General features: G+C 55.3%; 50 protein-coding genes and 1 pseudogene (1 of these 51 running past the window's edge). 16 read left to right on the top strand and 35 right to left on the bottom strand.

The annotated features are described in order from the left end of the window. The 12 genes from ACT3R7_RS08270 to ACT3R7_RS08215 form a co-directional block, all read right to left on the bottom strand. A protein-coding gene (locus tag ACT3R7_RS08270) for a nucleoid-associated protein (protein ID WP_496198976.1) crosses the window boundary here: on the bottom strand, positions 1-180 show its 5' portion. The gene continues 828 nt to the left of window position 1, outside the view; only the first 180 of its 1,008 coding nucleotides appear in the window; the start codon lies at positions 178-180; its stop codon lies beyond the left edge, outside the window. Between the two features lie 47 nt (positions 181-227). Further along, entirely contained in the window at positions 228-989 is a 762-nt protein-coding gene (locus ACT3R7_RS08265) for an ABC transporter permease (protein ID WP_496198975.1), read from the bottom strand. Beyond that, positions 986-1,921, bottom strand: coding sequence for an ABC transporter ATP-binding protein (locus tag ACT3R7_RS08260; protein ID WP_496198974.1), 936 nt, complete (start codon positions 1,919-1,921; stop codon positions 986-988). Before ACT3R7_RS08260 ends, ACT3R7_RS08265 begins: the two co-directional genes overlap by 4 nt. A gap of 135 nt (positions 1,922-2,056) precedes the next feature. Next, positions 2,057-2,335 (bottom strand): peptidylprolyl isomerase, encoded by a 279-nt coding sequence (locus ACT3R7_RS08255; RefSeq protein ID WP_193092702.1) that lies wholly within the window; start codon positions 2,333-2,335, stop codon positions 2,057-2,059. Positions 2,336-2,414: 79 nt separating this feature from the next. Then, on the bottom strand, positions 2,415-3,524 hold the full coding sequence (locus ACT3R7_RS08250) for a serine hydrolase (RefSeq protein WP_193092701.1): 1,110 nt from the start codon (positions 3,522-3,524) through the stop codon (positions 2,415-2,417). A 13-nt stretch (positions 3,525-3,537) separates the two neighbouring features. Beyond that, entirely contained in the window at positions 3,538-4,644 is a 1,107-nt protein-coding gene (locus ACT3R7_RS08245) for an acyltransferase family protein (RefSeq protein ID WP_193092700.1), read from the bottom strand. 179 nt (positions 4,645-4,823) lie between these two features. Continuing rightward, positions 4,824-5,111 carry a hypothetical protein gene (locus ACT3R7_RS08240; protein WP_193092699.1) on the bottom strand — a complete coding sequence of 96 codons (288 nt, stop codon included), beginning with the start codon at positions 5,109-5,111 and terminating at the stop codon, positions 4,824-4,826. 399 nt (positions 5,112-5,510) lie between these two features. Beyond that, positions 5,511-7,256 (bottom strand): IlvD/Edd family dehydratase, encoded by a 1,746-nt coding sequence (locus tag ACT3R7_RS08235; protein WP_496198973.1) that lies wholly within the window; start codon positions 7,254-7,256, stop codon positions 5,511-5,513. Positions 7,257-7,332: 76 nt separating this feature from the next. Continuing rightward, a complete protein-coding gene (araH, locus tag ACT3R7_RS08230) occupies positions 7,333-8,343 on the bottom strand; it encodes an L-arabinose ABC transporter permease AraH (protein WP_193092899.1) in 1,011 nt (336 codons plus the stop codon). 37 nt (positions 8,344-8,380) lie between these two features. Then, positions 8,381-9,874, bottom strand: a complete 1,494-nt coding sequence (gene araG, locus ACT3R7_RS08225; RefSeq protein WP_193092900.1) for an L-arabinose ABC transporter ATP-binding protein AraG — start codon at positions 9,872-9,874, stop codon at positions 8,381-8,383. A 38-nt stretch (positions 9,875-9,912) separates the two neighbouring features. Next, entirely contained in the window at positions 9,913-10,905 is a 993-nt protein-coding gene (locus ACT3R7_RS08220) for an arabinose ABC transporter substrate-binding protein (protein WP_225736160.1), read from the bottom strand. Between the two features lie 73 nt (positions 10,906-10,978). Further along, complete coding sequence (locus tag ACT3R7_RS08215; RefSeq protein WP_193092901.1) at positions 10,979-12,208, bottom strand: aldose epimerase family protein; 1,230 nt, start codon at positions 12,206-12,208, stop codon at positions 10,979-10,981. Positions 12,209-12,364: 156 nt separating this feature from the next. On the opposite strand from ACT3R7_RS08215, the gene ACT3R7_RS08210 reads away from it, so the two are divergent. After that, the gene (locus ACT3R7_RS08210) at positions 12,365-13,324 is read left to right on the top strand and encodes a LysR substrate-binding domain-containing protein (protein WP_192538168.1); all 960 of its coding nucleotides are present in this window, start codon (positions 12,365-12,367) and stop codon (positions 13,322-13,324) included. Between the two features lie 42 nt (positions 13,325-13,366). On the opposite strand, the gene ACT3R7_RS08205 is transcribed toward ACT3R7_RS08210, so the two are convergent. From ACT3R7_RS08205 to ACT3R7_RS08170, 8 genes are all read right to left on the bottom strand, one after another. Then, positions 13,367-15,124 carry an IlvD/Edd family dehydratase gene (locus ACT3R7_RS08205; protein WP_496198972.1) on the bottom strand — a complete coding sequence of 586 codons (1,758 nt, stop codon included), beginning with the start codon at positions 15,122-15,124 and terminating at the stop codon, positions 13,367-13,369. Positions 15,125-15,207: 83 nt separating this feature from the next. Then, on the bottom strand, positions 15,208-16,605 hold the full coding sequence (locus ACT3R7_RS08200) for a GntP family permease (protein WP_192538166.1): 1,398 nt from the start codon (positions 16,603-16,605) through the stop codon (positions 15,208-15,210). Positions 16,606-17,052: 447 nt separating this feature from the next. Beyond that, on the bottom strand, positions 17,053-18,558 hold the full coding sequence (locus ACT3R7_RS08195; protein WP_193091552.1) for a tripartite tricarboxylate transporter permease: 1,506 nt from the start codon (positions 18,556-18,558) through the stop codon (positions 17,053-17,055). After that, the gene (locus tag ACT3R7_RS08190; protein WP_192538164.1) at positions 18,546-19,040 is read right to left on the bottom strand and encodes a tripartite tricarboxylate transporter TctB family protein; all 495 of its coding nucleotides are present in this window, start codon (positions 19,038-19,040) and stop codon (positions 18,546-18,548) included. Before ACT3R7_RS08190 ends, ACT3R7_RS08195 begins: the two co-directional genes overlap by 13 nt. A gap of 9 nt (positions 19,041-19,049) precedes the next feature. Beyond that, positions 19,050-20,036 carry a tripartite tricarboxylate transporter substrate binding protein gene (locus tag ACT3R7_RS08185; protein ID WP_193091551.1) on the bottom strand — a complete coding sequence of 329 codons (987 nt, stop codon included), beginning with the start codon at positions 20,034-20,036 and terminating at the stop codon, positions 19,050-19,052. A gap of 67 nt (positions 20,037-20,103) precedes the next feature. Beyond that, entirely contained in the window at positions 20,104-20,901 is a 798-nt protein-coding gene (locus ACT3R7_RS08180) for an HpcH/HpaI aldolase family protein (protein ID WP_193091550.1), read from the bottom strand. A 263-nt stretch (positions 20,902-21,164) separates the two neighbouring features. Next, complete coding sequence (locus ACT3R7_RS08175) at positions 21,165-22,157, bottom strand: tripartite tricarboxylate transporter substrate binding protein (RefSeq protein WP_193091549.1); 993 nt, start codon at positions 22,155-22,157, stop codon at positions 21,165-21,167. A gap of 128 nt (positions 22,158-22,285) precedes the next feature. After that, on the bottom strand, positions 22,286-23,431 hold the full coding sequence (locus ACT3R7_RS08170; protein WP_193091548.1) for a 4-hydroxybutyrate dehydrogenase: 1,146 nt from the start codon (positions 23,429-23,431) through the stop codon (positions 22,286-22,288). Positions 23,432-23,845: 414 nt separating this feature from the next. On the opposite strand from ACT3R7_RS08170, the gene ACT3R7_RS08165 reads away from it, so the two are divergent. The 5 genes from ACT3R7_RS08165 to ACT3R7_RS08145 all read left to right on the top strand — a co-directional run bounded on the left by ACT3R7_RS08165 (position 23,846) and on the right by ACT3R7_RS08145 (position 29,503). Further along, entirely contained in the window at positions 23,846-25,375 is a 1,530-nt protein-coding gene (locus ACT3R7_RS08165; RefSeq protein WP_496198971.1) for a UxaA family hydrolase, read from the top strand. A gap of 28 nt (positions 25,376-25,403) precedes the next feature. Continuing rightward, positions 25,404-26,372 carry a GntR family transcriptional regulator gene (locus ACT3R7_RS08160; protein WP_496198970.1) on the top strand — a complete coding sequence of 323 codons (969 nt, stop codon included), beginning with the start codon at positions 25,404-25,406 and terminating at the stop codon, positions 26,370-26,372. 166 nt (positions 26,373-26,538) lie between these two features. Further along, on the top strand, positions 26,539-27,417 hold the full coding sequence (locus tag ACT3R7_RS08155) for an NAD(P)-dependent oxidoreductase (protein WP_417420755.1): 879 nt from the start codon (positions 26,539-26,541) through the stop codon (positions 27,415-27,417). Between the two features lie 38 nt (positions 27,418-27,455). Then, positions 27,456-28,511: an Ldh family oxidoreductase gene (locus tag ACT3R7_RS08150; protein ID WP_496198969.1), complete on the top strand. Its 1,056-nt coding sequence runs from the start codon at positions 27,456-27,458 to the stop codon at positions 28,509-28,511. Between the two features lie 83 nt (positions 28,512-28,594). Continuing rightward, entirely contained in the window at positions 28,595-29,503 is a 909-nt protein-coding gene (locus tag ACT3R7_RS08145) for an NAD(P)-dependent oxidoreductase (protein WP_417420759.1), read from the top strand. A gap of 75 nt (positions 29,504-29,578) precedes the next feature. On the opposite strand, the gene ACT3R7_RS08140 is transcribed toward ACT3R7_RS08145, so the two are convergent. The 4 genes and pseudogenes from ACT3R7_RS08140 to ACT3R7_RS08125 form a co-directional block, all read right to left on the bottom strand. Further along, positions 29,579-30,505: a Gfo/Idh/MocA family protein gene (locus tag ACT3R7_RS08140; protein WP_496198968.1), complete on the bottom strand. Its 927-nt coding sequence runs from the start codon at positions 30,503-30,505 to the stop codon at positions 29,579-29,581. Between the two features lie 46 nt (positions 30,506-30,551). Then, on the bottom strand, positions 30,552-31,322 hold the full coding sequence (locus ACT3R7_RS08135) for a FadR/GntR family transcriptional regulator (protein WP_417420763.1): 771 nt from the start codon (positions 31,320-31,322) through the stop codon (positions 30,552-30,554). Between the two features lie 31 nt (positions 31,323-31,353). Beyond that, positions 31,354-32,333 (bottom strand): annotated as a pseudogene (locus ACT3R7_RS08130) (DMT family transporter). A gap of 1 nt (position 32,334) precedes the next feature. After that, positions 32,335-34,137, bottom strand: coding sequence for an IlvD/Edd family dehydratase (locus ACT3R7_RS08125; RefSeq protein WP_496198967.1), 1,803 nt, complete (start codon positions 34,135-34,137; stop codon positions 32,335-32,337). Positions 34,138-34,461: 324 nt separating this feature from the next. On the opposite strand from ACT3R7_RS08125, the gene ACT3R7_RS08120 reads away from it, so the two are divergent. The 5 genes from ACT3R7_RS08120 (at position 34,462) to ACT3R7_RS08100 (ending at position 40,139) form a co-directional block, all read left to right on the top strand. Further along, on the top strand, positions 34,462-35,538 hold the full coding sequence (locus tag ACT3R7_RS08120) for a TRAP transporter substrate-binding protein (protein WP_417420769.1): 1,077 nt from the start codon (positions 34,462-34,464) through the stop codon (positions 35,536-35,538). Between the two features lie 106 nt (positions 35,539-35,644). Continuing rightward, the gene (locus ACT3R7_RS08115; RefSeq protein ID WP_193091540.1) at positions 35,645-36,238 is read left to right on the top strand and encodes a TRAP transporter small permease; all 594 of its coding nucleotides are present in this window, start codon (positions 35,645-35,647) and stop codon (positions 36,236-36,238) included. A 3-nt stretch (positions 36,239-36,241) separates the two neighbouring features. After that, positions 36,242-37,525, top strand: coding sequence for a TRAP transporter large permease (locus ACT3R7_RS08110; RefSeq protein ID WP_417420771.1), 1,284 nt, complete (start codon positions 36,242-36,244; stop codon positions 37,523-37,525). Between the two features lie 26 nt (positions 37,526-37,551). Further along, positions 37,552-38,550 carry an AraD1 family protein gene (gene araD1, locus ACT3R7_RS08105; protein WP_496198966.1) on the top strand — a complete coding sequence of 333 codons (999 nt, stop codon included), beginning with the start codon at positions 37,552-37,554 and terminating at the stop codon, positions 38,548-38,550. Between the two features lie 11 nt (positions 38,551-38,561). Continuing rightward, entirely contained in the window at positions 38,562-40,139 is a 1,578-nt protein-coding gene (locus tag ACT3R7_RS08100; protein WP_496198965.1) for an aldehyde dehydrogenase (NADP(+)), read from the top strand. An 11-nt stretch (positions 40,140-40,150) separates the two neighbouring features. Here the strand turns inward: ACT3R7_RS08100 and nanR are convergent, their stop codons facing one another. From nanR to ACT3R7_RS08075, 5 genes are all read right to left on the bottom strand, one after another. Continuing rightward, positions 40,151-40,873 (bottom strand): transcriptional regulator NanR, encoded by a 723-nt coding sequence (gene nanR, locus ACT3R7_RS08095; RefSeq protein ID WP_192538146.1) that lies wholly within the window; start codon positions 40,871-40,873, stop codon positions 40,151-40,153. A gap of 76 nt (positions 40,874-40,949) precedes the next feature. Next, entirely contained in the window at positions 40,950-42,026 is a 1,077-nt protein-coding gene (locus ACT3R7_RS08090; RefSeq protein ID WP_192538145.1) for an Ldh family oxidoreductase, read from the bottom strand. Positions 42,027-42,081: 55 nt separating this feature from the next. Further along, on the bottom strand, positions 42,082-43,461 hold the full coding sequence (locus ACT3R7_RS08085) for a TRAP transporter large permease (RefSeq protein WP_225736159.1): 1,380 nt from the start codon (positions 43,459-43,461) through the stop codon (positions 42,082-42,084). A 42-nt stretch (positions 43,462-43,503) separates the two neighbouring features. After that, a complete protein-coding gene (locus ACT3R7_RS08080) occupies positions 43,504-44,046 on the bottom strand; it encodes a TRAP transporter small permease (RefSeq protein ID WP_192538144.1) in 543 nt (180 codons plus the stop codon). A gap of 57 nt (positions 44,047-44,103) precedes the next feature. Then, on the bottom strand, positions 44,104-45,105 hold the full coding sequence (locus tag ACT3R7_RS08075) for a sialic acid TRAP transporter substrate-binding protein SiaP (RefSeq protein ID WP_192538143.1): 1,002 nt from the start codon (positions 45,103-45,105) through the stop codon (positions 44,104-44,106). 327 nt (positions 45,106-45,432) lie between these two features. Here ACT3R7_RS08075 and ACT3R7_RS08070 point away from each other — a divergent pair, with 327 nt between their 5' ends. From ACT3R7_RS08070 to ACT3R7_RS08060, 3 genes are read left to right on the top strand one after another with little or no spacing between them, the layout of a single operon-like run. Beyond that, positions 45,433-46,596 (top strand): fumarylacetoacetate hydrolase family protein, encoded by a 1,164-nt coding sequence (locus ACT3R7_RS08070; RefSeq protein WP_496198964.1) that lies wholly within the window; start codon positions 45,433-45,435, stop codon positions 46,594-46,596. Between the two features lie 35 nt (positions 46,597-46,631). Then, positions 46,632-47,936 (top strand): L-fuconate dehydratase, encoded by a 1,305-nt coding sequence (locus ACT3R7_RS08065; protein ID WP_193091538.1) that lies wholly within the window; start codon positions 46,632-46,634, stop codon positions 47,934-47,936. Next, a complete protein-coding gene (locus ACT3R7_RS08060; protein ID WP_193091537.1) occupies positions 47,933-49,360 on the top strand; it encodes an FAD-binding oxidoreductase in 1,428 nt (475 codons plus the stop codon). Before ACT3R7_RS08065 ends, ACT3R7_RS08060 begins: the two co-directional genes overlap by 4 nt. 78 nt (positions 49,361-49,438) lie before the next feature. Here the strand turns inward: ACT3R7_RS08060 and ACT3R7_RS08055 are convergent, their stop codons facing one another. The 4 genes from ACT3R7_RS08055 to ACT3R7_RS08040 all read right to left on the bottom strand — a co-directional run bounded on the left by ACT3R7_RS08055 (position 49,439) and on the right by ACT3R7_RS08040 (position 53,516). After that, positions 49,439-50,734 (bottom strand): TRAP transporter large permease, encoded by a 1,296-nt coding sequence (locus tag ACT3R7_RS08055; protein ID WP_193091536.1) that lies wholly within the window; start codon positions 50,732-50,734, stop codon positions 49,439-49,441. After that, positions 50,731-51,270: a TRAP transporter small permease gene (locus ACT3R7_RS08050; RefSeq protein ID WP_193091535.1), complete on the bottom strand. Its 540-nt coding sequence runs from the start codon at positions 51,268-51,270 to the stop codon at positions 50,731-50,733. The genes ACT3R7_RS08055 and ACT3R7_RS08050 overlap by 4 nt, the downstream gene beginning before the upstream one ends. 57 nt (positions 51,271-51,327) lie before the next feature. Next, positions 51,328-52,314, bottom strand: a complete 987-nt coding sequence (locus ACT3R7_RS08045) for a TRAP transporter substrate-binding protein (protein ID WP_193091534.1) — start codon at positions 52,312-52,314, stop codon at positions 51,328-51,330. Between the two features lie 299 nt (positions 52,315-52,613). Continuing rightward, positions 52,614-53,516, bottom strand: coding sequence for a LysR family transcriptional regulator (locus ACT3R7_RS08040; protein ID WP_193091533.1), 903 nt, complete (start codon positions 53,514-53,516; stop codon positions 52,614-52,616). Between the two features lie 150 nt (positions 53,517-53,666). On the opposite strand from ACT3R7_RS08040, the gene ACT3R7_RS08035 reads away from it, so the two are divergent. Further along, positions 53,667-54,872 (top strand): CaiB/BaiF CoA transferase family protein, encoded by a 1,206-nt coding sequence (locus ACT3R7_RS08035; protein WP_018917143.1) that lies wholly within the window; start codon positions 53,667-53,669, stop codon positions 54,870-54,872. Positions 54,873-54,882: 10 nt separating this feature from the next. Continuing rightward, positions 54,883-55,824, top strand: coding sequence for a hydroxymethylglutaryl-CoA lyase (locus ACT3R7_RS08030; RefSeq protein ID WP_193091532.1), 942 nt, complete (start codon positions 54,883-54,885; stop codon positions 55,822-55,824). Positions 55,825-55,833: 9 nt separating this feature from the next. On the opposite strand, the gene ACT3R7_RS08025 is transcribed toward ACT3R7_RS08030, so the two are convergent. After that, complete coding sequence (locus ACT3R7_RS08025; RefSeq protein ID WP_193091531.1) at positions 55,834-57,279, bottom strand: aldehyde dehydrogenase family protein; 1,446 nt, start codon at positions 57,277-57,279, stop codon at positions 55,834-55,836. A 9-nt stretch (positions 57,280-57,288) separates the two neighbouring features. Further along, on the bottom strand, positions 57,289-57,671 hold a 383-nt coding region (locus ACT3R7_RS08020; protein ID WP_496198963.1), incomplete at its 5' end, for a thiamine pyrophosphate-dependent enzyme.

Genomic DNA, 57,671 nt, shown 5'->3' with positions numbered 1-57,671 from the left:
TTGCTCAGCAAAACGGCCCCAGCCTTTGGCTTTGGTGTTATAAGTGTCGTTAAGACCGTTCACCAGGCTTGCCATTACCAGGTCATCGCTTTCAGCGGGGGCAGGTGCCGCCGTCAAGGTCAGACGTTCGCCATCAAGTGATGGATCCAAGCGGTGAACAATACTTTGCAGTAACGGCATAAGGTGGCATCAGCTCCAGACAATAAACAGAAGTACGGCGGCGTGGGTTATGGCTTAAGGCGATAACCGGTACGGAATATCCAGGCAATAGCGCCAAGGCTTGCGACTAAAAACAACGTAATCATGGCCACGCTGGCCGCCACGCTGACATCGCTAATACCGTAGAAGCTCCAGCGAAAACCGCTCACCAGATAGACCACCGGATTGGCCAGCGTCACGGTCTGCCAGAAGGGGGGCAGCATATCAATCGAGTAGAAGCTGCCACCCAGAAAGGTCAGCGGCGTAATAATCAATAACGGCACTAACTGCAGCTTGTCAAAGCCATCCGCCCAGATGCCGATAATGAACCCAAGCAGGCTAAAGGTGACGGCGGTCAAGACCAAAAACGTCAGCATCCAGAAAGGATGAGCGATCTCAAGCGGTACAAAAAAGCTCGATGTGGCCAGGATAATCAGCCCCAGCAGGATCGACTTTGACGCCGCAGCCCCCACATAACCAATCACAATTTCCAGATACGAAATCGGCGCCGATAATATCTCGTAGATGCTGCCTGAGAATTTGGGAAAAAAGATCCCGAACGAGGCGTTGGACACGCTTTGGGTTAGCAGCATCAGCATGATCAGCCCCGGCACGATAAAGGCGCCGTAACTGACGCCGCCAATCTCACTGATACGCGAGCCAATAGCCGCACCGAACACCACAAAGTAGAGCGAGGTTGAGATGACCGGCGACACGATACTCTGTAGCAGAGTGCGCCGCGTGCGCGCCATTTCCGCCATATAAATGGCGCGAACAGGGTGAAGGTTCATGCACGCTCCTTAACTAAATCGACAAAAATATCTTCAAGCGAACTCTGCCGCGTATGCAGGTCTTTAAAGGTGATGCCTTCACGGGCGAGCGTTGCCAGCAGCGTCGAGATGCCGTGGCCCTCTTCGTCCTGGCGGCCGTCGTAGGTGTAAACCAGTTCATACCCATTGGCGGTAAGGCTCAGCGCCTCCTGCTGCAGCGTACTGGGCAACTCATTAAGCGGTGTGTGTAGGTGCAGAGTGAGCTGCTTGCGACCCAGCTTCTGCATAAGAGCGGCTTTCTCTTCCACCAGTACGATTTCCCCGCGATTAATCACCCCGATGCGGTCGGCCATCTCTTCGGCTTCTTCAATATAGTGGGTGGTGAGAATAATCGTCACCCCGCTTTCACGCAGCCCACGCACGACTTCCCACATGTCCCGGCGCAACTCAACATCCACACCGGCCGTGGGTTCATCCAGAAACAGGATGCGTGGTTCATGGGAGAGCGCTTTGGCAATCAGCACCCGGCGCTTCATGCCGCCGGAAAGCGTCATTAATCGGTTATCGCGCTTATCCCATAGCGCCAGCGATTTAAGCACCTTTTCGATATGCGCAGGGTCAGGCGCTTTGCCAAACAGGCCGCGGCTAAAGCTGACCGTGTTCCATACCGTTTCAAAGGCTTCGTTGGTTAGCTCCTGAGGGACCAGGCCAATACGCTCGCGCGCCTGGCGGTAGTGAGTCACGCTATCAAAGCCATCAATCACTACCTGGCCTTCGGTGGGATTCACCAGGCCACACACCACGCTGATCAGCGTGGTTTTGCCTGCCCCGTTGGGGCCAAGCAGGGCAAAAATCTCGCCGCGTTGAATAGATAAATCCACACGCGTAAGTGCCTGAAAGCCGCCTTCGTAGGTTTTATTCAGGCCATTAATCGAAATAATCGGGTCGTTCAAGGCGTGCTCCTCCCACCACAGCGTAAAAGCCGCGACGTCTGAGGCAGTTTTTACGCGATATCACGCATTACGTTAATGCGAAAAATAAGCCGTGCACGCCTGATGGCGTTGCACGGCTATAGAAACACTGGCGGCTTAGCTGCGGTCAGTGATTTCGAGCAGGTGGTAACCAAACTGCGTTTTTACCGGACCGTGTACCTGACCCAGCTCACCACTGAAAACGACCTTGTCGAACTCAGGCACCATTTGGCCGGGGCCAAAGCTACCTAAATCGCCGCCTTGACGACCAGAAGGACAGCTTGAATGCTGCTTGGCCACTTCCGCAAAATCGCGGCCGTTTTCAATTTCCTGCTTAAGCGCTAAACACTGCTCTTCACTGTTCACCAAAATGTGACGGGCGCTGGCACGTGCCATAACAAGCTCCTTAATTTAATCAATCATAGTGGGCGGCTAGTTTATCACGCCCACGCATGGGTTGTGGGTACCTGAGCTATCAAGGCGCACCCAGCGCACCACTGTAGCGTAGTGCGTCACCCACCTGCGCCAGCGCGTGCTCATGGTCACTCAGGGCCAGCGGGCCGCGGCTACAGGTAACGATGACCCAAGGGCCAGTGCGGGCGCTTTCATCTGCCCGCGTGGCAACGCCTGCATCACAACTGCGCCGATGCTGGGTGCCGGTTTTATGCGCAAAACTGATCGCATCGCCCATGCCTGCCGTCAAACGCTTGTCACCTGAGCGGGTACGCTGCATGATCTCCAGCAACGCCTGACGCTGACCGGCGTCTAAATCGCTCTCTGCCCCGTTATACAAGCTGGCCAGCAGGTCGCCATAAGCGCGCAGCGTGCCGACGTTTTTACCGGTGGCTTCATAGGCATCAAAAGCATGGTCATAATCAGGCTGCAGTAACGCCGCTTGATTAACGCCTAAAAGCCGCGCCAGCGCGATACCTCGCTGACTTAACCGGTGCTGACGCAGTGCGATAAAGTCCATACCGGTTAAGGTGTTGGCGTCCGGATGAAACTGCCCGTATACGCCCTGACGAACGCCCACTAGCTTGGTAATAGGGCCAATGTCCTCAGGATTTCCCCCACTGGCGGCAATCATGGTCCTGGCACGCGCATTAACCTCAGCAAGCCCGACACGCTCAATCAACATATCGGACGCCGTGTTATCGCTGACGGTAATCATGTGCTCCAGCAGGTAGCGAACCGAAATCGGCGTGCCGGGGTCATGCCAGATCACCGGGCCGGCGCCATCCACAAAGTCACTGCGCGAAAGCGTTAAGCGCTCATCAAAAGACAGCGTGCCCGCCTGGCGCTCGGCAAGCACTTGCGCGGCGATAGGTACTTTGACCAGCGAGGCCAGATACCAGGGCCGGTCGGCCTGCCATGAATACGCCTCGCCGGTCGTCAGATCTTGTACATAAACCCCGAGTGCCCCGCCAAACACCTCTTCAATAGCAGCTATTCGGGCATCTAAATCGCCTTGCCACGTGCTCTGTTTGTCAACCTCGTAGTACCAGTTAGTTTCGTACCCATCGGCGTAGACGGGCAGCGCAATCAAAAATGCAATACCTAGCAGCCAGCGTTGAATCCGTCGCAAATCGTTACCTCTTTTAGCGGTGGGCGGCCATCCAGCGGGTTAGCCAAATCCAGGCGGCTGCGCCGAGTATTAACACGCCACCAATACCCAGTGCCTGTGGATAGGTATATATGCCTTCGCTTTGCAGCAGAAAGCGCAGCACCAGAAAAATCATCACAATATGAAAGATGAAGGCTTTTAACGCATCGCTACCGACCACGGTTAAAGGCAAAAGTGCCTTAGCAGCGATCGCGCCGCCAGCCAGCGCCAACGCGAGTAAGACAAGCGCGCCGCCTAAGCTAAACAGCGTGAACTGCAGGCCAGGCGGATGTTTGCCAGCATTATTGGCAACGGCCATCATCGCCGCATAGGCATCGCCTTCGGCAAAAGCGAAGCCGTAAAATGCCACCACCATTAACGCACCCACACCCAGCAACGTAAGTACCAGACGGCGACGCAGCTCGGCGGTAAAGTAACAGCGCAGTAACGCCTCGCCGATCAATAATCCGATAAAAATTAGTGGCGCTCGACTAATCTGCCCCCAGGCATAATGGTCTTGATGATCCACCAGGAAGGCTTTCAAAATGTCATTTCCGCCAAAGGTAAACCCTTGCAACCAAGCGGCAAGCCCGGCCAAGCCAACAATAGTGGCAATACGGCTCCAGAGAGGCGCACGCGCCCAGAGCGGCAGGATTAACGGTACCCAAAGTAGCGCGATGGCATAGAACCCGAGAATTTCTACCCAAATAGCAAAGCGGCCGTAAAGCAGCGTATCGACAATATCGGCGGGGGCACTGAAGGGCAGCATTTCGATAATGACAAGCGCCTTGTACCAGAACCAGACTTCCAACGCACGAAGCCATAGCTTCAGGCGCCGCTTGGGCCAATCGTCCGTTTGCGTATGGGAAAGAAAAGCCACCGCCAGCGCGATACCGAACACTAAAATAAACAGCGATGAGGAAAATTTAGTTAAAAAATGGATCGGCACCATACCCCAGTCGGGCACATTGCGAATGCCCACCAACCCGCTTATCGCATGACTCACAATCATCAGACCAATGGCGATACCACGGGCCAGATCAATAGCCTCGATACGCCCTTCGGCTTTGGGTAGCTGCGGCGCTTCCTTCCAGTTCACCACGATAAAGGCGTCCTTGTTGTCGTTACGGATTAGGGATTAGATAATTAATCTCGTTCAACAATAGCCTATAAATTGATTGCCTCTAAGCGATGCTTTAAACGCAAAGATGCCCCGCAATTGGCGGGGCATCCTGTGGCTCATCCGTGAGCCAGAACAAGAGTTAATCCTTTAGGGGAGTGTTACCACTGCGAATCATCGTCTGAATCAGTGGTTTCGTATTCCTGCTCCTCTTCCTCTTCTTCGTAAGTGAATTCTTGCTCTTCCTCTTCATATTCGGTCGTAGCACCTTGGTCTTGCTCAGTCTCGTACGTTTGGTAAGTGCTTTGATCGTCCTGCATGGTTTCTTCCTGCGGGGTCGGCTCTTGCGGTGCCGTGTCTTCTTCCATGCCGGCGAAAGCAAGCGGGCTCGCCATCAGACCAAAAGATACGCCTAAAATACCTAGTTTTTTCAGAGCTTCCATTTTCATGTCGTGCCTCCTAAGTAATACGCTTTCTGTTACTTGGTAAATTTAAATAAGAAACATCTAGCCAAGAACCAAACATCTTCCTGATGCTGCGTTCTTACATTAGGTATTGCAGCGGGCATACCAGGTTTGTGTATAAAAGAATAAATGCATTTAAAGTCAAAAGCTTAAAAACAAGCACAGCGTGCCAACTACTTGATATTTAAATTATTATTAGCGATTAATTGGCTATCTCTGACACATGGGCCCCGTTGTCTATGCCAAATGAGATTGCTATGCAGTTAATTAGCTTTCTCAGCCACCAGCGATACATGATATGGGCTTGGCAAATACCAGTCAGGTGAGTGCGCCAAACACCCACCTAACGCTAGGCATACCCGGCGACGGATAAAGCTAATATGGCTAGTGAGAATGGCGCGGCACTTCCGAGCCCCGACAGCCCACCAAAAAGTCAAAGTCACAGCCTTCATCGGCTTGCAGTACTCGCTCGATATACAGCTGGCGATAGCCACCCTGGCTGGCGATGAGTGTCGAGGCTGCCGTGGCATCAAACTCGGCAAGACGTGCTTTAATCTCCTCCTCACTAACCTCTAGGTTGAGCCGGCCGCTCGTGCAGTCGAGTTCGATCATATCGCCGTTGCGTACCGCGGCCAGCGGGCCACCCGCTGCGGCTTCCGGGGCCACGTGTAGGACCACGGTGCCATAAGCGGTGCCACTCATTCGGGCGTCGGAGATACGCACCATATCGGTCACCCCCTGGGCAAGGATCTTGGGCGGCAGGCCCATATTGCCGACTTCCGCCATGCCGTGATAGCCGCGTGGCCCGCAGTGCTTCATGACCAGAATGTCGTTAGCTTCAACGTCCAGGTCCGGGTCGTTGATGCGTGCCTTGTAATCGTCGAAGTCTTCAAACACTACCGCACGCCCACGGTGTTGCATCAGCGCGGCCGTTGCCGCCGAGGGCTTGAGCACGGCGCCATTCGGTGCCAGGTTGCCGCGCAGTACACAAATGCCGCCATCTGCGGTGAGCGGGTTATCCAGCGGGCGGATGACCTCGTCGTTATACAGCGGGGCGTCTTTGACGTTTTCCCATAGGGTTTTGCCGTTAACGGTTAATGCATCCTTAAAGGGCAAGCGATCCGCCTCGCCCAGGCGTTTGAGCACGGCAGGCAGGCCACCGGCATAGTAGAACTCTTCCATCAAGAAGCGCCCTGAAGGCTGCAGGTCGACCACCGTGGGCGTACCGCGCCCTACTCGGCTCCAGTCATCTAGTTGAAGATCGACCCCGATCCGCCCGGCGATGGCCTTGAGGTGAATCACGGCGTTGGTCGAGCCGCCAATCGCGGCGTTGGTGCGGATGGCGTTATCAAAGGCTTCTTTAGTCAGAATTTTGGAAAGCCTTAAATCTTCATTGACCATCTCGACAATCCGATTACCCGACAGGTGGGCAAGCACGTAGCGGCGCGAATCCACGGCTGGAATGGCGGCATTGTGGGGCAGCGAAGTGCCTAATGACTCGGCCATACAGGCCATAGTGGAAGCAGTACCCATGGTGTTACAGGTGCCCGCGGAGCGCGACATGCCTGCCTCGGCAGCCATAAAGTCGTGCAGCGAAATTTCACCAGCTTTGACCTGCTCAGAGAGTTTCCAGACCACGGTGCCCGAGCCAATATCTTTACCCTTGTGCTTGCCGTTGAGCATCGGCCCGCCGGTAACCACAATCGTGGGGATATCGCAGCTCGCCGCGCCCATTAATAGTGCCGGAGTCGTTTTGTCACAGCCGACCAGCAGTACCACTGCATCAATCGGGTTACCGCGAATAGCCTCTTCCACATCCATGCTCGCCAGATTGCGGGTAAACATCGCGGTGGGGCGCAGGTTCGATTCGCCGTTGGAGAACACCGGAAATTCGACCGGGTAGCCGCCCGCCTCTAATACCCCTTTTTTCACATGCTCCGCCAGCTTGCGAAAGTGGGCGTTGCAGGGGGTGAGCTCCGACCAGGTATTACAGATGCCGATGATCGGCTTGCCCTGAAACTCGTGGTCGGGGATGCCTTGGTTTTTCATCCAACTGCGGTACATAAAACCGTTTTTATCGGCGGTGCCAAACCACTCGGCACTGCGTAATGGACGCTGGCGATCAGACATAGCAAAGTCTCCGTGCAAACCAGGAAGATAGGGGAGCAAAAAGTAGAATCTGGTTGGTAGAATCTGGTTTTTAGTATCAGGCTCGCTGACGGCGGGTCTGTTTCCAGCGGTCAAACATCACCGCCAGCAGCAGAATCGCCCCGCGCACCAGGTATTGATAGAAGGTCGGCACGTTAAGTAGGCCCATGGCGTTCTGCACACAGCCCATGATTAGTACGCCGACCACCACTCCAGTGATGGTGGCAACGCCACCCGACAGCGCCACCCCACCCAGCACACACGCCGAAATTACCGCAAGCTCAAGCCCCATGGAGGTGTTGGGGTCTCCCAACCCCATGCGCGAGGCCAGCAGCACCCCAACCACGCCAGCCACCACGCCTTGAAGACCGAAGACAATAATCTTGAGACGACGGACATTAACCCCGGCAAGCGACGCGGCTTCTGAATTACCGCCGGTGGCTAATACGTTACGCCCGAAGGCGGTCATATTGAGCACCACACCAAAGATCACAAAGCAGGCCAGCATGGTCCACACCGGCAGCGTCAAACCGAGAAATGAAGCGCTGCCCAGGTCAAAGAAACCCGGCACGGTGATCATCACCGCATCGCCACCTGAGGTGATATAGGCAAGCCCACGCACAAATTCCATTGCGGCCAATGTCGCAATCAGTGAGTTAATGCCGAACTTGGCAATCACAAAACCATTGAAGGCACCCACTGCGCCCCCGGCAACCACGCCGCCCATTACGCCGATAAAAACGCTACCGGTGCTGGAGGTCACTACCGCCGCGACTACCCCTGCAAAGGCCACGATCGAGGCCACCGATAGATCCACCTCGCCCAGCGCCAATACCAGCATCATGGTGGTCGCTAGGCTGCCTATCAGGGTGATCGAAAGCAGCAGCCCCACCATGTTGCGCCCGGTGAGGAAGTCGGGAATAAATACGGCTAGCGCGATAAACAGCAGAAAAAAAACAGCGATCAGGCCTGAGGTATCCAACAGTGTGCGCAGTGGCTTTATAAGCCCCTTGCGCCCGGCTGGGCGGGTCGGTTCAGCACCCTCTTGGGTTAATTTATTCGTTGTCATCACGGTTGTCCTGAACTTGTTCGATAAAGAATCGCGCTTAGGCTGGCAGCGCCAGCCCTAGCAGGCGTTCGGGAGTGGCTGACTCTCTGGGCACCACATCCACCAGCTCACCGTCGCGCATTACCGCGATCCGGTCACAGATGGAACTCACTTCGGCCAGATCGCTGGAGATCACCACCACGCTTTTGCCCTGCTCGGCCAGATCGTAGAGCAGCGCGTAAATATCCCGCCGCGCGCCCACATCAATCCCCCGCGTCGGTTCGTCCATCACGAACAGATCGATCTCCTCAGCAAGCCAGCGGGCTAAAATAACCTTCTGCTGGTTGCCCCCCGAGAGTTTGCCTATCGGTGTACGGTGGCTGGGAGTTTTAACGCTAAGCTGCTGGATATACGACTCGGCATTGCGCCGCTCGCGCCCGGGATGGCGGAAAATTCCCCAGCGCTTAAAAAACCGCCGGCAGCTGATATTGAGGTTGTCGGCCACACTGGCTACCGGAAAGATGCCTTGTGATTTACGATCCTCCGGGCACATGGCAATGCCCGCACGGATGGCATCCGCCGGACTTTTAAAACGTCGCGATTCACCCTGAAATGTCACGCTACCTGCCTTGGGAGCCTCCACGCCGCATACCAGCCGCAATAGCTCACTGCGGCCTGCGCCCACCAAACCAAACAACCCGAACACTTCACCGCGTTTGACGGAAAAACTCACCGGTGCGTTAAGGCCGCGCCCCTGGATATCCTCAACTGCCAACACCACATCGCCATGCTCACGGGGGCGATAGCCGTACACATCGTCAATATCACGACCGACCATCTCACTAACCAACAGGTCATGGGTAAGCTTCGACATATCCTCATGGGTACGAATATGCTGGCCGTCGCGGAAGATGGTGACCGCATCGCACATCTCGAACACCTCTTCCATGCGATGGGTCACATACAGCACCACCCGCCCCTCATCGCGTAGCCGTTTGACGATACGTTTAAGCTGACGGATTTCCTGTATGGAAAGGCTGCTGGTGGGTTCATCAAAAGCAATCACGCGCGCATCGCGCAGCAGCGCACGGCCAATCTCGATCATCTGCTGCTGGCCAATGGAAAGTTCGCGCACTTTGGTCGAGGGATGAATGCCGCCCTCGCCAAGGTCGGCGAGAATCGCCAGCGCTCTTTCGCGCAGCTGACGCCGGTTCACGAACCCCTGCCGCGTAGGCAGCTGGCCCAGCAGCAGGTTTTCAGCCACCGACATATTGGGCGAGAGGGTGAGTTCCTGATAGATGATCGCGATCCCCTCACGCAACGCCTCACGGGCGTTACCGAACACATGGCGCTGACCATCAATCCAGAGCGCGCCTTCCGCAACGCGATTCACTCCGCTAAGCACTTTAAGCAGTGTCGACTTCCCCGCGCCGTTCTCCCCCATCAGCGCATGCACCTGGCCGGTCCGGGCAGAAAAGCTCACGCCATCCAACGCGCGTACGCCAGGAAACACTACACTGATGCCATCAAAGCGAAGATATGGATCAGACATACTCAAGCACTCCACCAGTAGCCCGTGACAGGAAGCCGTTACAGGCCAAGATCGGCGCGCACTTCTTCCCAGTTATCACGCGTCATTAACGTACCGGTCGTTTCGGTATTGGCCTGCGGCTCCTCGCCTTCGCTAATCCAGCGGTAGAGGTCTTCAGCGGTTTGGCGGCCGTGCATAGTGGAGCTGACCGCGACGGTACCGTGAAAGCCGGTAGGGTTATTACGGGAAAACTCGGCAAACGCCGCGCCTGAGCCGTTGATTCCTACCCCAATCACATCTTCCGCCGCCAGACCGTACTGTTCGGTCGCCCTGACACCACCGAGTACGCTCTCTTCGTTAAGCGCGTAAATGACCCAGTGCTCGTATCCGCCGCGCTGGGAAAGCACCGGTGATGCTGCCGAAAAAGCGCCGCTGGTATCGGTGCTTTGTTGAGGTGCGTCGAATATATTTTCTTCCGGGAAGCCCGACGCAAGCAGTGCCTGGGTCGCACCGTCCGTCCGCTCTACGGCCGTCGGCAGCTCGTTATTGGTAATACGCAGCGCGCCAACGTCTTGCGGGTCCCAGCCACGCGCTTCCATTTCAGCGGCAATCGCCTCGCCTACCTGCTGGCCAATTTTGGTACCTGACATCCCCAGATGCGGCACGCCTTCCATCGGCTCACCGCTGGAGGTTACAAACTGATCATCCACGGTGACCACTTTCATGCCGTACTGCTCGGCACGGTTCATAATCGCAGGCCCCAAGCGCACATCAGGCGGGCAAATGACAAACCCCTGCGCGCCCTGGGCGTAGAGGTTATCAATCGCGCTGAGTACTTCCTGGCCGTCCTCACCACCTAAGCGCACGACCTGAAAGCCGAGTTCTTCACCGGCGTCGGTGGCTGCTTGCTGTTCGTTAATGAACCAGGCCTGCTCTGGTTTCTTGACGATAAAGCCAATTTTCACGTCGTCCTGTGCCTGCACAGAACCCAGCGAGGCCAACATGATCGCGCTACCCAGCGCCAAACGCGTAAACGTGGTTACCATGCCCATTGTTGTGCTCCTGACGTTCTAATGATTGTTAATGTTATTAAAATTAGTGTCGGCTGCTGACCAGGCGAATGGGTTAGGTGTCCATATCGTCCTGGGCAGAAAAGCGAAAGACCGTGCGTGACTGGTAAGTCTCTCCCGGCTCTAAAATCGTACTGGGAAAGGCATCCTGATTAGGTGAGTCGGGGAAATGCTGGGTTTCCAGCGCAAAGCCTGAGCGCTGCGAATAGGCTTGGCCGCTTTTACCGGTCAGGTCGCCGGTCAAAAAGTTACCTGAATAGAACTGAATACCGGGCTCGGTGGTTTCGATTTCCAGCATCCGCCCGCTTTGTGGCTCCCACACCTTGGCCGCCATCACCAGATCACCGCGCTCGGCATTATCGCGGTTAAGCACAAAGTTATGGTCGTAACCGCCGCCGAAGGAGAGCTGCTCATTGTCCTGCTCGATCCGTTCGCCGATGGGTGTGGCCTGGGTGAAATCGAATGGCGTGCCTGCAACATCGCGCAGCTCACCCGTCGGGATTAACGACTCACTGACCGGGGTAAAGGCATCGGCGTTGAGCATAAGCCGATGGTCAAGAATGGAGTCATTTCCCTCACCTTTAAGGTTGAAATAGCTATGCTGGGTAAGGTTGATGGGCGTTGCCTTGTCGGTCTCGGCCATGTAATCGACGATCAAGGTATCGTCATCGGTTAGCGTGTAGGTCACTTGTGTTTCTAGCCGGCCAGGATAGCCTTCTTCGCCATCTTCACTTATATAGCGCAGTACAAGCCCGGTACCCTCGTCATTCTTAAACGGCTCAGCCTCCCAAATCACTCTATCAAAACCCTGTTGGCCGCCGTGCAGATGGTTGTCGCCATCGTTAGTGGCAAGCGAGTAGGTTTCGCCCTCAAGCGTGAACTGCCCATCGGCAATACGGTTGCCATAGCGCCCAATAATGGCGCCGAAGTAAGGGTTAGCCTTGCGATACTCATCGGATAGATACTCGTCCAACGAATCGAAGCCGAGCACGATATCGTCGACATTGCCTTCCAGGTCAGGCGTTTTTAGCGAAAGGATCGTACCGCCATAGTTGGCCACCCTCAGTTCAATACCGTTGGCGTTGGTGAGCTGATAAACGTCCACTTGACGACCATCGGGCAATTGGCCAAATACGGATTTGCCAACACCGTGGTCCGCTTCACTATTTGCCATGGGTTCCTTATCACTTTGCGCCTGGGCCACGCTTATCAATAGCGAAGCTATGCCTGCACTTAACAGTATTGAACCCAGGCGGCTTTTTATTGGGGCGTGCATGATAGGCATTACCTTTCTCCTATTATGTTTATTGTTGTTATTAACGCGACATGCTTATCGCTAATACACAACTTACACTAGACAGCCCTACCATAACCAACCAATATGCAAATGCGTCAATTTCGATACCTTTATTGCTATCAATAACATTAGAAGGCTTATTCCATGGGCGTCCTTGACGAGAACTGGTTTCTTCACGCACGACTAAAGTTGCGTCATTTTCAGCTATTTTTAGCCCTTGATGAGCAGCGCAACCTGCACCGTGCTGCCGCCCAGCTCAAGATGAGCCAGCCTGCCGCCTCAAAACTGCTCAGTGACCTGGAAACCAACCTGGGAGTTCGCCTTTTCGAGCGCCATCCACGTGGTTTAACGCCCAACTGGTACGGCGAAATCATGATTCGCCACGCACATAGCGTGCTGTCGGCGTTGCGGCATACCGGTGAGGAATTAAACGCCTTACGCGACGGCAATATGGGCACCGTGGCAGTGGGAACCGTCATGGCGCCCGCCGTTACATTACTCACCAGCGCTATCGAGCGGGTACATAGAGACCGGCCGGGGCTTAAAATTAGTGTGGATGTCGATGTCAGCAAGGCACTGGTGCCCCGCCTGCTTGAAGGTGAGCTGGATTTCGCCATTACGCGTATCCCCGCAGGCGTTGATGTAGAGCGCTTTGTGTTTGAAGAAATTGGCGAGGAAGAGCTGTGCTTTGTGTGTCGAGAAGGCCACCCGCTGGCAGGGAAAACCCCATTGAGCCTCGCCGATATGGCCGCCTACCCGTGGTCTTTACAGCCACCCGGCGCGCTGATGCGTCAACGGGTAGACAGTCTGTTTTTACATCATCAGGTAGCACCGCCAAGCCAAGTCGTCGACACCGCGGATGTATTTGTGTCTTTAGCGCTGGTCGATAAATCCAACACCATTACGGTGACCACCCGCGAAACGGCGGACCTGCTTTGCGCCCCTCAGCGCTTTCATCTCCTCCCATTCAATGAAACGCTCAGCGTGCAGCCTTATGGCCTGGTCAGCTTGCGCCACCAGCGGCTCTCGCCGGGGGCTGCAGTCCTGATGAGCACCCTGCGCGAAATAATCGCCCACAATGCTCAACAGAAAAATAGCCATTGATAAACCTAGCCAGCTATCAGTGCTTGGTCTTAGCGCTGAGACTTAATGCGAGTGCCGCGGCACTTCCGAGCCCCGACAGCCCACCAAAAAGTCAAAGTCACAGCCTTCATCGGCTTGCAGCACATGCTCGATATACAGCTGGCGATAGCCACCCTGGCTGGCGATGAGTGTCGAGGCTGCCGTGGCATCAAACTCGGCAAGACGTGCTTTAATCTCCTCCTCACTAACCTCTAGGTTGAGCCGGCCGCTCGTGCAGTCGAGTTCGATCATATCGCCGTTGCGTACCGCGGCCAGCGGGCCACCCGCTGCGGCTTCCGGGGCCACGTGTAGGACCACGGTGCCATAAGCGGTGCCACTCATTCGGGCGTCGGAGATACGCACCATATCGGTCACCCCCTGGGCAAGGATCTTGGGCGGCAGGCCCATATTGCCGACTTCCGCCATGCCGTGATAGCCGCGTGGCCCGCAGTGCTTCATGACCAGAATGTCGTTAGCTTCAACGTCCAGGTCCGGGTCGTTGATGCGTGCCTTGTAATCGTCGAAGTCTTCAAACACTACCGCACGCCCACGGTGTTGCATCAGCGCGGCCGTTGCCGCCGAGGGCTTGAGCACGGCGCCATTCGGTGCCAGGTTGCCGCGCAGTACACAAATGCCGCCATCTGCGGTGAGCGGGTTATCCAGCGGGCGGATGACCTCGTCGTTATACAGCGGGGCGTCTTTGACGTTTTCCCATAGGGTTTTGCCGTTAACGGTTAATGCATCCTTAAAGGGCAAGCGATCCGCCTCGCCCAGGCGTTTGAGCACGGCAGGCAGGCCACCGGCATAGTAGAACTCTTCCATCAAGAAGCGCCCTGAAGGCTGCAGGTCGACCACCGTGGGCGTACCGCGCCCTACTCGGCTCCAGTCATCTAGTTGAAGATCGACCCCGATCCGCCCGGCGATGGCCTTGAGGTGAATCACGGCGTTGGTCGAGCCGCCAATCGCGGCGTTGGTGCGGATGGCGTTATCAAAGGCTTCTTTAGTCAGAATTTTGGAAAGCCTTAAATCTTCATTGACCATCTCGACAATCCGATTACCCGACAGGTGGGCAAGCACGTAGCGGCGCGAATCCACGGCTGGAATGGCGGCATTGTGGGGCAGCGAAGTGCCTAATGACTCGGCCATACAGGCCATAGTGGAAGCAGTACCCATGGTGTTACAGGTGCCCGCGGAGCGCGACATGCCTGCCTCGGCAGCCATAAAGTCGTGCAGCGAAATTTCACCGGCTTTGACCTGCTCGGAAAGCTTCCAGACCACGGTGCCGGAGCCAATATCTTTGCCCTTGTGCTTGCCGTTGAGCATCGGCCCGCCGGTGACCACAATCGTGGGGATATCACAGCTCGCCGCGCCCATTAATAGTGCCGGAGTGGTTTTGTCACAGCCGACCAGTAGCACCACTGCATCAATCGGGTTACCGCGAATCGCCTCTTCCACATCCATGCTCGCCAGGTTGCGGGTAAACATGGCGGTGGGGCGCAGGTTCGATTCGCCGTTGGAGAACACCGGGAATTCGACCGGGTAGCCTCCCGCCTCTAATACCCCTTTTTTCACATGCTCGGCCAGCTTGCGAAAGTGGGCGTTGCAGGGGGTGAGCTCCGACCAGGTATTACAGATGCCGATGATCGGCTTGCCCTGAAACTCGTGGTCGGGGATGCCTTGGTTTTTCATCCAGCTGCGGTACATAAAACCGTTTTTATCGGCGGTGCCAAACCACTCGGCTGAACGTAGATAAGGTTTATTTTCTTTAGATACGTCGCTCATTATCTCTCCTTTACCACTCGTTGCCAGTCACTAAGTCTTTTTGTCGTTACCGTAAAAACATACGAACTGAATCAGATAATTAGTTAAACCAGAGTGAACACCAGCCAGGATAAGCCGAAGGCCATCAGCGATATGCCAATCGAAATCAGCGTCCAGGTTTTAAGCATGGTTTTAGTATCGACACCTAGAAAGCGCCCCACTAACCAGAATCCTGAGTCGTTAACATGGGAGTAGCCAATTGCGCCCGCAACGATTGCCACCGCAATACAGGCTGTCGCTAATCCTGAAAGAGAAGGGTCAGCCAACACGACGGGGGCCATGATGCCCGCAGCAGTAGTTCCCGCGACGGTCGCAGAGCCTTGCGCAATACGGATGACCGAAGCGATAACGTAACCGGCCAGAATAATCGGCAAACCATAATTTTGAAGGCTCGCCGCTAACGCATCACCGATACCGCTCGCGGTTAGTACGCCACCGAACATTCCCCCTGCACCGGTAATAAGAATAATGCTGCAAACGGGCGAAAGGGCTTTTTCAACGGTTTCATTAATAGAGCCAATGGCCTTGCGCGCTGGCGAGCGAATGACCAGCAGCCACATCGCTACACATGTACTGATCAACATGGCAATCGGTGTTTCACCGATCAATATCAAGCCTTGCAAGACCGGGTTTCCAGCATCAACGACGCCACCTTCAGACAGTGTTGTAAGACCGGTATTGAGGAAGATAAGTACGAGCGGCAATAACAACACTAAAAGTACGGTGCGAAATGCCGGGCGTTTATCGACGGGCATCTCTTCATTACTTTCGCCCATCAGGCTGGGGACAGGTTGAAACGGCATACGGTTAGCGAGCACAAGCGATAGACGGTAGCCCATCAAATACCAGGTAGGTAAACCGACAAGCAGCGCAATAAACAGCACTTTCCCAATATCAACCTGCAGGAAAACCGCCGCGGCTACCGGCCCTGGGTGTGGTGGCACCAGCGCATGCATGACCAAAAAGGCACCTGCCGCCGGTAAGCCGTAAAGCAATAGCGATGCTTTAAGCTCTCTTGCCACGGAATAAATGACCGGCAGCATGACGACGAATGCCGCATCAAGAAAAATGGGGAAGCCAAATAGCAAGCACGCAATTGATAAGCCCAAGGGAGCTCGGCTATGGCCGAATAAGCGAATCAAGGTATCGGATAAAACCTGGGCGCCTCCTGAAACGGCGACGATACGTCCCAGTACCGCGCCAAAACCAATCAATAGTGCAACGTTGCCTAAGGTGTTACCAAAACCACCTAAGAGCGTTGGAACTAAATCTTCCCCTGTAATGCCGGTTGCCAGTGCAGTACCAATACTCACGATCACCAGCGCGAAAAATGGATGAAGGCGTATCCGGATGATCAATACCAGCAAAATAATGATGGCGGAAGCTGCTATCAGCATCAGGGCAAGGGTAGAAGCCCCCAGTGCTTGAGTGGTTTCTAACATGGCGTTTTCCTAAGGTTTGTCGTTATTCATGCTGCGATATATCGCAGCTATCAAAGCAAACGCACTATAAGCAGCCATTCGATAACCAACAAATATATGAAACCTCTAAAATCAATATCATTTTAGTTATCTAGTGAGGCATAAGGCCTGATTTATGGGGCATAGCCGAAGAAGCCAGACATTCTTAGGTGAGACTAAAGTTGCTCCAGATCGAGGATAAATTAATGCCTTTACATCACGGAGTTATGTCTGCCTTGAGCATAGTCAAAGCGTAGTAGGCGATTAAGCAGACTATGGAAGCACGCCTAAGTCTCAGGGTTTGCTATGCACAAGGGCCGGGAAATATTGGACGTACGCCACCATGGCTCTTTGCAAGCACGATGGCGGCGTAAACAAGCGTTTATGAAGAGGTGTTCAGCAAGCTCACCCGGGCTTTATTAATGCAGATCATGCTGATGCCCTTTCTGATTTACGCTTTTGATAGAGATAAGCTTTAATCAACAGCGGTGAGCACCACAGCAAGATGACTGCAATGCCAAGCCCTGCACTGATGGGCCTTGCAAAGAAGCTGGTTAGGTCGCCACCGGTTCGCAGCATGGCGCTCATAAAGTTGTTTTCAACAACCGAGCCCAGGACCAAACCGAGTATGGCGGGGGCCATGGGGAAATCATTGACGGCGAGCAAATAGGCCACCAAGCCAACAATTAGCATTAACCAGATATCCACAACGCTATTGTTGATAGCGAAAGCACCCACAATGCAAAAGCACAATATAATGGGCATCAATACTCGGCTGGGTGTAAGGATGAAAAGTTTTGACAATCTAATGGCTATATAGCCAATAGGTAGCATCATCAAATTAGCCAAGATAAACACAATGAAAAGTGCGTAGATTAGGCCACTCCCATCCATAAAAATGGTGGGGCCAGGGTTCATCCCCTTCATATATAAAACGCCAATCACGATAGCAGTAATGGAGTCGCCTGGAATCCCGAAGACCAGAGCGGGCACCCATGCGCCACTGATTCCGGAATTATTGGCCGAGCTGGCATCAACAATGCCCTCGATATTACCGGTACCATATTTGGAACTGTCTTTTGACCTGCCTTTGCCCACACCATAAGAGATCCAGGCGGCGATATCCGCACCCGCACCGGGTAACGCGCCAATCATTGTGCCGATTGAGCTGCCACGCACCATATTGCGCCAATAACGTTTAATGTGCCTCGGCACATTGTGGAAAACACTATCCTTATCAACAACGCTGATGGTTTTTTTCTCGGATTTTGATCCGTAGTAACTCATCAGTTCATTGAGGGCAAACATACCGATCATAACGGGTATGAAGTTAACGCCAGCCATAAGATCGGGCACTCCAAATGTGAAGCGAGGAGCGCCACTCATCATATCCAGCCCTACCGTTGACAGCAGGACGCCAAACAGCAGTGAAAGAAATGCTTTTGTTCTAGAGCCTACCGAAATAAAAATTGAGCAGCTTAGCCCCAGCACCGCGAGCCAAAAGTATTCGAACGCACTGAACTTGAGCGCTACTTCCGCCAGTGACTGAGCAACAACAATCAAAATGATGGTGCCAAAAATACCGCCAAAAACGGAGCAGACCAGATTAATACCCAGCGCTTCCCTCGCCCTGCCTTTTTTGGCTAACGCATGCGATTCACCCACATAGGCAGCAGAGGCAGGTGTACCCGGTATATTGAGATACGTACCGGGAATATCCCCCGCAAATATTGCCATAGCCGATGTGGTTACAATGGCAGCAATAGCGGGAATAGTGTCCATATAGAAGGTTAAAGGGACTAATAGTGCGACAGCCATGGTTGCCGTAAGACCGGGTACTGCACCAACAAATATGCCAAATAATGAAGCTGCCAAGATAACCAAGATGGTATCAAAATTTAAAACCAGCCCCACTCCATTCATCAAGATATCCATGGCAGGCTACCCCCTAATAAAACCCCTTGCGGCAATGGAATAAGCAAATAGTGCGAGAAAATAAAATAAATAGCGGATGACATAACCACAGAGGTTATCAGGGCCACGTAAATCTTTGTTTTTCTCAACAACATGAGCAAAAACATAATGGCCGTTATGGTAAGCATTGCCCCCAGGTAATCGCTTGCCAGGATATAAAAGACAATCGCCACGGGGGGCAGCACCATCGCCCAGCTCATTTTTTCAGACGGCGAGGTAGCGAGTGTCGGATCGTCCTGTACTTCTTGAGCGGCCGCTTTTCTTCTCTGCCACAGCGCATTTAAGGTAAGTACCGCGCCGCCGATGCAAAATCCCCCTCCAACGAGGGAGGGGAACAGAGAAGGCCCATACTGAAGGCTGGGTAGAGTAGGAAATTGCTGGGCTGTGATAATTGTCACAATCCCTGCAATCATAAACCCTATGCCGGCGAAAACATCTCTCATTGTCATTCCTTAGTTAGCTAAGCCAACTTGTTCAACAATTTCACCGAGAATACCGTCCATCTCTTCCATCATTTGGCCAAACTCTTCCGCATTGCGCCACTCGGTTCCAAACCCTTGTTTATCCATGAATCCTTGATAGGTATCGCTGTTATAAGCGGCTTCCAGGGCTTCTTCTAGGGTTGCGACGACCTCAGGATCCATATTTTTGGGACCGACAATGCCTCGCCACGCACCCGTGTAATAGTCACTGTCAATTACCTCGCCAGCAGTGGGAATATCTGGAAAATTCGGTAAACGCTCTGGCGCCATGACCGCTAAACTTTTAACGCGACCCGCTTCAATCATTGAGCGTGCTTCGGGTACAGAGGTTGATACGACATCAATACCGCCAGATGCCAGCTCTACCATTGCGGGAGCGGACCCTTCACTAGGTATCCAAGTAACGTGGTCGGCGGACATATCCTGGTCCATCAAAAGACCTGCAAAGGCCAAGTGCCAGATACCGCCCTGCCCGGTACCCGAAGCATTAAAAGTACCTTTAGGCTCACTACGCATTGCATCAACCAGCGCTTCGAGGCTTTCATAAGGAGAATCAGTAGCTACCTGTATACCGGGGGAGTCATAATTAATTTGCGCAATTGGCGTAAAATCTTCGTAGGTTAAGTCGGTTAACCCCTGCCAATGCATGATATTCACTTCGACAGTTGCCAGGCCAAGCGTGTAGCCATCCGGCTTGGCATTAAGCATGGCCGTATGCCCAACAACGCCACTGCCCCCTGTTCGGTTAACCACGTTGACGTTCTGACCCAACTCCTCTTCCAAGGCGCGGGCAATAGTGCGCGCGGTTGCATCAGTACCGCCGCCTGCGGCCCAAGGCACAATCAGCGTAATGGGGCGTTCTGGATAGTCTGCCAGAGCTGAACCAGAAGCCACCATAACGGCTGCCGCTAGACTGGACGTAATAAGTGCTTTTAGAGAATGGTTTGTCATTATCATTTTAAATATCCTCTGGTAGTTGCTGGCTTACATTTTTTGGTTATAAAGACGGCTTAAGGCGTCTGAATCAGTACGTTCTGGTTGTCGGCTGAGAAGGCAGCTCTTTATAGCGGGCAAGCGTTGCCAGCGCCCCCTGACGAAGCAGGCTGATATCAATACCTACCGCAATAAACTGGCAGCCTAACGCCTGATAGCGACGCGCATCCTCCTCAAGCGGCGCCAAAATTCCTACCGGCTTGCCTGCTGCATGAACCGTTTTAATCACTTTCTGTATCGCACTTTGGACCTCGGGGTGGCCAGGATTGCCGGGGTACCCCATCCCCACCGAAAGATCTGCTGGACCAATAAAAACCGCATCGACGCCGTCGGTGGCGGCAATGGCTTCTGCCTGCTCAACGCCTTTAGGTGACTCAACCTGAACAATCAGGCAAAGCGACTCATGCGCCTTATTCAGGTAGTCGTCCACGCCATCCCATCGGGTTGCACGCACCAGCCCACCGCCCACACCGCGTACGCCATGCGGCGGGTAACGTGTCGCCCGTACCAGGGCAGCCGCCTGCTCAGCACTTTCCACCATCGGCACCATCAGTGTTTGCGTGCCGATATCCAGCAACTGCTTGATTAATGCGGGGTCGTGATTAACGCTACGCACAACGGGAGCAGATGAGTAAGGCGCCACGGCCTGCAGCTGGGCCAAAATAGTGGGCACCGTATTTGGGGCATGCTCGCCATCGATCAGCAGCCAGTCGAACCCGGTGTTAGCGATTATTTCAGCGGCATACCCCGTTGCAAAGCCAGCCCAGCAACCCCACATGGGTTCGCGCTTGATCAGCATGTTTTTAAACGGATTAGTGGGCAATTGCATGCATTGGCTCCTTTGCAAGGCGGATGAAAACCACTGACAAGATCATCGACATCATTAACTGGCCAAGTGTTATAAGCGCTGGCTGCTTAAACGCGAGATCTTCGCTTACGCCATCGCGCGAAGATGGCCTGTCTAAGACACACTCCCCCGGTGAGAGGGGAAGAAAGCAAGGGCCATCTAAACGTGGCAAATCAGAAAACAGTTACCTAATGGCGGTTTCTACAACAGATTCTCCTGTGAGAAACCGCCTCCATTGTCGTGCCTTAGTTAGCTAAGCCAACCTGTTCAACAATTTCACCGAAGACGCTATCCATCTCTTGCATCAGCTGCCCGAACTCTTCCGCATTACGCCATTCGGTACCAAAGCCTTGCTGATCCATAAAGCCTTGATAGGTATCGCTGTTGTAAGCAGCTTCTAAGGCTGACTCAAGCGTTGCCACTATCTCTGGGTCCATGCCTTTAGGACCGGCGATACCTCGCCACTCACCTACTTGATAGCTGCTGTCGATTAGCTCATTGGTGGTGGGAATATCAGGAAAGCTGGGAATGCGCTCAGGAGACATCACCGCAAAGCTTTTCACCCGGCCAGCTTCCATCATGGAACGGCCTTCGGGCACGGAGCTGGGTACGATATCAATTCCTCCGGATACCAGTTCTACCATCGCTGGCGCCGCGCCTTCGCTAGGAATCCAAGTAACCTGGTCAGCAGGAATATCCTGGTCCATCAAAAAGCCCGCAAAGGCTAAATGCCAAACACCGCCCTGACCGGTACCGGAAGCAGTAAACGTGCCTTTAGGCTCAGTACGTATAGCTTCGAGCAGCTCTTCAAGACTTTCATAAGGGGAATCTGCGGCGACCTGTATACCGGGGAAGTCATAGTTGATTTGCGCAATCGGGGTAAAATCTTCATAGGTAAGATTGGTTAGCCCCTGCCAATGCATCATGTTTACTTCACCGGTCGCCAGGCCAAGCGTATAGCCGTCTGGTTTGGCATTGATCATGGTGGTATGGCCAACAACGCCGCTGCCCCCGGTGCGGTTAACAACGTTGACGTTCTGGCCCAGCTCCTCTTCCAGTGCGCGGGCGATAGTACGCGCTGTCGCATCAGTGCCGCCGCCTGCTGCCCAAGGCACAATCAACGTAATAGGACGTTCTGGATAATCCGCAAGGGCTGCACCAGAGGCCACCAGAACCGCTGCCGCTACGCTGGAAGCGAGGAGTGTCTTGATCTTGAGAGAATGGTTTGTAATTGTCATATCCACTTTCCTTTCGTCGTTAACTGCCTGGATTTGATTATGGTTTTTTGAAACTGCCGGGTTCCATCCTTTATTGCGAACCTGCCAAAAACTTCCTTTATTTCTATTAAGCCGATAAACCTTATCTTTTAAAAAGCCTCATTAAGCATCTTGAAAAAGTCTTCTTTGGAAGGTGCACGTGGGTTGGTAGCCGTAGAGTGGTCTTCCAGTGCCCACTGTGCCACTTGGTTTAGATGTTCTTCTCTAACGCCCATTTCACTCAGGCTGGAAGGCATGCCCAGCTTAATATTGAGCTTTTCAAATGCTTCAGCTAAATCATCATCCTCGGCAAGTCCCATTGCGTCTTTTAGACGAGCAAATTTTTCCTCGCAATCGCGCTGGTTAAACCTTAGAACCGTCGGCATTAACACAGCATTGAGCGTGCCGTGGTGAAGTTTTAGCTCGTGCAGCCCGCCTAACGCATGGGATAGAGAGTGAACCGCCCCCAACCCTTTCTGAAACGCCATCGCGCCTTCCAGAGCCGCCATCATCATTTCATTTCTAGCGGTTAAGTTAGTGCCGTTTTCAACCGCCTCGACCAGATAGGCGCTTGCGCGCTTCAGGCCATCCAATGCAATCGCTTCAGCAGGAGGATTCACTTTAGGGCTTAAAAAGGTTTCAACGCAGTGAGCGATCGCATCCATACCCGTTGCGGCAGTCAGGAAAGGGGGTAAACCGAGCGTCAAACGTGGGTCGCAGATAGCCACAGCGGGAATCAGGTACGGAGAAAGAAACCCCAGCTTTCGGTCATCTTTCATGGTGATCAAAGAGGCTCGCCCCACCTCACTTCCTGTACCCGCCGTTGTCGGTACTGCAATCAGCGGCAGCACATCGGCATTGATCTTAGCGACCCCGCCCTCGATCGCCGCGTACTGGCGCAATGGCGCGGGATGGTTAAAAAGTAAAGCGACCGCTTTAGCCAAATCAATGCTGGAACCACCACCTACGGCCACAATGCCATCACACTCATTTTCTCGCAGGAACGTCAGCGCTTGCTCTACGGCGACTTCAGTAGGATTGGAAGGCGTGCCATCGAAAACACATGCCTGCTCATTAAAATCTACAGAAAGTTTTGCAGATTCAATCACTTGTGCAATAAGAGGAGTACTACTCAGCCCCTTATCAGTTACAAATAAAGGCCTTTTCACCTTAAGCAGCTGCAGCTCATTTGCTAGCTCTGCAATCGCATTCTCACCGAACTGAATTTTCGTTAAGTAGTTGATGATGTAGGGCATTTTCATTTCTCATTATTGTTTTGCTTGAAACCAAATATGCATTTTATTTAAAGGTGTCATACAGCATACCTGCATGACAATAGTTCAATGATATTTTTTTGGCCACCTATGTCTTTTTAAAAAAACATGAACGGATAATTCACATAAAAACATCATTAAATCATTAAGTTGCTCTTTATCCTTAGTAAGCAACAACTAATTCGCTGGCGACCGACCTCCCCTGTTCAAAAAGAGTAAATATTCAGTATCTGAAAGCAATCTAGATCAAATGAACATTGCGTTCAATGACCATTATATAGGACGATAGTATAATCGACGTACACCGCTTAGTTGCTAAAGTGCATCAACAATGACCGCTTACTAGCTTGCGCATAGCTTTTACCTAAAAAGCCAATAATAAGTTTGAGGTAAACGATGGATCTCATTAATGCCCCGTCAGTTATTATTCAGCTCAATCCTCGGGATAACGTGGGCGTCGCCTCAAAAGCGGTACCCATAGGATTTCCAATAGATAAAAATGGCACGCTCGCAAAAGAAAATATCGATGCAGGTCATAAAGTTGCGTTAACTAACATCAATAAAGACGACGCCGTTTATAAGTACGGCCAACTGATTGGCATAGCGGCGCAGGATGTACAACCCGGTGAGCATGTACACACCCATAATCTCACCATGATAGAGCTCGACTCTTCATTAAAAGATTTTCAGCCCCACCCGCAAACAGACACCACAAGTAGTTCACGCACCTTCCAGGGTTTTCAACGTGATGACGGTAACGTAGGCACGCGTAACTACATTGGCATTTTGTCGACCGTTAACTGCTCCGCAACGGTAGCGAAAGCAGCGGCAGATACACTCAACCAGTCTGATGAACTAAGTCAGATGGGGTTCGATGGCGTTGTTGCGATTACCCATGGTTCGGGCTGTGCCATGAATACAGACTCAGAAGGCTTTGCCTTTCTTGAGCGCGTCATCGCCGGTTATGCCCAGCATCCCAATTTTGCCTTTGTGCTCATTATCGGCTTGGGCTGTGAGACCAACCAGGTCAAAACGCTCGTCGCAAAAAAAGAGCTAGAAGACGCCTCACGGCTTGCTTACTTCAATATTCAGGATGCGGGAGGAACCCGTACCAGCATTAAAACCGCCTGCGATCACATCATGCAAATGGCTGCTCAGCATGGGCAGATGCGGCGTGAACCTGCACCCCTAAAGCACCTGGTGGTTGCACTGCAGTGTGGCGGCTCAGACGGTTATTCAGGGATTACGGCGAACCCCGCGCTTGGCCATGCGGCCGACCTTATCGTGCAACATGGGGGCAGCGTGATCCTTGCAGAAACCCCCGAGATTTACGGTGCTGAGAACCTGCTGATAGATCGCTCTATCAATGAAAATGTCGCGCAAAAGCTGCTTGATCGTATTACCTGGTGGAAGCATTACACCGAAATAAATGGCGCTGAATTAAACAACAATCCGTCACCGGGCAATAAAGCAGGCGGGCTTTCAACGATTCTTGAAAAGTCCCTGGGAGCCGTTGCAAAAGGTGGCAGTTCAAGCCTTAACGATGTGCTGCACTATGCCGAAAAGATAACCACTCGTGGGTTTAACTTTATGGATAGCCCGGGCTACGACCCCGTTTCTGTAACCGGGCAAATTGCCTCTGGGTCAACGGTTGTCTGCTTTACTACCGGACGCGGATCGGTTTCAGGTTTTAAACCCGCGCCCTGCCTGAAGCTCGCAACCAATACTTCCATGTATGAGAAAATGCATGAAGATATGGATATAAACTGTGGCGTTATCGTCGATGGCACTGCCAGTGTAGAAGAGGTCGGGGAACAAATTTTTGAGCGTATCATCGCCATCGCCTCAGGCGACATGAGTGCTAGCGAGTCACTGGGTTATGGTAGTAATGAGTTCGTCCCCTGGCTGGTAGGTGCCATCACCTAATCGTTTATTTAAGGGCAACTAACTACCTATGACACAAACGCTGCGCGACCAGCTCTATACGGCTCTTAAGCAGGGTATTGTTGGAAAGCGTCTGGAACCCGGCCTTGTGCTGCTTGAGGGAAATATAGCCGAGCTTTTTGGTATCAGCCGCTCCCCTGTTCGCCAAACGCTGAGCCGGTTACATGAAGAGCAGTATATCTGCCGCTTTGAGGGGCGCGGCTATCTGGTGGGCGCATCGCCACACGAGATAGTACGGCGCTCTCTCAGTGAGGGTGATTTCAAACAGCGCGGCTACGCCCCTAAAGTCGACCGCACCGTCTCCTGGCGGGCCCACATCGACAGCGTCGAGCATGCCATTGTTCTATGCTCGATAAAGGGCACCTTTGAACTCAATGAACTTAAGCTTTCCAAATCACTGAATGTCAGCCGCACGGTCACCCACCAGATACTGCTCCATTTGCAATCTATCGGCCTGGTCGAAAAGTTTAAATACAATAGCTGGAATGTGGTTCCTTTAGATGACAAGCGGTTACACAATCTTTACGAAGCACGTCGTCAATTAGAGCCTTATATGATTGTACGTGCGACCGATAATATTTCAGAAAGCACACTCAACGGCTATATTGCCAAACTCAAGCATGCCGCCGACAGTTACCCAGATATTAAAGGCGAGTTACTGGATGAGTTGGAAAATGACCTTCATCATACCGCCGTTAGCTTGGGTGATAACCAGGAAGTAATGAATATGTTACGGCGCACGCATCCTATCTTATTAATCAGTAAGCATCTGCTTGGGCGGGTACTTAAACTTCCCGATCAAGATCCTTTTTTTGATGAGCATTTATGGGTATTTGAGAAAATGCGCCTGAAGCAACCCGCCCAGGCTGGAAAGCTATTAATGGCTCATTTGGAGCGCTCAGAATCTACCGTGCTTGATCGGCTTATTAACTTTCGAGATTCAGGAGACATTGAGGTGCCGTCTTATTTACGTGGATAGCTCAAGCTTAATAAAAACAACGTTAATTACATCCATATTAAAGTGTTATTGATATCTCTTTACATTATGAAAAACGGGCACTAACCAAATTAATGAAAACATCTGATAAAGCGGCTGAATAGCGGCCACAAAAACTCATTAGCCCCAACCGTTAGAGGAACCAACAATGACAACTTCACGGTCTATCGGCTTTATTGGCACCGGCATTATGGGTGCTCCTATGGCACAGCGCTTGGCCAAAGCAGGCCACCAGGTGCGCGCCTGGAACCGGACAAAAAGCAAAGCCGACAGTCTGGAAACGGTAGGTGTCGAGACAGTAGAAAGGCCTGAACAGGCAGTCACCGAAAGCGATGTTGTGATCGTTATGCTCAGCTCGGGACCGGTGTGCGATGAATTACTATTAGGTTCAGATGGCCTGCTCAACGCCATGCAGCCCGGCGCCACTCTGATCGTCATGAGTTCCATCCCGGTCGAGACGGCACGCCGCCAAGCTGAGGAGGCCGCAACCTATCAGATTCACTACTTGGACGCGCCGGTATCCGGCGGTGAGCAGGGAGCGATTGACGGCACTCTAGCCATCATGGCGGGTGGAGATGCTGCAAGCTTTAAAGCCGTTGAGCCCATCCTCCTATCGCTCGGCAGGCCGGTCCACGTTGGCCCAGCAGGCAGCGGTGAGCTGGTCAAGCTCGCCAATCAGATGATTGTGGCCAACACCATTGCTACCGTGGCCGAAGCCATATTACTGGCAGAACAAGGGGGAGCTGACCCTGCGCAGATGCTGAATGCGCTAGAAGGAGGCTTTGCCGACTCGACCATTCTGCGTATCCACGGCCAGCGCATGATCAAGGAGGATTTTACCCCCGGCGGGCCGGCGAAATGGCAATTGAAAGATACCCAGACCGCCATGGCCTTAGCCCAAGAATTGCAGCTTAAGCTGCCAGTCTCCTCGATGGTCAACGGGCTTTATGAAGCGCTTATCGCCCAGGGAGAGGGTGATCTTGACCATAGCGCCCTGATACGCCAGCTCAGACGTCATAATCAATAAACCATCTGTCCACCCATAACGCTGGGAAAATAAACACAATGAGCCAACATTACGATGTTCAGGAAATAACGCGATTCAGCACTGCCTTACTCGTAGCTGCAGGGCTTGATGATGATAAAGCCAATGCCGTCGCTGAAGTGCTTGTTGAAGGCGACCTGATGGGGCACACCACTCACGGGCTGCAACTTCTTGCGCCTTACCTTGAGGAAATACAGTCAGGCCGAATGCCGGTCACCGGCGAGTACGAGGTAATTTCTGAACGTGCCGCCGTACAGACCTGGGATGGCCGCTACTTGCCCGGGCCGTGGCTGATCCTCAAAGCCATGGAAGCTGCGGAATCCATGGCGCGCGACTGCGGTACCGGTACGGTGGTGATTCGGCGCTCCAATCATATCGCCTGCCTGGCCGCCTACCTAAAGCGTGCCACCGATCAAGATCTTGTGGTGGTGATCGAATCATCCGACCCGGCGACTAAATCCGTTGCCCCGTATGGCGGGCTAGAGGCGACCCATACGCCCAACCCAATCGCCGTGGGCTACCCGACTGATTCAGGCCCTGTGCTTTTGGATGTCAGTACGTCCATTACCACCAATGGCATGGTCGGGCGGCTTAACAAGCAAAATAGCCGCTTGCCTTATCCATGGCTTAAAGACAACCAGGGCCAGGCGACCGATCGCCCCGAGGTACTCTTCGACGAGCCCAAAGGCAGCATTATGCCCATCGGCGGGCTGGACCATGGCCACAAAGGCTACGCACTAGGGCTCATGGTGGAAGCTTTGACCTCTGGCCTGGCAGGGTTCGGGCGCGTGCAGGCGCCTTCGCAGTGGGGTGCCTCGGTCATGGTGCAGGTGCTGGACCCGGAAGCTTTTGGTGGGCTTGAAGCGTTCAAGCGTGAAACCGGCGCGCTGGCCGATGCGTGCCGTAACAACCCAGTCGCCGAAGGTGATCCTCAGGTACGCATTCCTGGAGAGCGCGGGCTCGATTTACACAAGCGCTACTCACAACAAGGCGTTCCGCTTCCAGAGGGCGTTCCCGAAGCGCTTCATGATTGGTCAGAGCGTTTAGGCGTTGCTTTCCCTCAGGCACGCCAATAGCCGCTTTTTGCTTAGCTTTAGCGTCAGGGTCAGACAAGTGAGCGTTATCTAGGATGTCATCAAATAACTGATTGGAGGTCACCATGAAACAGGAACGTATCGGATTCATCGGGCTCGGCTTAATGGGTAAGGAAATGGCCCGCAACATAGTGCGTAACGGCTACCCGCTAAGCGTTATGGCGCATCGCAACCGTTCGCCTTTAGAGGTGCTATCTGCCGAAGGGGCTGTTGAAGTCGCAAGTGCTACCGAGATGGCCAAAAACAGCGATATTGTTTTTATCTGCGTCAAAACATCCGAACAGGTTAGCGAGATAGTAAACGGGGCCGATGGTTTGATGGCCGGGGCCCATGAAGGGCTGATTATCGTCGACTGCTCTACGGCTCATCCTGAATCGACCGAGCGCCTTGCTGAAACTGTCGCAGAGCAGGGAGTCACCCTGGTTGATGCACCGTTAGCCCGTACGCCGCGCGAAGCCCGTGAGGGGCGGCTCAACGTTATGCTGGGGGGCGATGCCTCAACGGTTACGCGCATTACGCCGGTCATCGAAAGCTTCGCCGAGAACATCTTTCATGTGGGTGCGGTCGGGTCAGCGCATAAGCTGAAACTGATTAATAACTTCCTGTCGCTGGGTGCTGCAGCGCTGGTTAGCGAAGCTGCTACCATGGCTGCCGCAATGGATGTCCCGCAGGAGAAGCTGCTGGAAATCTGTTCTCAGGGCGGTGCCAATAGCGCCATGCTGGCTCCGGTTATGGAGTGGGTGCTGCAGAAAGAGTGCACGAAACTGCAGTTCAGCCTTGGAAATGCAGAGAAAGACATGCGCTACCTGGCTGAAACGCTAAGCGATTACCGACTAACGTCCGACATGCTTCCCCCGCTGTGCGAGTTCCTTAAACAGGCTCGAAATGACGTGGGGGAAGAGAGCTTTGTTCCCCAAGCTTACGACAGTTGCATGCAGCGCAATAAAATGGCTTCAGACGGCAACAAGCACTGAGATAGACCCTCGGCTACCTCGCCATCGCGGCTTAACTTTCCACCGCAACTCTTTCCACCGCGACTTGGTAGCCGTTCATTCTACAAACGCGTCGGTTGCCTCGCGGTGGCCATATAAAAACGCGTCAGCCACCTGGCGTAGTGGCGCGACATCCACGTCACTACGCCCACTAGCAACAAGCTCAACAAAGTGGTTATAAAGGCCGGCATACTCGCGTTCCTCCTCATCCACTATCAACTCGTCGTTAATCATCAGGCGCCGCCCACCCTGGGTCAGGCTCACACGGCCTTTATCCGTATCGACATGGATATCCCAGGTTTGCGGACCGGTTTGGCGAAAATCAAAGACCGCCTCAATCTTGGCACCGCCTGGGTCGGTAAAAGACAGCTCAGCGGCAATCGGGGTCTGGCAGTTAGTCGGCACCCATAACTGAGCCTGGCGCAGAAAAAACGCCTGGGGAAGAATGCTGGTGACGATTGAAAGCGCGTTGATACCTGGATCAAACACCCCCATCCCGCCCGGTTGCCATATCCACGCCTGACCTGGATGCCATACCCGCACGTCTTCTTTCCACTCGATCTCAACGCGCTGTACTTGGCACGCTGCAAGCCACTGTTTGGCTTGTGCAACGCCGGGGGCAAAGCGTGAGTGCCAGGCGGCAAACAGGCTAACGCCCTGCTCGGCAGCCAGCGAGATCAAGCTTTCCACTTCACTGAGTGTGGCCCCGGGTGGCTTTTCTAGCAGCACGTGCTTGCCACGCAGCAACGCCAGGCGTGCCTGAGAGTAGCGCAGGTGCGTCGGCGTACAGATTGCCACAGCGGTTATTTCAGGGTGGGCATCGAGCATCGCGCTTAGGTCTTGATAGGCAGGTACATCCAGCAATGTTGCGTGTGGATCTGCCGTGGCGACAAGTTGGCAATGCGAAATGGTGGCTATCGCCGGAAGGTGCTGGTCACGAACGATTTTGCCCACGCCGACGAAACCAAGGTTGAAGTCAGACATATGCTGGCCTTTATTTTAATATTGAAAGCGGTACAGGCTATAGCGTTCAGGTACCCGTATGGGGTAACTCAACGCTACGCCCTAATGAGCTGACGCTATGCTCAAGCCCTAGCGCTTCTGCCGTGCCCGCCAATACTGCCTGAGCCGCCAGAAACGCCTCGCGAGGGCGACGCAGCCGGATGCTTTCCATCAGCTGGCGATGACGCTCCAGGCTCTCTTCCGGGTCAGAGGCGCTTTCGTTCGACATCGAGACCAGCAGGTAGATAGAGGGCCGCAGGATATGCGACAGCTGCGCCCAGACGATATTGTGGGTCGCCTTGAAGATTGCCTCGTGAAAGGCAATATCACACTCGCTGTGTAAGCGCCGCTCTTCTTGGCAGGTCGCGTTGCGCAGGTTCTGGCCCAGCCCTTCAAAAGCCTCTTCAATGGCCACTAAGTCACGCGCTTTGGCACGCTTGGCGGCGGTCATCGCCACATAGGGTTCAACATCCAGGCGAAATGCGAGGATTTCGCGCTGAATATCGGGGTTGGGGGCCGCATAACGGGTCAGCCAGTCGGTCACCTGGACATCGAGAATATGCCACTCTGAGTACTCACGCACCTTGGAGCCGTGGCCTGAGATACGCTCAATAATGCCCGCCTCCACCAGTTGGCGCAGGTCGCTACGCACCGCCGAGCGGTTGATGGCAAAGCGTTCGCATAGATCCAATTCACGCGGCACAAAGTCGCCGGGGCGATAGCGCCCGCCGAAGATCTCCTCGGCGAGGTGTTCAGCGATACTGGGGCGAGCCGACGGCTTACTGAGAGATGATGTCACTGCGATAAGACCCTATTTCAATTCCAGCCAATCATAACGTACTTGACCGGTCTACGGTGACGGGTGGCGTCGTTTCAGCGATGGCATAGCTTCATCGACGGCAATAGCTTCAAGCCCGGCGCGCTGCCTAAGCTCCAGCCGCCGTTCATAAAGGCCTTTAGCGCTTAGCGTGCCAAGCACCAAAGCGCCGCCCACCATGGCGACCGGTGCGGGCTGTTCAGCCAGAATCCACCAGGCCAGCAGCGTGCCCACTACGACTTCCAGCAACAGCAGCAAGCCGACTTCAGCGGAAGGCAGATACAACGGCCCGCGCTGCAACAGCGTGACGCCGCAAGGCACAATGATCAGGCAAAGCAACACCACCACCGCAAGTTGATTTGTAGCGGGCAAGGACGGCTCGCTCCCCGCCAGCCAGAAAATCCCTGCTACGCTTCCCACAATAAGTCCGTTGAATACCAGCATCGGGCTCATATCCACCCCCGGCCGCGTACGGCAGAGGGTAAAGTTAATCGCCAGCGTCGTCGCCGTTACCAAGGCGAAAGCGTTGCCTACCCATGAGCCTGCGCCCGAGTCATCTAACGCAATCATGGCGACACCCGCCATGCATAAACAGATCGCGAGCCACGTGCGTCGAGGCAAGCGCTCCTTGAGAATGACCCAGGAGAGAATTGCTGCGATCAGCGGCGCGCTGGCCAGTATCATCAACACGTTGCCTGCCTTGGTGTACTGATTGCCAAGCACAAAACCGCAGGTGGTCAGGCTGAACAGTAGCGCCACGGCGATGCCGGTCCAACCACAACGGCGATAAGCCGCCAACGTGCCGCGGCCATAGCGCGCCAGGGCGATGAGCAAAAACCCCAGTGCGGAGAGAAAGCCGCGCCACATGAGAATCTCGGCATCCGGCAGGTCGGCTACTTTGATCAACAAAGCATCCGGCGCCATGATCATCGCGCCGCCACCGGTCAACAGTAGCCCCTGCTGGCGATGCGACAAGGCGCTAAAGCGACTCATGCTAGTGATTATCCCTAGGCGGATGCTGGCGGGCCACATCGCGGTACTTGGTCGCAGATTCTAACGTCATGCCGCGATCCAGCGGCTCGACCATGCTGCGCTGAATCTCTTGCCAAGGGGTCTGATGGCCTGGATAACGGTAGCCGCCCTGCTCGGCCAAACGCTTGCGGCGGGCTTCCAGCTCACTGGCGCCAATCAGCAGTTGCACCTCGCCACGCTTAAGATCAACCCGCAGCCGATCGCCGCTCTCAAGCAGCGCCAGCCCGCCCCCGGTGGCCGCTTCCGGAGACGCGTTGAGAATCGACGGCGAGCCGGAAGTGCCCGACTGACGACCATCGCCCAGGCAAGGCAGCGACTCAATCCCCTGTTTGATCAATGCCTCTGGTGGCTGCATATTGACCACTTCGGCGCCGCCGGGATGCCCTACCGGGCCAGCGCCCCGCATCACTAGAATGGTGCGGGCGTCGATATTCAGCGCCGGATCATCAATACGCGCGTGATAATCTTCTGAACCATCAAATACCACTACCTTGCCTTCAAAGGCTTCAGGGTCGCTTGGATCATTCAGAAAGCGCTCGCGGAAATCCCTTGAGATAACGCTGGTTTTCATCAACGCGGATTCGAACAGATTACCCTTGAGATTGAGAAATCCTGCATGAGCCACCAGCGGCTCGGCGTAGCGGCAAATCACGTCAGGGTCCTGGGTTTCCCGGCCCTGCAGATTATCGCCCAAAGAGCGACCATTCACCGTCAACGCAGCGCCGTGCAGCTTGCCGGCCCCCTGTAGTTCATGGAGGATCGCGGGCACGCCGCCCGCACGGTGAAACTCTTCACACAGAAACGCACCGGCGGGCATCACGTTGGCCAGCAGCGGAATCTCGTGGCCCAGGCGCTGCCAGTCATCGTTATTCAGCTCAATACCTGCATGGCGGGCGATAGCGTTAATGTGAACCGGCGCGTTGGACGAGCCGCCCAGCGCCGAGCAGGCCACGATGGCGTTCTCAAATGCTTCGCGAGTCAAAATATCCAGCGGGCGCAAGTCCTCCCAGACCATATCGACAATGCGCACGCCAGTGTCATAGGACACCATCGCGCGCTCTTTATAGGGCGCGGGGATGACCGCCGAGCCCGGCAGGCTCATGCCCAATACCTCAGCCATGGAGTTCATGGTGGACGCCGTGCCCATGGTATTGCAGTGGCCAATCGAAGGCGCTGAGTCGCTGGCGCGGGAAAGAAACTCTGCGTAGTCAATATCCCCTGCTGCCAGGCGCTTGCGCAGCTCCCAGATAATCGTGCCCGAACCCACCCGCTCGGCGCCCCGCCAGCCGTTTAGCATCGGCCCACCGGACAGCACAATCGCGGGGATATTGACCGTTGCCGCGGCCATCAGTGCGGCGGGAGTGGTTTTGTCACAGCCGGTGGTTAGCACCACGCCGTCCAACGGATAGCCATGAAGCACTTCCACCAGCCCCAAGTAGGCTAGGTTGCGATCCAATGCCGCGGTAGGCCGACGCACATTTTCATGAATAGGATGCATGGGAAATTCAAACGGCACGCCACCCGCCGCGCGAATGCCGTCTTTGACCCGCTTAACCAAGTCAATATGGTGACGGTTGCACGGGGTTAAATCAGACCCCGACTGGCAGATACCAATAATCGGTTTACCGCTCGTCAACTCATCCAAGGTAATGCCGTAATTAAGATAGCGCTCAACACACAGCGCTGTGGTGCCGGGGTGTTCAGGATTATCGAACCAGTAACGTGAACGTAACTGCTCTGGGGTTATTCGATGAGGGTTGGCCATGGCTACGCTCCACGCCTAAAGTAAAGGTAAAACGTCAGTAAGCATGCCTAAACCTCATAATCGGCCCTACTAACATTCTCAATGAAATAATCTCCTTTAAACACAAGGAGAGGGTTGCCATGACGGTACGCGTTCTCCGTCGAATCGTCGATACATACAAAAGTATATGTTGAACATATACTCAAAACGTTAGACATTCAGTACAGGGCTGCGGCGCTTATCTCACAAGGGGGTGCCGCACAAGCATAACAACAACCACGTTGCAGCTCGCTTGCAAGACGTCCTTCGCGAAGCGGACTGCAGTACGCCAGGAGAGTGATAACGATGCATTATCTTTGGAAGCGCACCCTGTTAATGACCGGTGCTACCCTGCTCAGCTCAGGCATGGCTTACGCGCAAACGCCGGATCTTTCTGACCCGCCCGAGATCGAAGGCGGCGTTGTAGGCGACCACGGCAGCGTGACCTTACGTATGGGGCTTGGCCTAGCAGAAACCTCGCCTCAATACATTTCCAGCCAATATTTTGCGGATATTCTTGACCAGCGCAGCGAAGGAAGAATCAGCGTCAATATCTTTCCCAACAGTCAGTTGGGTGACGACGTGCAGATGATGGAAATGCTCCAGACCGGCACGCTGGACATGACCTACCCATCGTCTTCCCCCGCGACCGGCTACGTTGAAGAGCTGTCAGTTTTCGACCTGCCGTTCCTGCTCCCTACTCGTGAAGCCGCCATTGAGGCTATGCGTAGCGACGCCGCTCAAGAGATGCTCGACGCATTTGACGGCACCGGCATCAAGGCACTGGCCTTTGCTGAAAACGGCTTCCGTCAGCTTTCCAATAGCGCGCGCGAAGTTTCATCGCCGGAAGATGTAGCCGGTATGGACGTTCGCGGTCTTTCCGTACGCACCATGGAAAACCCCGTTCACCTGGCTATCTGGCAGGCGCTAGGTGCCAACCCGACGCCTATGGCATTCGGTGAGCTGTTTTCAGCCATGGAGCAAGGCGTTGTCGATGGTCAGGAAAATCCCTGGAGCACCATCCTGACGTCCAACTTCTATGAAGTGCAGGATTACGGCTCGGAAACACGCCACGTTTATACCCCCTTTATCAAGATGATCTCCCAGCGTACCTGGGATCGCCTCGACCCTGAGTATCAAGAGCTGGTTCAGGAGGCCGCCCTGCAGGCCGCCGATTATGAAATCCAGCTTTCGGCCGAATACGACGATTGGGCACGCGACCAGCTTGAAGAGCGAGGCATGCAAATCACTCGCCTTAATGACGAACAGATAGGCGCTTTCCAGGAAGCCGTACAGCCGGTTTATGACGAGTGGGCACCACGCATTGGTGAAGACCTAGTGGCAGAGTTCCAGCGGCTCGCCGGTTCGACAGCAGCCCAATAGGTATCCGCTGATACTTCGGATTGCTCTCGTGCGCATTTTCCACGATTAGACCATGCAAGAGGCAAGCGTCTCTTGCATGGTCGTTACCTGTCTTTTCGGAGAGCTCATGGACAAACCTGATACTCCTATTCCGGATACCGCGGCCTTTTTTGACGACCCCCAGCGCGAACCGCTGGAGATCGATACTGAACAGCGCCGCGGTCCTGCACTGTTTCGTTGGTTGACACTGGCAATGGAGCACGCGATTGCGGCTCTGCTGGTAGCGCTCATTGTCTCGGTGTCTGCCAACGTGTTGGGCCGCGCCGTATTGAATCACTCGCTGCCCTGGGCCGATGAACTGGCACGCATGCTGTTTATCTGGCTGATTTTCCTGGGTGCCGCAGCGGCATTCGCCCGCTATGAGCATATTGCGGTGGATATCTTAGTGCGCAGGTTAAAACCGCGCGCCGCCCATGCGCTGTATCTTTTTCAGCATCTGGTGATCACCGCGTTGATGGGGGTCATTGTCTGGGGCGGATTCCTGGTGATGTCGCGTGCTTCCGGGCGCACCGCGATTCTTGGCGTGCCATGGAATATCGTCAATGTTTCGCTGGTACTTTGCGCCGCTTTTATTGCCGCCGTGGCTATCTGGCGCGCCTGGCAAAGTATTTTGCAGATACGCTCACCGAACGTCATGCCCACTGCTGATGGAGACCGCTAGACCATGCTATGGATTTTTCTAGGCATTCTGTTCGCCTCGCTGGCCTTGGGCCTACCCATCGCCTTTGGTTTGGGCGTTGCGGCCGTGGTGATGGCGCTACTTTCGGATATTCCTCTGTCCATCATGATTGAGCAGTCAATCCGTGGAGTAAACAGCTTCCCCCTGTTGGCCATACCGTTCTTTATCCTAGTAGGCGAAGTAATGAGCAACGGCGGCATTGCCCGCCGCTTAATGGAGCTTGCCGGGGCGCTGGTGGGCTTCGTACGCGGTGGCCTTGGCCAGGTCGCGATTACCGGTTCCATGTTCTTTGGCGGGATTAGCGGTTCTGCCGTAGCCGATACTGCTGCGACCGGCGCGATGATGATCCCGTCCATGACCAAGCAAGGCTATACCGCTCCGCAAGCCACAGCGATCAATACGGTCTCCTCGGTCATCGGCATTATTATCCCGCCCTCTATACCGCTTATTTTATTCGGCATCGTGACCGAAACCTCGATTAGCCGTTTGTTTATCGCCGGTATCGTACCGGGAGTATTGATTGGCTTCGGGCTGATGGCCACGACCTTCATTATGGCCACCATCGGCCATGCCGGGCAGACCCGCAAGTTCCGTTTTGATGTGCTGTGGCAGGCGTTCAAGGCGGCCTGGCTTGCCCTGGTGCTGCCGGTAATCGTTATCGGTGGGATTATCGGCGGCGTATTTACCGCCACTGAGGCCGCCGTTGCCGCGCTGCTCTACTCACTGTTTATCTCGCTGGTGGTCTACCGCGAATTCCACATCCGCGAGCTGTGGGGCATGTTGATTCGTACCGCGCGATTAACCGGGATGGTCTTGCTTCTGCTGGCGTTTGCCACCGTCATCGCCTGGTTTTTGACCATTAACATGGTGCCGCAAACGCTGGTTACCCAGGTCCAGGCAATCACCCAGGACCCCTTCTTACTGCTATTGATCGTGGCGGGTTTACTGCTACTCGTAGGGTTTGTGATGGATTTAACCCCCGCCATGGTAATCATGGCGCCGATGCTAACGCCTATCGTTACCTCGGTGGGCGTTGACCCGGTCTACTTTGGCGTACTCATGGCGTTCATCCTGGGTATCGGCCTTTTAACACCGCCGGTGGGCACCTGCCTGTACGTTGGCTGTGGCGTCGGCAAGGTCTCCATGGAACAACTGGTCAAGGCCATGCTGCCCTACTACGCTGCCCTACTGGTGGTACTGGTTATCTTGATAGCCTTCCCCGGCATTGTGACGTGGCTACCTGATCTCACCGCTGTGCGCGGCAACTAATCACCGACATTATATAAGGAAATCATATGCGCTTGATCCAGTACCTCGACCAGAACCAAGTCCACGTCGCTCTGGTGGAGGATGCTCAGACCGTACGTCCCATCACGATCGAAGGCGGCACTTATGCATTGGCCAAGGCCGCTATCGCTGCTGGGGAGTCGCTTGAGCAAACCATTAAATCGCGGCTTAGCGACGCCCAGGTTGATTACCAGGCGTTGATCGACGAGCAGCGCCTGTTGCCGCCGCTTACCCACTCCGACCCTGCCCACTGCCTGGTAACCGGCACCGGCCTCACCCATTTGGGCAGCGCCGACACCCGGTCCGCCATGCATGCCAAAACCCAGGTGGCCGAGGAGGAGCTGACCGATTCGATGCGTATGTTCAAACTCGGCGTCGAGGGCGGAAAGCCTTTAGATAACACTGAAGGGTCTCAGCCGGAGTGGTTCTATAAAGGCGATGGCGACTGCATCGTCGCGCCGGAAGCAGATATGCCATCTCCCGCGTTTGCCCAGGATGCCGGTGAAGAGCCCGAGCTTGCCGGGCTGTATATTGTCGCTGATGATGGCACGCCGTGGCGGATCGGCTACGCTGTAGGCAATGAGTTTTCCGACCACGTTACCGAGCGTTTTAACTACCTGTGGCTGGCGCACTCCAAGCTGCGCGCCTGCAGCATCGGGCCTGAACTTTTGGTCGGCGAGCTTCCCGCACACCTTGAAGGCACCAGCCGCATCGTGCGCGATGGCCAAACGCTGTGGGAAAAGCCGTTTTTAACCGGTGAAGCCAATATGGCCCACAGCCTCGCCAACCTTGAGTACCACCATTTCAAATACCCCGGCTTCCGCCGCCCAGGCGATATCCACATTCACTTCTTCGGCACCGCTACGCTTAGCTTTGCCGACCAGATCCAAACCCGCAATGGCGACCGTTTCGAGATTACGCTTAACGACTTTGGCCGCCCGCTACGTAACACGCTACGTATGCCAACCAATCACGAGCACGAGAAAACCACCATCAACGCGCTTTAACAGGAGGCTACATGACACTGCAAGGCACACTGCTTATCGGTCAACAGGCCGTCACCGGTTCTCAAGCCGATATTGTTGCCGTCAACCCCGCCACCGGCGAAACGCTGCCGCCGCGCTATCCCGGTGGCAGCCGCGCTGAGGTTGAGAAAGCCTGCCAGCTTGCCGAGACGGCATTCAACCAGTACCGCGAAACGTCCCTTGAAGCGCGCGCTCACTTCCTGGAAACCATTGCCGATGAGATTGAGGCAATTGGTGCTGACCTTACCCAACGTGGTGTGGCGGAAACCGGCCTGCCTGAAGCACGCCTTGAAGGCGAGCGTGGCCGGACCTGCGGCCAGCTACGACTGTTCGCCTCGGTGGTACGCGCAGGCGAATGGCTGGATTTACGCTTTGATCCGGCGCAGCCTGAGCGCCAGCCCATGCCGCGTGCCGATTTACGCCAGCGCCATATTCCTCTCGGCCCCGTGGCCGTATTTGGCGCCAGCAACTTCCCGCTGGCCTTCAGCGTTGCCGGGGGCGATACCGCCTCGGCACTCGCGGCGGGCTGTCCGGTAGTGGTCAAGGGGCATTCTGCCCACCCCGGCACTTCTGAGCTGGTAGGACGCGCGATTCAACGCGCCGCGGCCAAGTGCAAAATGCCAGAAGGGGTCTTTTCGCTGCTGTTCGGTTCAGGCCGTGATATTGGCCAGGCGCTTGTCTCGGACCCGCGTATTAAAGCGGTCGGCTTTACCGGCTCGCGTAGCGGCGGCATGGCCTTGATGGCGACGGCTCAAGCCCGCCCCGAGCCGATTCCCGTTTATGCAGAGATGAGCAGCATTAATCCGGTATTCCTGTTCCCCGAGGCACTGAAAGCCCGTGGTGCGAAAATTGCCGAAGGCTTTGTGGCCTCGCTGAATATGGGCGCAGGCCAGTTCTGCACCAACCCAGGCTTGGTGATTGGTCTTAAAGGTGCCGATCTGGATGCGTTTGTTACTGCGGCCGGAGAAGCGGTTAAAGCCAGCGGCGCCCAAACGATGCTGACGCCCGGCATTCATGAAGCGTACCAAAGTGGCGTATCGGCGCTGTCGGGCCAGCCAAGCGTCAAGGAGATTGCGCGCGGCCAAGCGGGCGACGGCCCGCATAGCTGTCAACCAGGCCTGTTTGTGGCTAGCGCCCAGGATTTTCTGACCGACGACGCCCTACAAGGCGAAATTTTTGGCGCGGCCTCGCTGGTCATTGAGTGCGCCGACGCGCAGGAGATGCAGCGTGTCGCAGAGCAGATCGAAGGCCAGTTGACCATTACCCTGCAAATGGACGATAGCGACCTGGAGGCCGCCAAGGCGTTGCTGCCGACACTTGAACAGCGCGCCGGCCGCCTCCTGGCCAATGGCTGGCCTACCGGGGTTGAAGTGGGTCACGCCATGGTGCATGGCGGGCCTTTCCCGGCAACGTCTGATAGCCGCACTACGTCCGTCGGCAGCGCTGCGATTTATCGCTTCCTGCGCCCAGTGTGCTATCAGGACCTGCCTGCTGGCTTACTGCCTGAAGCATTGCGCGACGATAACCCGTTTAACGTTTCGCGACTGGTCGATGGCAAGCGAGAGGGCTAGCCCCGACAACGCTAAGAAGCATCCGATAGGCGTTTTTTAAGCTGCCTATAGGTGCCGTAGTGACGGTCGAGGTGGCGCCGCATGGCCGCCTCGGCCGCATCGGGGTCGCGGGACTCGATAGCTTCGATGATTTCAGTATGAGCAGCAGTGGCCGCCTTATCCTCATCCTTTTGCTGTAATACCAACGCGCGTCGATCATCTAGCCATTCAGAAAGCGCCACGTGAATAGCATCAAAGATCGGGTTACGGCCAATACTCGCCAATACGCCATGAAAGTCGTTATCGGAGCGCTTGAAACGAGCCTCATCACCAATAGCATCACAGTTGGCTGACAGCGCATCGCGCAATCGCGCTAAATCCTCATCGCTTGCGTGGCGCGCAGCATGTCGCGCCAGCGATATCTCGAACATCGCCCGCGCTTCCTGAAAATACTGCTGCCCATCAGGCTTGGAAAGCAATTGTCGGGTAACGCCAGAAAGCCTCGCCATGACGGCTTCGGCGGTAGGTCGGATCACCCTGGCACGCGTACCGCTGTTGATCGCGATTAGCCCAAGCTGCTGCAAATGGAACAGCGCTTCACGCACGGCGGGCCTGCCCACACCAAACTGCTCCATCAATTCCCGTTCTGAAGGCAATTGATCATTTTCGCTTAGCCGCCCCTCAAGAATCTCCGCCTCGAGCTGTTCGGCGACCTGCTCAGACAGCGTTTTACGCTCGATCCGGTATCTGCTCATAGGCAGTTACTCCTGGTTAACCTGGAATTCACCGCCACTTTACTGCATTTCCCGTTGCGATCCTTCAACTGTACCTTCAATCGAGTCGAGATAGCGGCGCTAGCTGGTACTGCTTGGCGATCTCTGCATAGGCCGACTGATTGGCAGAATCCAGTGGAATGCCGTCTGCATCGCGCTGCGCCTGACAGCGCCATTCACGATCACCTGGCGCCATTACCCGCGCGTCTGGTGTAGCAGGCTGGGCCCGGAGATCCGCTAAATATTCAGCCAGCCCGCGTGCAAAAGTGCCTTCTTCCACAAACGCATCGGGTTTCATCGCTAAAAAGAAATGCCCTACGCCCCGTGGCGTCGACATATCCGGCCCGACCATGGGTAAAAGTTTGAAGCCGTGCTGCATTCCCGAGAGCATCGAACTAAGTATCTCGACCATGCCACCCAGCCCTGCGCCTTTAAACCCAAAGCTACTGCCTCCTAACGGTAGCAATGCGGCAACCTCGCCAGGTACGCGGCTCACTTTACCTTCAGCATTAGCAGCAACCTGGTCCGGCAGCTCGCGACCAATCGCCCCGAACTGCCGCACGCGATTCCAGGGAATCGAGCTGGTCGCCATATCCAACAGGTACGGTGCGCTTCCTGCCACCGGTGCCGCAAAGGCGATGGGGTTAGTACCGTGAAAGGGTTTGGCTCCGTCATGGAGCAGCACGAACGGATCCGAGTTACAGAACGCCATGCCCAGGAAGCCCTTTTCGGCCGCCGCCAACGCATAGCACCCCGCTGCGCCAAAGTGCGATGAGTTTCCAACCGCCACAGCCCCCATTCCCACTTCCCCGGCCATCGCCATAGCATGCTCGATGGCGGTGTAACCTGCCAGGTGGCCTAGCCCATCATCGGCATCTAAAAAGCCCGTTGCCGCCAAGCGCTGGTGAAACACCATGTCAGGCGCGCCGTTGATACGTCCACCTTCAAGTGCCTGTAAATAATGCGGCAATAGACGCAGCCCATGGCTATCGGTGCCCATCCGTGAAGCGGTTACCAACGCGCGGCTCACGGCATCGGCAGATGCTTGATTGGCACCGGCTGCGGCAAGGGCCGCTTGCATAAAGCGCGTTAAATCCTCACGGGTAACGCGAAAATCCAATGACGTATCGGTCATCAAACAATACTCCAAAGCTTAATATTGTTGTTAACGGCTAATCAGCCGGTCGTGCTCAACGGTATATCAGCGTGGGAAGCCACATGGAAATAGCCGGAATAAAGGTCACTAATAACAAGCAGATCACCAGGGGAATCAGAAACGGAATGGTTCCTCGCATGCAGCGCTCAAAGCTGACATTGGATACTCGGGAAAGTACGTAGAGCACCATGCCCACCGGTGGCGTCAACAGACCAATCATCAGGTTGAGCACCATGATTACCCCAAAGTGAACGGGATCGACACCCACGGCCACCGCCATGGGCAACAGGACCGGCACCAAGATGGTGATCGCGGCGATGGTTTCCATAAAGCAGCCGACAATGATGAGTACAATGTTGGCCATCATCAGTACGGCGAGTTTGCTATCGGCAAACGGCCCCATTAGAGCAATCACGTTCTGGGTGACTTGGTTACTGGTGAGTATCCAGGCAAATATTGATGCGGAAGAGACAATCAACAAAATGACCGCGGTTGTCTCGATGGTTTCCATACTTACTTTTAATAGCTTACGCCAGGTCAGGGTGCGGTAAACCACGACACCCAGTATCAGCGCATAGAACACCGCAGCGACCGCCGCCTCGGTAGGGGTAAATGCGCCGGTAATAATACCGCCCACGATAATAACGGGCGTCATCAGTGATAGGAAAGCCCGCTTAAAGGTATGCCCAAGTACGCGCATCGAAAATACCGCGTCACGCTGATAGCCCCGGCGGCGCGAGATGATAAAGATCATCAGCATTAACATCACCCCCATTAACAGCCCAGGAATTAATCCGGCTGCAAACAGTTGGCCCACAGAGGCTGATGCCATAACGCCGTAAATGACCATGGGTAAACTAGGCGGGATAATCGGCCCGATGGTGGATGAGGCCGCGGTAATACCCACCGCAAATTCCTCATCGTAGCCCGCATCTTTCATCGCTTTGACTTCAATCATGCCAAGGCCACCGGCATCCGCCACGGCCGCCCCTGACATTCCAGAAAACACGATACTGGCGCCCACGTTCACATGCCCCAGCCCACCGCGCATCCAGCCCATCAGGGCCTTGGCAAAATTGAAGATCCGCTCCGTGATGCCGCCGTTATTCATCAGGCTGCCAGCAAAGATAAAAAACGGAATGGCTAAGAGTGGAAAGCTGTCGATGCCGTTGATCATGCGGTGCGCTATGACGATGTTGGGCACTTGGCCTGTGATTAGTACAAACATCAGGCAGGCGCCCGCCAAGCTAACCGCAATGGGAACCCCGAGCACCAACATTGTGAATAACGCAAAAAACAAGAAGCCGAGGTGATAACCCATCAGCGGTAATATTACGCAACCCAGCACGGCCAGTGCCGAAAGCAGTGGCGACACTAACGGTTTTTGCCAGCGCATCATGGAAATTCGGGACATAGCAGGCCTCTCGATAAAAATGGCGTGACGGGAAACCACTTTTCAAACGACATCGGTACGATCCCGGTACTTCAGATAAAGCCGCTGGATGGTACGTAGCGCCATCAATACAAACGCCGCACAAACCGTGAAATAGATGATGCTCTTGGGCAGGTCGACCGACACCATCAGGCTATTGGTGCGTGATGCCAGCTGATAGGCGATCCACGCCATCACTATATAAAAGCCAAGGCTTACCAGACCCACCAAGCGCTCCAGTAAGCGTGCCTGCCACTCCGGCATGTAATGGTAGAAGAACTCCACCATGATGTGGCTGCCGTTGCGGGCGGCCATTACGCTGCCCAAAAAGCCAACCCCGATCAGCAGATAACGGGCAATTTCCTCGGTCCAGCCGATAGAGCTGCCCAGCACATAGCGGCTAAAAAACTGAGTGAATACCACTAGAATAAGTGCCCAGAACAGCGTCAGGGTCACGAAGTCTTCAATTCGATAATCACTCAGTTTAAAGGGGGAATCGTCGAAGGCGGATTCAAAATCCACCATCGGATCAATGCTGGGCGGTGCATCTTCGCGTGCGTCACTCATGGCACAATACTCCAGACACTTCGCTAAAAAGTTAGCGAAGTGCTCGCTGAGGTTGGATTATTGGCCGATAGCCTGTAGGCGATCGTAGATTTCCTGATCCCAGGTGGCGGCATTGCCGTTATGAGCGGGTACAACGGCCTCCCGGAAGATGTCGCGATCCACTTCGTTGATGGTATTACCCTGCTCCTCAAACCAGGCGACCAACTCTTCCTCAGCCTGCAGGATATCTTGGGTGTTGTTCTCAGCGGCTTCCTGGAATACCTCGCGGAATATTTCCTGATCCTCTTCACTCAGCTGGTTCCAGCGCGGCCCGCCTACGATCGTGATCAGCGAGTCGGTAATATGGCCGGTCAGGTTGATGTAATCCTGTACCTCATGAAACGCCTTGGCGCGGATGGTTGGCAGCGGATTTTCCTGTGCGTCGACCACGCCTTGCTGCAGGGCCAGGTAGACTTCATCGAAAGCAATCGGGGTGGGGTTAGCGCCTACAGCGTTAGGCATCATCATGTACATCGGGGCGTTGGGCACACGTATCTTGAGACCTGCCATATCCTCGGGTGTATTGACCGGTGTATTCGACGTTACATGGCGTTCGCCATAATAATTGAGCGCCAGTGGCACGTTACCGGTGGCATCCTGGTAGCCCTGGGCAATTTCCTGGAACAGGTCACTGTCAGCAAAGGCCTGCCAGTGATCAAAATCACGGAACATATACGCAGCCCCCGCAATGCCGATTGGCCCATAACCGCGGCCAGCAAACTGCGTGCCGGTATAAATGACATCCACCGTGCCTAGCCCAAGCCCTTCGTTAATGTCTTCTTCTTTACCCAAAGAAGAGGCTGCGTATACCTGCATGGTGTAACGACCCTCGGTACGCTCTTCAATTTCATCTGCCGCCCACAGCGCCCATTTATGGAAGGGTTCTGACGTTTCATAAACGTGGGCAAAGCGCAGGTTCTCGGCGGCCTGTACAGCACCGGCCACACTGATACCTGCAGTAATTAGCGTAGCGGTTAACAGGCGAGACATGGCTAGGTGGTATTGGCTTTTGTAGCGCATCTTATTTTCCTCACAACCATTGGATTTATTGTTGGTTATTTGCGAGTAGCACTTGCGAATAGCAATAGCGGATGTAACCGACCATCTTGCTGTATACGTATCATACCAGCAGTTTAAAACCTAGCTGGTGGCCTTCAATTGCGCAACTACCTTCATCTAAACAGATTTGCCTATCGACCCGAAATGTAGCGGTGCGCTAGAGTAAGTTATGCTCTGGTATACCTGTCATACAGAACAACATCTATAACAACCGTCTATAACAACCATCTGTAACAACATAGGCGACACGGTATCAACGGCCGGTCGCCTGAACATCAGGAGGCGCTCATGCAACCACTATCTCTGACCGATACCCTTCCCACCGACCTGGATAACGCCCTGCTTGTGGGCCGCGTATGGCTGGATGGCACACACCCGGGCCCCGCATTGGTTACGGTGCACGAAGGCAACGTCATCGATATTACAGAGTTTGGCCCCACCATGGCTGACCTGCTGGAGCGTGACGATGTGCTGGAGGTAGTGCGACGCGCAGAGGGTGCATCGATGGGCAGCATCGAGACGCTGCTGGCGAATTCCCAACAGGCTCAACCACAAGCGCCCTACCTGCTCGCCCCATGCGATGTTCAGGCTGTTAAAGCCTGTGGCGTCACCTTCGCCGTCAGCTTACTTGAGCGGGTAATTGAAGAGCAGGCAGGCGGCGACCCGGCGAAAGCCGTTGCCCTGCGCGATGACCTGCAGGCGCTGATTGGCACCGATCTTTCCAAGATTGCCCCCGGGTCTGAAGAAGCCATGGCGCTAAAAACAGCGCTTCAGGCGCGCGGTGGCTGGTCGCAGTATATGGAAGTGGGTATTGGCCCCGATGCGGAAGTGTTTACCAAAGCCCAGCCGCTTTCTTCGGTAGGCTTTGGAGCATCAGTAGGATTGCATGCGTCTTCACAGTGGAATAACCCCGAGCCCGAAATCGTGCTGGCCGTGGACAGCCGCGGTCAGGTACGCGGCGCCACCCTGGGCAATGATGTCAACTTGCGCGACGTTGAAGGGCGCAGCGCCCTACTGCTTGGCAAGGCGAAAGATAACAATGCTTCCTGCTCGATCGGCCCGTTTATTCGCCTGTTTGATGATCACTTTACTATCGATAGCGTGCGCAACTGCCAGGTCTCGTTGCGTATCGAAGGCGAAGACGACGACTTTTTGCTTCAAGGTGAAAGCGATATGCGCGAGATCAGCCGCGACCCGCTGGATCTGGTAAGTCAAACCATCGGTGACCATCACCAATACCCTGATGGTTTCATGCTGTTTTTGGGCACGATGTTCTCACCCATCAAAGACCGTGATGGCAAAGGCCAGGGCTTTACCCATCATCTCGGTGATCGCGTGACCATTTCCACTCCAGCCTTGGGTTCCCTGGTTAACCCGGTGGGCAGAAGCGATCAGCTGCCGCCCTGGACCTACGGCATTCGCGAACTGATGCGTCACTTGGCCCGCCGCTGATCTTCACTGCCTGAATCACACCCTAGGAGAATGCAATGACAACAATTACACACATTGAGATCCAGGATATCCGTTTCCCCACCTCGCGCTCGCTCGATGGCTCGGATGCCATGAATGCTGCACCCGATTACTCAGCCACCTATGTCATTCTGCATACCGATGACGAAAGCCCGGAAGGTCATGGTTTAACCTTTACCATTGGCCGGGGTAACGAGATTGTGGTCACTGCCGTGCACTCCCTGGCGCCGCTGATCGAGGGGCGCACGCTTTCCTCGATTATCGACAATATTGGCACGTTCTGGCGTGAGCTTACCGGCGACAGTCAGCTGCGCTGGATTGGCCCCGATAAAGGTGCGATTCACTTGGCCACCGCCGCTATCGTCAACGCCGTGTGGGATATGTGGGCAAAGCGTGAAGGCAAGCCAGTATGGAAGCTGCTGGTGGATATGACTCCGGAGCAGCTGGTGCGCTGCCTTGATTTCCGCTTTGTCACCGATGCGCTAACGCCTGAAGAAGCAATTTGCCTGCTGCGCCGCCAGGCTCCCGGTAAAGCGGCGCGTGAAGCCGAAATGCGCCGCGATGGCTACCCCGGCTACACCACTTCCGCAGGCTGGCTTGGCTACAGCGATGAAAAAGTGCGCAGCCTGGCCCGGGAAGCGTTAGCAGAGGGCTGGACTCACTTTAAGCAGAAGATTGGCGGCGATATTGAAGAAGATGCCCGCCGTGCAGCGCTACTGCGAGAAGTGATCGGCTGGGACAACGTGCTGATGATGGACGCCAACCAGGTGTGGGAGGTCGACGAAACCGTCGCCAAGATGCGTCGCCTGGCCGAGTTTGACCCACTGTGGATCGAAGAACCCACCAGCCCCGACGATATTCTGGGTCACTCGGAGATCCGCCACCGCGTCGCGCCTATCGGGGTCGCCACCGGCGAACACTGCCACAACAAAGTGATGTTCAAGCAGTTCTTCCAGGCGGACGCCATTGACTACTGCCAGCTGGACGCTGCCCGCCTGGGTGGCCTCAATGAAGTGATTCTAGTCGTGCTGATGGCCGCCAAGTTCGGCGTACCGGTTTGCCCACATGGCGGCGGCGTTGGGTTGTGCGAATACACCCAGCACATCTCGCTGTTTGACTACATCGCCGTATCCGGCGAGCTTGAAGGGCGTGTGCTTGAGTATGTGGATCATCTCCACGAGCACTTTATTGACCCGGTAGTGATCAACCATGGCCGCTATCAGGTACCTGAGGCACCGGGCTACAGCATTGCCATGCATGCCGAGTCCCAGGCACAGCATCGCTATCCAGAGGGTGCTGCTTGGCAGGAAGCGGACCAATGACAGACACTAATACCTTTCTAAATGAACTCACCAGCCTGCTTGGCGAGCGAGGCCTGCTGCGCTCGCCAGATGCCATGGTGCGCTACGTCAGCGACTGGGCGGGCGATACACTGGGCATGCCACTGGCCGTAGCACGCCCGGCAGATACAACAGAAGTCGCCGAGGTTGTCAGGCGCTGCTACGCACAAGGTATCGCGATGACGCCCCAGGGCGGTCATAGCGGTCTGGTGGCAGGCGCCCTGCCCGCCGCAAACGGTCAGGAACTGGTGATTAGCCTGGAGCGCATGAATAGTGTGCGCGCCATTGATCCGATCAATTTCACCATCACGGTGGATGCGGGCTGTATCCTTGAAAACGTCAAGCTGGCAGCCTTTGAGCATGACTGCGAGTTTCCGCTTTCGCTCGGCGCCCAGGGCAGCTGCCAGATTGGCGGCAATATCGCCACCAACGCAGGCGGGCTCAACGTGCTGCGTTACGGCATGATGCGCGAACTGGTGCTTGGCCTTGAGGTCGTGCTGCCGGATGGGCGCGTGCTGGATAGCCTGAATGCTCTGCATAAGGACAACCGCGGTTACGACCTTCAACAGCTGTTTCTGGGTAGTGAAGGCACGCTGGGAATCGTCACGAGTGCTGTACTCAAACTCTCGCCGCGGCCTACCCAGAACCGCACCGCCCTGCTCGGCCTGCCCTCAGTACAGGCGGTGATCGACCTATATGGTTTAGCACGACGCGACTGCTGCGACTTGCTGACGGCTTTCGAGCTCATTCCCCGCCGCTGCATTGAGCTTGCGATAGAGGCAACGCCCGAGCTACGCGACCCGCTGGAAGGCGCTTACCCCTGGTATGTATTGATGGAAGTGGCGGCTACGGGGCGGGTGGATCTAGGCGCCATGCTGGAGCAACTGCTGGAAACCGGTATGGCGCGTGAGCTGGTGCTTGACGGGGCGCTGGCATCAAGCGAGACCCAGTCCACGCAGCTGTGGCAGTTTCGTGAAAGCATGCTGGAAGGTCAGAGGCGACGCGGCGAGCACTTACGTACCGATATCTCGATACCTATCTCAGCCATTCCTGACTTTGTCACTCGCGCCAGCGAAGTAGTAATGAGCGCTTCCCCCGAATGCGAGATTATTGCTTATGGGCACGTGGGCGATGGCAACCTGCACTTCAATATCCTGCCGCCCACTGCGCTTCCTGACGGAGATAAAAAAGCCCATCTGCACGCCCTGGAAGAGCAGCTTTTTGACGTGCTCGATGAGTTTCATGGCAGCATCAGCGCTGAACACGGCATCGGGCGCACCAAGCAGGCGGCCTACCTGGCACGGTTATCGCCTATCGAGCGGGAGTTGATCAGCGGGGTTAAAAACCTGTTCGACCCGAAAGGGCTAATGAATCCGGGGCGTATTCTGCCTACCCCTTCTACCTAAAAGCATCCACCGTAAACGTACACCGCCCCGCAGGTTAACCCTGCGGGGCGGTGTACGTTTATCGATATTCACAATCTTTTAGTAGCCCATCACCCCAGGCAGCCAGGTGGCCAATCCTGGCACAGCAATCAACAATAAAATCGTCGCTATAATAGGCAGCAAAAACGGCAGCACCGCTTTGACCACCTGGCCGTAACGCAGCCGGGTAATGCCCACCATCATGAACAGCACCGTGCCGAACGGCGGCGTGATCACCCCAACCGACAGGGTAATCACCATCACGATACCGAAATGCACCGGATCCAAGCCTGCACTCAACGCCGCAGGCACCACGATAGGGGTAAAGATCAGGATGCTTTCAATCACCGACATAAAACAGCCAATCAGCAAAAAGAACAGCGCAAAGCAGATCAGCAGTACAATAGTAGGCATATCGACACTGGCCACCTGACCGGCCAACGCCTGCGGAATGCCCATACGCACCAGAATCCAGCCATAGAAGCTTGATACCGCAATGATCAGCAGAATGACCGCGCTGAACATCAGCGTACGCCGAAACGCATCGTACAGGTTCTTCAAGCTCAGATCGCGATAGATTACCCCACCTAATATCACCGCATACAGCGAGGCAATTGCGCCTGCTTCGGTGGGAGTGAAGAAGCCTCCCCAAATACCGCCAACGATGATCGCCGGCATCATCAAGGGTAAAATGGCCCGCTTGCCGGTTCGTACAACCTCACCTGAATCAAACGGCACGGGAGCAGGCATTACAACTTTCCCCGTAGCGCCAAGTAAAACGGTCATGCCCATGAGCAACAGCGCCATTAAAATACCCGGCACAAGCCCCGCCATGAAGAGCCCACCGATGCTTACATTGGCAAGCCAACCGTAAACCACCAGCGCAATACTCGGTGGCAGGATTGGGCCAACGACACTCGAAGCCGCGGTAATCCCGGTCGTATAGTCGAGCGCGTAGCCACGCTCCTTCATCGCCTTGATTTCGATACTGCCAAGTCCGGCGGCATCAGCCACCGCAGTGCCGGACATGGTGGCAAAGATGGAGCTCGCCACCACGTTGGCGTGACCCAACCCGCCTTTGGTACAGCCCACCAGAGCCGTTGCAAAATCAAATATCCGAGTCGTGGTCGACCCCAGGTTCATGATGTTGGCCGCCAGGATAAACAACGGAATCGCCATCAAGGTAAAGTTGTTAAGCGTTTGCACCATGCGCAGTGAAAGCAGCTCAACCGGCAAGCCGCCGGCCCCGGTTACCGCCAGCGCAATAAACGAGGTGACCCCGATCGACACCACCACGGGCAGGCCGATCATCATCAAGAACAGCAGCCCGCCGACGAATATCGCAAGTTCCATCATGGCGTTATTTCCTCGTGCTCGGGTTTATTCAACCACGTGACGGGGCCACGCAAGGTTTGCCAGGTGGCAATCAGCGCCATGGCAACAAAACTGAATAACAAGCCGTAATAGAGATAGGAGAAGCTGATACTCAACGAGACCGTTTTATTGTTGGCGCTCATATCGGACATGATCCAGGCGCCCCAGCTGGCCAGCGCAAAAAAACCGACCGAGATAATAGCCGTCAGCCGATACTGCACCTGATGGCCCAGCGCACTCAGCCGATGACTAAACAGATCCACAACCAAGTGGTCGCTGCGTACCCAGGCGGAGATCGAGCCGAAACCAATGGCGTAAATGGCCATCAGCGAAACGACTTCCTCGCTCCAGGGCATGCCCCAGTTGAGCAGATCGCGGGCAATCACGGCGGTCACGATCAAGCCTAAAATGCCGACCAGTAGCGCCACACCCACGGCATCGCATAGGCGGGTGACATAGCGCAGGACATAAAAAGCCAAACGATCGGCTCCGTTTGCGGGTGGCAGTGCTCCATCCACAAGATAACTCCTTACCTAAGACGGTGGCGGCATCACAATGCCGCCACCTGATGATGATCAGTCGCTTACTTGGCTTGCGCTGATTGCGTCGTCGCGTACACCGTCGGCCATTTCTGAAAGCACACGATCAATGGCGGGCATGGCCGCTTCGCGGAAGGCTTCAATATCGGGCTCAACCACCGTCATACCCTCTTCCTGAAGAGCAGTCAGGTAGAAATCATCCAGTTCGCGCTCTTGCTCGGTGCCATAGGCGCGTGCGACATCAATCGCCTCAGAAATCAGCGTCTGATCCTCTTCCTCCAAGCCGTCCCACCAGCGCGCGCTGGCAACCCAGCTCCAGGGGAACTGCACGTGGCTGGTGGTAATGAGGTAGTCCTGCACTTCCCACAGGCGCCTCGTGTAGGGCGAAGAGAGCGAATTCTCATGACCGTCGACCTGACGGGTCTGCATGGCGAGATAGATTTCTGGCGCGGGCACGTTCACCACCTGCGCGCCCAGTTCTTCCCAAACCGCTAGCCAGATCGGCAATGAAGGCAGGCGTAGACGGAAGCCCTGTAAATCCTCAGGCGTATGGATCTCTTTATTAGCCGTCATATGACGCGGGCCACGATGCTGAACACCTAGAAACTTGAGGCCGCCCTGCTGTTCTGCCCGCTCGATTAGGGTTTGACCCGATGGACTATCGATATAGCTATCCACCTCATCCCAGGTCGTGAACAGGAAGGGCACGGTAATGGCGTCGTACTCCGGCGCGTATTGCTGGCGCCAGTTACCCCCGGTAAGTGAAAGCTGAGTCTGGCCCAGATTGAGCAGCTCCAGTACGGAATCTTCACCGCCCAAGGAGCCCGCCAGGAAAGGCCGCACGTTGAAGCGCCCCGGCGCCTGCTCTTCCAGGTACTCCGCAAAGCGTTCGACCGCCGCGCTTTCAGAGCCGCCTTCACTCATGGTGTTGTTAACTTGAATTTCAATCGGGTTGGCCAGCGCGAAGGGAGCAACCGCTAAAATGCCTAACGCAGTCAGCGTGGCAAGCAGTGATTTTTGCATGAGATGTTCTCTCTCAATTTGTCGTTATAGGCAGGAGGTTACGATGTTGTCCATATCGATCTTGAAACAAGCCGCCGATACGCTCAAATCGACGTTCGAGAAGGCAGACTTCGTTAAATACGATGGTTAGAGAACCCATGATAGCGGGCGTTTGCGGGCTTCAACGAATCAGCATACGACTAAAGATTAAGAAGCACCGCCAGCTGTTAGCCAGGTTTACGCAACGGCTAGCCTGTAAGGAAGGACTCAGCACATCAACGAGCTTTCTCCAAACGCGAAACCTAACGGTGTGCGCCGTGTTAACAAGGCGTTGCCTCAGCCTTAACCAAGTGATCCACTAAATGACGGGCAGTGGCCGGTAGCGTGGCGTAGCGGCGCATACCGATCACCAGCTCACGCTGCGCCCAGGGGTCACTAAGCGGAATGCTTTTTAACTCCAGATCGCCCAGTTCACGATAGATGGTTTGTTCAGGCAGTATGCCCACGCCCATCCCGTGATGAATCATGCGGCAAATGGCATCGAAGCTACGCACCTGAATACGCATCCGCAGTGCCTTGTCAGCAATATTGGCTTGCTCGTGCAGCAGCGCTTGCAGCGAGGCATCCTGCTGGAGGCCGATAAAATCGAAGTCGAGCGCTTCATTAAAGGCAATGCTTTCACGCGTGGCGAGCGGATGGCTGCCAGGCGTCACCAACACCAGACGATCATGCCGGTAAGAAAGCTTCTGAAGGTCAGGTGCCGCGACATGCCCCGCGAAGATGCCGATATCGGTCAATCCATCGCGCACGGCGGCCACAATTTCACTACTTACCCGTTCCTGAAGGTCAATTTTGATATCGGGGTAATGGCGCGAGAAGGTGCTGAGATCCTGGGGGAGAAACGCAATAATGGCCGAGGTGTTGGAGTGGATACGCACATGGCCGCGCACTCCTTCACCATATTCGCTCAGTTCCGCTTCCAGGCGCTCGATATTATCCATAATGCGCCGCGCATGGTGCAGAAATGCCTGACCTGCGGGGGTTAGCTCAACGCCTCTGGGACGACGATACAGCAGTGTTGCCCCCACTAATGCCTCAAGGTCGCTAATCCGTTTGCTTACCGCAGCAAGCGCCAGATGCTCACGCGCGGCGGCGGCGGTGAGACGCCCTTCGTCGGCCACAGAAATAAACAGTTTAAGGGTGACAAAGTCGAAGCGGCGCATGGTGATATCTCTTAACTAACGGTCTGCCCATGCTAGCGTATACCTTCGCAAGCCACGAACCCTTTGTTGCCCATTGCCTAATTGTCGCCTCTAAACAGCTACCCCATGCTGGCGCTCACCGCGAATAACGATAAGTAGAGGAGAGCCTTAATGAATGCTCCTGAAGCACGCAAGCTTCCCTTACAGGGCCTAAAGGTGCTTGAGCTAGGCCAACTGATTGCCGGCCCCTTCGCCACCAAGCTGCTGGGTGAATTTGGCGCTGACGTAATCAAGATTGAGCCCCCCGGCACCGGCGACCCGCTTCGCAAATGGCGAATGATCGAAGACGGCACCTCGCTCTGGTGGCACGTGCAGACCCGTAACAAGCGCTCAGTAGCGCTGGATTTACGCAGCGAAGAGGGCCAGGCCCTGGTGCGCCAGCTTGCCGCCGAGGCAGACGTGGTCGTGGAGAATTTTCGCCCCGGCACGCTGGAAAGTTGGGGGCTGGGTTGGGAAGCGTTATCTACCCTCAACCCACGGCTGATCATGGTGCATATTTCAGGTTACGGGCAAACCGGCCCCTACCGCGATAAGCCTGGCTTTGGCGTGATTGGCGAGGCAATGGGCGGGCTGCGCTACCTTACCGGCCAGCCGGATGAGCCATCCGTGCGCGTAGGTGTCAGCATCGGCGACTCGCTTTCCGCGCTCTACGCGGTGATCGGCACCTTGCTGGCCCTTCAGGAGCGCAACCGAAGCGGCCTGGGCCAGGAGATCGACGTCGCGCTTTATGAGTCGGTGTTTGCCATGATGGAAAGCCTGCTGCCGGAATTTGATGCCAGCGGCCAAATCCGTGAGCCCAGCGGCAGCGCCCTTCCCGGCATTACGCCATCCAACGCCTATCGCTGCCTGAACGGCGACTATGTGCTTATCGCAGGCAATGGTGACAGCATCTTCAAGCGCTTGATGGGCGTGATTGGCCGCGAAGATTTAGCCAATGACCCCGCGCTTGCCCATAACGATGGGCGCAGCCAGCAAGCCGCCATGATCGATGCAGCCATTGAAGCCTGGACGCTAGAGCGCCCGCGCGATGCCATTCTACAGGCCCTGGACGATGCCCGGGTGCCCGCTGGCTACCCCTACACTGCTGAAGATATCGCCGTTGACCCCCACTACCTGGCGCGGGAGATGATCCAAACCTTTACCCGCCCCAATGGCCAGCCGCTCAAAGTGCCCGGCGTACTGCCCAAGCTGAGCGCCACGCCCGGGCGTCTGGGCAATGGCGGTCCGAGCCTCGGTCAGCATACCGACGACGTATTGGACGAGCTGGGGATAGATCAGGAAACCCGCACCAAACTGCGCCAAGCAGGCATCATTTAAGGAGTTTGTTATGAGCCAGTTATCACCATGCCCTTTGAAAATCGAAATCAATGAAGTCGCCCCGCGTGACGGCCTGCAAATCGAGGCGCGTTTTGTACTCACACAGGACAAGATCCGCTGGATTGACGCGCTCTCCACCACGGGCCTCAAGCGCATCGAAGCGACGTCGTTTACCTCCCCCAAGGCGATTCCTAACCTGCGCGATGCTGCCGACGTTGTTACCGGCATTCAGCGCCGGGAAGGTGTGGACATCACCGTGCTGGTACCCAACGTAAAAGGTGCCGAACGCGCGCTTGCCTGCAACGTTGATGAGATCAACCTGGTGATGTCGGCAAGCGATAGCCATGGCCTGGCCAACCTGCGCATGACGCCCGAGCAATCCCTCGAGCAGTTCGCGGCTATTTTGGACGTGACTCAGGGCAGCGGCGTGTTTATCAACGCCTCACTCTCAACCACGTTTGGTTGCCCCTTTGAAGGCGAAGTGCCCGAAGCGCGGGTGCTGGAACTGATTGAAAAGCTGATTGCGCTGGGCATCCAGGGTGTCACGCTGTGCGACACCACCGGCATGGCCAACCCGGCCCAGGTCAAACGCCTTTGTGAAGCGGTGCTTGAACGCTGGCCCGAAACGCCGTTTACCCTGCATTTTCACAACACCCGCGGCATGGGGCTGGCCAATGCTCTGGCAGCCTGGCAGGCAGGCATTAGCCGCTTTGACTCAGCGCTCGGTGGCCTGGGCGGCTGCCCCTTTGCCCCCGGCGCCACCGGCAACGTATGCACCGAGGATCTAGTACATATGTTTGAAGCCATGGGCGTGGACACCGGCGTTGATCTGGATGCCCTGCTGGACGTCGCCGCCGCCCTCCCCGAACTTATCGGCCATGAGGTGCCCGGACAGGTGGTGAAAGCGGGTAAATCTACCCGGCGTTATCCGATGCCAAACGCCCGTGCCTGAACATAGAGCCTACGCAGGTCCCACTACGTGCTTCACCTCAAGGTAAGCGCTTAACCCCCAAGGACCGAGTTCGCGGCCGATGCCACTTTGCTTGAAACCGCCCCAGGCGGTTTCGGGCAGTACCAGCTGTTCGCTGTTGTACCAGATGCTTCCCGCCTTGAGCTTCTTGCCAATACGCTTTGCCCGCTCGGCATCACCACTAATTACCGTGGCTGCCAAGCCATAGGCACTATCATTGGCGAGTGTAATAGCCTCTTCTTCACTGGTAACGCTGCGTGCGCAGAGTACGGGGCCGAAGATCTCCTCCTGCCATAGGCGGCTCTCGACCGGTACGTCGCGGTAAAGCGTCGGCGCTAGAAAGTAACCTTGGTCAGGCAGCGTGCGGTGTTGCCTATCGCGTACCGCGGTTAGCCCTTCCTCTACCGCAGTGTCCAAATAACGTTGCACCGCGTCGCGCTGCTTGGCACTGGTCAGCGGGCCAAGATCAGTGCCCTCGACCAGCGGGTCGCCTAGGGTTAAAGCATCCATACGCTCGGCGAGCGCTGCATAGAGCGCTTCGGCGACGTTTTCGTGAACCAGTAAACGTGAAGTTGCGGAGCATATCTGCCCGGCGTTGAAGTAAATACCCGCCATTACCCAATCAGCGGCTTGGTCGGGGTCGGCATCTTCCATCACGATAATCGGTGATTTTCCACCGAGTTCCAGGGATACGCTGGCGGTGCGAGCGCTGGCGGCGTGCATGACCGCCTCGCCCACCCGGTTGCTGCCGGTAAAGGAAATTTTATCCACGCCTGGATGATTCGTTAGCGGTACGCCGATGCCTTCGCCGTCACCGTTAAGTAGGTTCAAGACACCAGCAGGCAGACCAATTTCCAACGCGATCTCAGCCAGCGCCTGCTCGGGCAACGGCACCACCTCTGAAGGTTTCAAGATGACCGTACAGCCAGCGGCTAACGCAGGTGCGAGCTTCCAGGCGCTGGTGACCAAGGGAAAATTCCACGGAGTAATCAGCCCGACCACGCCCACAGGATCATGGTAAGTGCGTGCTTCAACACCCTCCATTTCTACATCTACTCGCTCGCCTTGGCGGGCGTCCAGCGCGTTTGCCCGCTTGGCGTAATAGCGGTAACAGGCAATCGCATCTTCCAAGTCGATTCCGGCTTCCGCTAACGGCTTACCGTTATTAGTCGCTGAAAGGGTGATTAACGACGCTCGACGGGCTTCCAGTGCATCGGCAAACCCTTCTAGATACTTTGCACGTGCGGCACCACCCAGCGATTGCCAAGCAGGCTGCGCCTGTTGGGCAGCGTGCACCGCTGCATCGACATCGGCCTCATCCCCAGCGGTTACTTGGGCAATACGCTCTTCACGGTAGGGGTTCATCACGTCGAGCAGGCAGGTGCCCTTGGAAGCAACCCACTGATTATTTATAAACTGCTGTTTGAGTAGCTGCATGGAAATGTCCTAGTCAGAAATCGCACGCTGCCAGGCAGCGGCATCTATTTCGATCAGTAGTGGTCCGTTGGGTACGCGGTCAATTAAGGCCTGGACAAGCTCGGCAGGGCTTTCTACCAGTACGCCAGGGCAACCAAAACCTTCAGCCAGGGTGAGAAAGTTAGGCGCCTGAATATCCACGCCTAGACGCGCCACGCCATTGGCGTCCATATAGCGGCGAATCTCTTCGTAACCGGCGTTGTGCCACAGCACGATCACTACCGGGAGGCGCTCTTCTACGGCGGTTGCAAGTTCTGAGAGGGTAAACATCACCCCGCCGTCTCCCACTAGCGCTATCACCGGCAAATCAGCTCTCGCTAGCTGTGCACCTAATGCGGCAGGCAACCCGTACC

This window comes from Halomonas sp. AOP43-A1-21 (genome assembly GCF_052376775.1).
Taxonomy (GTDB): domain Bacteria; phylum Pseudomonadota; class Gammaproteobacteria; order Pseudomonadales; family Halomonadaceae; genus Vreelandella; species Vreelandella colorata.
The sequence above is the reverse complement of the archived record's forward strand: the minus strand, read 5'-3'. Positions and strand labels throughout refer to the sequence as shown.

Coding starts and splice junctions, on each gene's coding strand:
- ACT3R7_RS08265 (WP_496198975.1), bottom strand. CDS start 989: ATGAACCTTCACCCTGTTCGCGCCATTTATATGGCGGAAATGGCGCGC.
- ACT3R7_RS08255 (WP_193092702.1), bottom strand. CDS start 2,335: ATGGCACGTGCCAGCGCCCGTCACATTTTGGTGAACAGTGAAGAGCAG.
- ACT3R7_RS08240 (WP_193092699.1), bottom strand. CDS start 5,111: ATGAAAATGGAAGCTCTGAAAAAACTAGGTATTTTAGGCGTATCTTTT.
- ACT3R7_RS08235 (WP_496198973.1), bottom strand. CDS start 7,256: ATGTCTGATCGCCAGCGTCCATTACGCAGTGCCGAGTGGTTTGGCACC.
- araH (WP_193092899.1), bottom strand. CDS start 8,343: ATGACAACGAATAAATTAACCCAAGAGGGTGCTGAACCGACCCGCCCA.
- araG (WP_193092900.1), bottom strand. CDS start 9,874: ATGTCTGATCCATATCTTCGCTTTGATGGCATCAGTGTAGTGTTTCCT.
- ACT3R7_RS08220 (WP_225736160.1), bottom strand. CDS start 10,905: ATGGGCATGGTAACCACGTTTACGCGTTTGGCGCTGGGTAGCGCGATC.
- ACT3R7_RS08215 (WP_193092901.1), bottom strand. CDS start 12,208: ATGCCTATCATGCACGCCCCAATAAAAAGCCGCCTGGGTTCAATACTG.
- ACT3R7_RS08210 (WP_192538168.1), top strand. CDS start 12,365: ATGGGCGTCCTTGACGAGAACTGGTTTCTTCACGCACGACTAAAGTTG.
- ACT3R7_RS08205 (WP_496198972.1), bottom strand. CDS start 15,124: ATGAGCGACGTATCTAAAGAAAATAAACCTTATCTACGTTCAGCCGAG.
- ACT3R7_RS08200 (WP_192538166.1), bottom strand. CDS start 16,605: ATGTTAGAAACCACTCAAGCACTGGGGGCTTCTACCCTTGCCCTGATG.
- ACT3R7_RS08195 (WP_193091552.1), bottom strand. CDS start 18,558: ATGGATATCTTGATGAATGGAGTGGGGCTGGTTTTAAATTTTGATACC.
- ACT3R7_RS08190 (WP_192538164.1), bottom strand. CDS start 19,040: ATGAGAGATGTTTTCGCCGGCATAGGGTTTATGATTGCAGGGATTGTG.
- ACT3R7_RS08185 (WP_193091551.1), bottom strand. CDS start 20,036: ATGATAATGACAAACCATTCTCTAAAAGCACTTATTACGTCCAGTCTA.
- ACT3R7_RS08180 (WP_193091550.1), bottom strand. CDS start 20,901: ATGCAATTGCCCACTAATCCGTTTAAAAACATGCTGATCAAGCGCGAA.
- ACT3R7_RS08175 (WP_193091549.1), bottom strand. CDS start 22,157: ATGACAATTACAAACCATTCTCTCAAGATCAAGACACTCCTCGCTTCC.
- ACT3R7_RS08170 (WP_193091548.1), bottom strand. CDS start 23,431: ATGCCCTACATCATCAACTACTTAACGAAAATTCAGTTCGGTGAGAAT.
- ACT3R7_RS08165 (WP_496198971.1), top strand. CDS start 23,846: ATGGATCTCATTAATGCCCCGTCAGTTATTATTCAGCTCAATCCTCGG.
- ACT3R7_RS08160 (WP_496198970.1), top strand. CDS start 25,404: ATGACACAAACGCTGCGCGACCAGCTCTATACGGCTCTTAAGCAGGGT.
- ACT3R7_RS08155 (WP_417420755.1), top strand. CDS start 26,539: ATGACAACTTCACGGTCTATCGGCTTTATTGGCACCGGCATTATGGGT.
- ACT3R7_RS08150 (WP_496198969.1), top strand. CDS start 27,456: ATGAGCCAACATTACGATGTTCAGGAAATAACGCGATTCAGCACTGCC.
- ACT3R7_RS08145 (WP_417420759.1), top strand. CDS start 28,595: ATGAAACAGGAACGTATCGGATTCATCGGGCTCGGCTTAATGGGTAAG.
- ACT3R7_RS08140 (WP_496198968.1), bottom strand. CDS start 30,505: ATGTCTGACTTCAACCTTGGTTTCGTCGGCGTGGGCAAAATCGTTCGT.
- ACT3R7_RS08125 (WP_496198967.1), bottom strand. CDS start 34,137: ATGGCCAACCCTCATCGAATAACCCCAGAGCAGTTACGTTCACGTTAC.
- ACT3R7_RS08120 (WP_417420769.1), top strand. CDS start 34,462: ATGCATTATCTTTGGAAGCGCACCCTGTTAATGACCGGTGCTACCCTG.
- ACT3R7_RS08115 (WP_193091540.1), top strand. CDS start 35,645: ATGGACAAACCTGATACTCCTATTCCGGATACCGCGGCCTTTTTTGAC.
- ACT3R7_RS08110 (WP_417420771.1), top strand. CDS start 36,242: ATGCTATGGATTTTTCTAGGCATTCTGTTCGCCTCGCTGGCCTTGGGC.
- araD1 (WP_496198966.1), top strand. CDS start 37,552: ATGCGCTTGATCCAGTACCTCGACCAGAACCAAGTCCACGTCGCTCTG.
- ACT3R7_RS08100 (WP_496198965.1), top strand. CDS start 38,562: ATGACACTGCAAGGCACACTGCTTATCGGTCAACAGGCCGTCACCGGT.
- nanR (WP_192538146.1), bottom strand. CDS start 40,873: ATGAGCAGATACCGGATCGAGCGTAAAACGCTGTCTGAGCAGGTCGCC.
- ACT3R7_RS08090 (WP_192538145.1), bottom strand. CDS start 42,026: ATGACCGATACGTCATTGGATTTTCGCGTTACCCGTGAGGATTTAACG.
- ACT3R7_RS08085 (WP_225736159.1), bottom strand. CDS start 43,461: ATGTCCCGAATTTCCATGATGCGCTGGCAAAAACCGTTAGTGTCGCCA.
- ACT3R7_RS08080 (WP_192538144.1), bottom strand. CDS start 44,046: ATGAGTGACGCACGCGAAGATGCACCGCCCAGCATTGATCCGATGGTG.
- ACT3R7_RS08075 (WP_192538143.1), bottom strand. CDS start 45,105: ATGCGCTACAAAAGCCAATACCACCTAGCCATGTCTCGCCTGTTAACC.
- ACT3R7_RS08070 (WP_496198964.1), top strand. CDS start 45,433: ATGCAACCACTATCTCTGACCGATACCCTTCCCACCGACCTGGATAAC.
- ACT3R7_RS08065 (WP_193091538.1), top strand. CDS start 46,632: ATGACAACAATTACACACATTGAGATCCAGGATATCCGTTTCCCCACC.
- ACT3R7_RS08060 (WP_193091537.1), top strand. CDS start 47,933: ATGACAGACACTAATACCTTTCTAAATGAACTCACCAGCCTGCTTGGC.
- ACT3R7_RS08055 (WP_193091536.1), bottom strand. CDS start 50,734: ATGATGGAACTTGCGATATTCGTCGGCGGGCTGCTGTTCTTGATGATG.
- ACT3R7_RS08045 (WP_193091534.1), bottom strand. CDS start 52,314: ATGCAAAAATCACTGCTTGCCACGCTGACTGCGTTAGGCATTTTAGCG.
- ACT3R7_RS08040 (WP_193091533.1), bottom strand. CDS start 53,516: ATGCGCCGCTTCGACTTTGTCACCCTTAAACTGTTTATTTCTGTGGCC.
- ACT3R7_RS08035 (WP_018917143.1), top strand. CDS start 53,667: ATGAATGCTCCTGAAGCACGCAAGCTTCCCTTACAGGGCCTAAAGGTG.
- ACT3R7_RS08030 (WP_193091532.1), top strand. CDS start 54,883: ATGAGCCAGTTATCACCATGCCCTTTGAAAATCGAAATCAATGAAGTC.
- ACT3R7_RS08025 (WP_193091531.1), bottom strand. CDS start 57,279: ATGCAGCTACTCAAACAGCAGTTTATAAATAATCAGTGGGTTGCTTCC.